Source organism: Streptomyces sp. NPDC104202, assembly GCF_055584185.1.
Map to the genome: position 1 here is coordinate 187608 of NZ_JBVJMN010000003.1, position 55959 is coordinate 243566.

The window sequence follows — 55959 nt, forward strand, 5'->3', positions numbered from 1 at the left end:
TCTCCCCCCCCCCCCCCCCCCCCCCCCCCCCCCCCCCCCCCTCCCCCCCCCCCCCCCCCGCCCCCCCCCCCACCCCCCCCCCCGGGACGTTTCCCGGGACGTTTCCCTGACCGTGCCGGGACGGTGCCGCCGGTCCCGGGGGACGGGCGGCCTCCCCTTCCGGCCGTGTCCTACCGGCGCTTGCGGCCGCCCTCGCCGAGCAGGCCGGCCTTGCGGAGGGCGTCCGCCATCGCGCTGTTGGCCGGTGCGGGCGCGGCGGACCGGTCACGGCCACCGCCGCCCCGCTCCGCGCGGTCGCCGCGGTCACCCCGCTCGGCCCGGCGGCCGCCACCGCCCTGGCGCTGCTGCGGCGGACGGCCGGAGCGGTCGCCGCGCTCGCGCGGGGGCGTGCCGCCGGCCGCGTCCGCGCCGGGCTCGTCGTCGAGGCGCAGGGTCAGGGAGATCCGCTTGCGCGGGATGTCCACGTCCAGCACCTTCACCTTGACGACGTCGCCGGGCTTCACGACGTCGCGCGGGTCCTTGACGAAGGTCTTCGACATGGCCGAGACGTGGACCAGGCCGTCCTGGTGGACGCCGACGTCCACGAACGCCCCGAAGGCCGCCACGTTGGTGACGACGCCCTCCAGGACCATCCCGGAGGCCAGGTCGCCGATCTTCTCGACGCCGTCCTTGAAGGTGGCCGTCCGGAAGGCGGGCCGCGGGTCACGGCCGGGCTTCTCCAGCTCGCGCAGGATGTCCGTGACCGTCGGCAGGCCGAAGGTGTCGTCGACGAAGTCGTCGGCGCGGAGCGAGCGCAGGGTGCCCGTGTCGCCGATGAGCGCGGCGACCTCGCCGCCGGTGGCCTTCACCATGCGGCGCACCACGGGGTACGCCTCCGGGTGCACCGACGAGGCGTCGAGCGGGTCGTCGCCGCCCCGGATGCGCAGGAAGCCCGCGCACTGCTCGTACGCCTTCGGGCCGAGCCGGGCGACGTCCTTCAGGGCCCGGCGGGAGCGGAACGGGCCGTTGGCGTCCCGGTGCGTGACGATGTTCTCGGCGAGGCCGGCGCTGATGCCGGAGACGCGCGAGAGCAGCGGCGCGGAGGCGGTGTTGACGTCGACGCCGACGCCGTTCACACAGTCCTCGACGACGGCGTCGAGCGAGCGCGAGAGCTTCCCTTCGGCCAGGTCGTGCTGGTACTGGCCGACGCCGATGGACTTCGGGTCGATCTTCACGAGCTCGGCCAGCGGGTCCTGGAGCCGGCGCGCGATGGAGACGGCGCCGCGCAGCGACACGTCGAGCTCGGGGAGTTCCTGCGAGGCGAAGGCGGAGGCCGAGTAGACCGACGCGCCGGCCTCCGAGACCATCACCTTGGTCAGCTTCAGCTCGGGGTGCCGGGCGAGGAGTTCGCCGGCGAGCTTGTCGGTCTCCCGTGAGGCCGTGCCGTTGCCGATGGCGACCAGCTCGACCGCGTGTTCCTTCGCCAGCCGTGCGAGCCGGTCGAGCGCCTGGTCCCACCGGTTGGCCGGCACGTGGGGGTGGATCGTGTCGGTGGCGACGACCTTGCCGGTCGCGTCGACGACGGCGACCTTCACGCCCGTGCGGAAGCCGGGGTCGAGGCCGAGCGTGGCCCGGGTGCCGGCCGGCGCGGCGAGCAGCAGGTCGCGCAGGTTCGCCGCGAAGACCCGGACCGCCTCGTCCTCGGCGGCGGTGCGCAGCCGCAGCCGCAGGTCGATGCCGAGGTGGACCAGGATGCGGGTGCGCCAGGCCCAGCGGACGGTGTCCTGGAGCCACTTGTCGCCGGGGCGGCCCCGGTCGGCGACGCCGAAGCGGTGCGCGACGATCCCCTCGTACGAGGAGGGGCCCTCGGTGGGCTCCTCCGGCTCCAGGTCGAGACCGAGGACGTCCTCCTTCTCGCCGCGCAGCATGGCGAGCACCCGGTGCGAGGGCAGCGCCGTGAACGGCTCCGCGAAGTCGAAGTAGTCGGCGAACTTCGCGCCCGCCTCCTCCCGGCCGTCGCGGACCTTCGCGACGAGCCGGCCGCGGCCCCACATGCGCTCGCGCAGCTCGCCGATGAGGTCGGCGTCCTCGGAGAACGTCTCGGCGAGGATCGCCCGCGCGCCCTCCAGGGCCGCAGCGGCGTCCGCGACGCCCTTGTCGCCGTCCACGAAGGCCGCGGCGGCCGCCGTCGGCTCCACGGACGGGTCGGCGAGCAGGCCCTCGGCCAGCGGTGCCAGACCGGCCTCGCGGGCGATCTGGGCCTTGGTCCGCCGCTTCGGCTTGAAGGGCAGGTAGATGTCCTCCAGGCGGGCCTTGGTGTCGGCGGCCCGGATGCCGGCCTCGACCTCCGGCGTCAGCTTGCCCTGGTCGCGCACCGAATCGAGGATCGCCGACCGGCGGTCCTCCAGTTCGCGCAGGTAGCGCAGCCGCTCCTCGAGGGTGCGCAGCTGCGCGTCGTCGAGCATCTCGGTCGCTTCCTTGCGGTAGCGCGCGATGAACGGCACGGTCGAACCGCCGTCGAGGAGCTCGACGGCTGCCTTCACCTGTCGCTCGCGTACGCCGAGCTCCTCGGCGATCCTTGCTTCGATGGACGTCGTCACGGTGTCCCGACTCGCCTTCTCGTGCCTCAAGCTTGCGAGTGCATTCTGCCGGGTCGGTCACCCGTACGCGGCAACCGACCCGTTCCGGCGGTTCGCCGGGGCTGCCTCAGCCCTTGCCGGTGAGGTCCGCGGGGAAGGCCCCGGCGGAGGCCGCGGCGAAGAGGAAACCGCGTCCGAGCTCGGTCAGGCGCTCGACCCCGGCCGCGCCGAGGTGCGCGTAGGGGGCGGCGTCCAGCCGGTCGGTGTGCTCCTCCAGCCCGGCGCGGAGCGCGGTGCCGGACTCCGTCAGCTCGCCGTCGGCGTCGAGCACCCCGCGCCCGCGCAGCCGCTCCACGGCCGCGTCCCAGTCCTCGCGCCGCCAGCCGCGCGAGCCGAGGACCCAGCGGGGCGCCATGCCCTTGCCGGTGGCGGTGTGCGAGACGAGCGCCTCGACGGGGTCGAGACCGGCGGAGAGCAGCGCCGCGAGGTGGCCGTCGCCCCGGTGCTCGCGCAGCAGGGTGGCGGCGTGCCAGTAGGCGAGGTGGGGCTCCTCGGGCACCGGCAGGTCCGCGTGGGCGGAGTAGAGCGGCCGGGCGTGCCGGGTGCAGGCCTCCGCGGCGCGCAGCGCGAGCCCGGCGGCCTCGGCCATCTCGGGGGAGGCGACGGCGTCGTCGCCGAGCAGCCGCCGCAGGGTCGCGTCCGCGGCCCGGAGCCGGGCGTCGAGGACGGCGGCGGGGGAGGCGGTCTCCCAGACGGCGGGCAGGTGCCGGGCGAGCAGCTCGTGGCGGTAGTTGTAGAAGGCCGCGGCGACCGTGCCCGCGCCGACGGCGCCGAGGGCGGCGCTGCGGGAGGCGAGCCGCATCGCGGCCGCGTCGGTGAAGCCGAGCGCGGTGAACTCCCGGTCGAGGTCGGGCGAGAAGTAGACCGTCGAGTGCAGCGGGTTGAGGGCGTTGTGGCAGCGTCGGCCCGCGCGGGGCGGAAGTGCAGTCGTCATGCCCCCGAACGTTACCGACTGGTCGGTACGACGGGAACAGGCGTGCCCCCGTCCTCGGGCGCGGGGCGCGGATGGCAGGAAAGGTGGGTTCTCCGTCGTTGCGGACGCCGGGGCACCCGCGAAGGATGGAGCCATGACGCAGCGACCCGTCCTCGTCGTCCTCTTCGACGACGTGCAGAGCCTCGACGTCACCGGGCCCGTCGAGGTGTTCGCCGGTGCCGGCCGGGCGGCCGGCGACCCGGCCGCCTACCCGATCCGGACCGCCTCCCTGGACGGCGGCCCGGTCCGCACCCAGAGCGGCCTGCGCCTCCTGCCCGACACCGGCCTCGACGCGGCGGTCGCCGACGGCCCGCCCCACACCCTGGTCGTGCCCGGCGGCGAGGGCACCCGCGCCCCCGCCCCCGAGCTCGTCGACTGGCTGCGGACGCACGCGCCGCACGCGGAGCGGCTGGTCTCCGTCTGCACCGGGGCGCTGCTCCTCGCCGAGGCCGGCCTCCTCGACGGGCACCGGGCCACCACCCACTGGGTCGCCTGCGACCACCTCGCCCGCCGCCATCCCGCGGTCGACGTCGACCCGGACCCGATCTTCGTCCGGGACGGCCGCATCGCCACCTCCGCCGGGGTCACCGCGGGCATCGACCTGGCCCTGGCCCTGGTCGAGGAGGACCTCGGCCGGGACGTCGCCCTCACCGTCGCCCGCCACCTGGTCGTCTTCCTGCGCCGCCCCGGCAACCAGGCCCAGTTCAGCGCCCAGCTGGCCGCCCAGACCGCCCGCAGCGAGCCGCTGCGGGACCTCCAGCACTGGATCACCGAGCATCCGGAGGCGGACCTCTCCGTCGACGCGCTCGCCGCCCGCGCCCGCCTCTCGCCCCGCCACTTCGCCCGCGCCTTCCACGCGGAGACCGGCACCCCGCCCGGCCGCTACGTCGACCGCGTCCGGCTCGAACACGCCCGCCGCCTCCTGGAGGACACCTCGCGCGGAGTCGAGGAGGTCGCCCGCGCCTCCGGCTACGGCACCCCCGAGACGATGCGCCGCGCCTTCCTCAAGGCCCTGGGCACCGGCCCGGCCGAGTACCGCCGCCGCTTCCACGCGGCCCTGACCTGACCGCGCGCCCCGCAACGGCCGCCGCGAACCCACCCACCGAAAGGGAACCCCCGTGCAGATCGCCGTCCTGCTCTACGACCGCTTCACCACCCTCGACGCCGTCGGGCCCTACGAGCTGCTCGCCCGCCTCCCCGGAGCCGAGACCGTCTTCGTGGCCAAGGAGGCCGGCCCGGTCCGCAACGACCAGGGCAGCCTCGCCCTCGTCGCCGACAAGGCCCTCGCCGACGTCCCGCACCCGGACCTCGTGCTCGTCCCCGGCGGCCCGGACGCGTGGGTGGCCATGGAGGACCCGGAGATCCTGGACTGGCTGCGCACCGCCGACGCCACCAGCACCTGGACCACCTCCGTCTGCACCGGCTCGCTGATCCTCGCCGCCGCCGGTCTGCTCCGGGACCGCCGGGCGACCACCCACTGGCTCGCCTTGGACGAACTGGGCGCCCTGGGGGTCGAATCCACCGGCGAGCGGGTCGTCTTCGACGGCAAGTACGTCACCGCCGCCGGCGTCTCCTCCGGCATCGACATGGCGCTGCACCTGCTCGGCCGGATCGCCGGCGACGAGACCGCGCAGACGATCCAGCTGCTCACCGAGTACGACCCGCAGCCGCCCTACGACGCGGGCTCGCCGGAGAAGGCCCCGGCCGCGATCGTGGCCCACTGGCGGGGCACCGCGACGCGGGACCTGGCCGGCGACGCGCGCTGACAGCCCCGCGGCGCGACCGGGACGGCCCGCCCGGCCCGCCGCCCGACGGCGCTACCTTCCGGTCGCCCCCGAGAGCCCGTACGTGAAGCGGGGCGCGCGGCGCTCCAGGAAGGCGGCGATCCCCTCCGCGGTGTCGCCGCTGCCGCGCGCCTGCTCCGCCCAGTGCGCGTCCCGGTCGAGCCGCCCGTCGGCGAACTCCTTGGCCGCCGCCTGCGTGAGCAGCGACCGCGAGGCGAGCACCCGGACGAACTCGGCGACCCGCTTGTCCAGTTCGCCCGCCGGGTGCAGCTCGTCCACGAGGCCGGTCCGCAGCGCCCGCTCCGCGTCGATCAGTTCGCCGGAGAACAGCAGGTACTTGGCGGCCGAGGGGCCCACGAGCGCGGCCAGCCGGCGGGTCGACGAGGACGCGTAGACGATGCCCAGTTTCGCGGGTGTGACGCCGAACCGGGTGCCCTCCTCGGCGAACCGCAGGTCGCAGGCGGCGGCGAGCTGGCTGCCGCCTCCCACGCAGAAGCCCCGGACGGCGGCCAGGGTCGGTTTGGGGAAGGCGGCGAGGGCCTCCTCGGCGCGGACCGCCAGCGACTGCTGCTCGTCCCCGGGCTCCCGCAGCGTCGAGATGTCGGCGCCGGCGCAGAAGGTGTCGCCCTCGCCGGTCAGGACGAGCACCCGGACGGCCGGGTCGGCGGCGAGCCGCTCCAGGATGCCGGGCAGGGCGCGCCACATGCCGGCGCTCATCGCGTTGCGCTTGGCGGGGTTGGCGATGACGACGGTGGCGACCCCGTCCACGACGGTGTCCCTCAGCTGCGGCTCCATGGGCCGGATGCTATCCGCCGGACCCGAACGTACGATCAGGAAGGGCGCCTTCGGCCTGCTGCTCGGGCTGCTGGTCCTCTTCGCCCGGCCGGACGGCAGCCGGTACGTGCTCGGGGTGTTCTTCTCGCTCGCGCTGCTGTTCGACGGTCTGGGCCTGATCGCCATGGGTCTCGGCGGCCGTCACGTCGTCGGTATGGTGACCCCGCCGGCGCCCGCGAAGGCCGCCCCTCCGGAGTCATCAGAAAACGTGCAGGACCAGTCGAACAACTGACTTCTGTCTACCGGCTCGATCAGAAGGCGGCCGATAAGTGTCGACTTCTGGTCAGTAGGTGGGTCCGCCCGTCCGGATTGCCAAGACTCGATCCGTGGCGAGAATCGAGCACGAGGGTGGGAACGGGACCGTGGACACCCACGGAGGCGTCCCCACCCGGCAACCGTCCTACGAAGGAGTCTGGCGCTTCACCGCGGCCGCGGTCGACGTCTCCGTCCCGCAGGCCCGGCACGCCGTACGCGACCTGCTGGTCCGCCAGGCCGTCCCCCTCCACGAGGAGATCATGGACGGCCTGCTGCTGATCGTCTCCGAGCTGGTCACCAACGCCGTCCGGCACGCGGCGCTCCTGTCCCCGGAGATAGCGGTGGAGGTGGCGATCGGCCCGGAGTGGATCCGGGTCTCGGTCGAGGACAACCACCCCTACCGCCCCAAGGCCCTCGAAGCCGACTGGGGACAGACCGGCGGCCGCGGACTGCTGCTCGTCCGGGAGATCGCCCAGGAGTCGGGCGGTGCCTGCGACGTCGAGCACACCGCGGGCGGCGGCAAGATCATCTGGGCGGCCCTGCCCCTGGCCCCGATGGCACCGGGGCCGGGAGCCGTGCCGCAGCCGCTGGTCACCAGCCCCCGGACGGACCCGTCAGCTCCCTGATCGCCGGACGCGCCGCGTCGAGCACCGTCATGAACCAGGCGGAGAACGGCGCGGCGGCGTGGCGCTCGGCCAGCTCGGCGGCGGTCACGAAGGCCGTGTCCTCGATCTCCTCCGGGTCCGGCCGGGGCTCCGCCTGCACGAGCCCGACGAACAGGTGGTTGAACTCCTGCTCCACCAGGCCCGACGCCGGGTCCGGGTGGTTGTAGCGGACGGTGCCGGCCTCGGCGAGCAGCGTCGGCGAGACGCCGAGCTCCTCGAAGGTGCGCCGGGCCGCCGCCGCGAACGGCGCCTCGCCCGGGTAGGGGTGCCCGCAGCAGGTGTTCGACCACACGCCGGGGGAGTGGTACTTGCCGAGCGCCCGGCGCTGGAGCACCATCCGCCCCTCCTCGTCGAAGAGGAAGACGGAGAAGGCGCGGTGGAGCTGACCCGGCGCCTGGTGCGCGGCGAGCTTCTCCGCCGTGCCGATGGTCGTCCCCTCCTCGTCGACCAGTTCGAGCATGATCGGCGCCGTGACTCCGGACGGCTGGACACCGTTCGACAGGATCTCCGGCGAGATCTGAGCCGCGGTGGCTGGTGTGGTCGACATACCCATCCTTCGCTTCGGTCCTCGGCCCTGTGGGGCCCCCACAGTCTGCCGTACAAAACCGGCTTGTCCGTACTTCGACGGCCGGACGTGGCCGCTCCCGCCGCACCGGAGGGGACCCGGGGCGACGGGAGCGGGACCGACGGCGGGGCGCCTAGACGCCGAAAGCCGCCGGATAGACCAGGGTGCCCGACGGAACCGGCACGGACTCGTCGAGGACGAGCGCCATCATGGCCTCGTCGGGGACCTCGAAACCTGGCTTGATTCCGTACTCGGACGCCCGTACGAACCCGAACCGCGGGTAGTACTCCGGATGGCTCAGGACGAGCACGAGCGACTCGCCCCGCAGCCGCGCCGCGTCGAGCGCGGCCCGGACGACGGCCTGACCGGCGCCCGTCCGCTGGTGCTCCGGCGCCACCGACACGGGCGCGAGCGCCGCCGCCGGGGCGCCGCCCACCCGGCAGCGGGTGATCAGGGCGTGCGCGGCCACCGTGCCGTCGGGCGCTTCGGCCACGAGCGACAGACCGGGCAGCCAGGCGTCCGGGTCGGCGCGGAGCGCCTCGACCAGATCGGCCTCGGCCGCGGACGGCTCGCCCCGGGGCCCGAAGGCCGTCGACACGACCCGCCGGATCGCCGCCGCGTCCGCGGCGGTCTCCGCGCGGGGGGTCCAGCGCGGATCGGCCGGACGCAGCACGAAGCCGGCGTAGCCGTACGCGGAGCCGTGGGCGCGCCGCAGCGCGATCTCGGCCCGCGCGCCCGCGACCGCCTCGGCCATGCCGGGGACGGCGGTGTCCGCCGCGTCGGCGCGGGCGGCGAGCGGCACGTAGTACTCGTCCCAGTCGCTCTCGGGCTGCGGGACGGTGCCCAGGACGTGGTAACCGGCCCCGACCGCCGCCGCGGCGTTCTCCGCGACGGTGCGGAGCCGGTAGTGCTCCTCCCAGAAGGCGCGGGCGGCCGGATCCGGCTCGTCGGTGGTCCAGACGCACTCGGTGAGCACCAGCGTGCCCCCGGGCGCGAGCAGCCTGCGCCACTCGGCCAGCGCCCGGTCGAAGCCGAGCACGAAGACCGAGCTCTCGGCCCAGACCAGGTCGAAGGATCCGTCCGGGAACGGCAGGGCGCCCATGTCGGCGTGGAGCGTACGGACCGAGTCGTCGAGCCCGCGGGCCGAGGCGTTCTCCCGCAGCTCGGCGAGGAACGGCTCGTGGGTGTCGACGGCGGTCACCTCGGCGCCCGCCTCGGCGGCCAGGAGCAGCGCGCTGCGGCCCGGGCCGCAGCCGAGGTCGAGGACGCGCGGACGCTCCGGGAGCGTCCCCGCGAGCGCGAGGAGCCGGCGGGTGGTGGCGTCGGAGCCGGGACCCTGCCGCGGCAGGCCGTGGTGCAGGGCGAAGAAGGAGTCGTGCAGAGCGTTGTCGGACAACGTGGGATTCCCTTGGTGGAGGGGTCCCGGCCGACGACGTGACGGACCGGTGCGTGGACCGGGATCAGGTCAGCCGGAGACCCGGAAGCTGAAGCGGGACCGGGCGCTGCCGAAAGCGGCAGCCTCCATCGCGACGGTCATCGACCCCAGCTCCTCTCCACACGCGTTCGTACGAAGAGACTAACAGCCGCCCCGGCTCAGAGGCAGAGCTTCGCCTCGTGCTCCGCGTGACCCGCCGGTTCCAGCTGGAAGGTGCAGTGCTCCACGTCGAAGTGCGAGCCCAGGCATCCCTGGAGCGCGTGCAGCATCTTCTCGTGCCCGACCGAGTCCAGCGCGTCCTGGTCCACCACCACGTGCGCCGAGAGCACCGGCATCCCCGAGGTGATTGTCCACGCGTGCAGGTCGTGCACGTCCTCCACGCCGGGCAGGGCCACGATGTGCGCCCGCACCTCGGCCATGTCGACGCCCTTGGGCGCCGCCTCCAGGAGGACGTCCAGAGTCTCGCGCAGCAGCTTGAGCGTCCGCGGCACGATCATGAGACCGATCACGATCGAGGCGATCGGGTCGGCGTACTGCCAGCCCGTGGCCAGGATGATCCCGGCCGCGACGATCACGGTGACCGAGCCCAGCGCGTCCGCGAGGACCTCCAGGTACGCACCGCGGACGTTGAGGCTCTCCTTCTGGCCCCGCACGAGCAGCGACAGCGAGATCATGTTCGCCACCAGGCCGACCACGGCGAAGGCGATCGTCAGCCCGCCCTTGGTCTCGGCCGGCTCCAGGAACCGCTGGACCGCCTCGAACAGCACGTAGCCGCCGACGACGAGCAGCAGCAGACAGTTGGCCAGCGCGGCGAGGATCTCCGCCCGGGCGAACCCGAAGGTGCGGTTGCCCGACGGCGGCCGGTTGGCGAAGTGGATCGCCAGCAGCGCCATCGCGAGGCCGACCGCGTCGGTCGCCATGTGCGCCGCGTCGGCGATCAGCGCGAGCGAGTCGGCGACCAGACCGCCGATGATCTCGATCACCATCACGGAGAGCGTGATGCCGAGCGCGATCCGCATCCGGTTCCGGTACGCGGCCCCCGCGGTGCCCGTCGGGGGCGTGCCCCCGTGACTGTGCCCGTGGTCGTGTCCAGCCCCCATGACATGGCCTCCCGGTCGTGTCGTCCGTCGTGCGCCCAGTGGTTCCCGATTCGCAAGTGAACTACGGGTGGGGGGTATGTGCAACACGGTACTGAACACCGTTGTCATATGCTCTGACCTGCGAATATCCGGTGAGGCCCGGTCATGGCCGGAAGCATGCTCCGAGCCCCGTACGAGCGCGGCCCGACCGTGGTTTGTGAGGCGGGCCACCGATCGCCCATGATGATCACCACAGGACGGGCGCATCCGTGCGGACACGGGTGGGCCCGGGGGAGTCCTGCCCGCGAAGCCTCGGTGAACTCGCGCTTCTGTTCATCCGATAGCCTCAGCCGACGTGTCGCCGCCCCGTGCCGGGCGGCACCGCCGCGCCCGGGGCCGCCGTGAGCCCCGCCGGCCCTCCGTCAGCTCCAAGGAGTGAGTTCGTCTGTCGACCGCCATCCTCACCGGCCCGCCGGCACCCGGATCGTCGCTCGACGGCGATCTGCGGTCGCTCGGCTTCGACGTCCGGATCGCCTCCGGCGCCGAGGAGACCGGCGCCCTGCTGGCCACCGTCCCGGCGGGTGAGCGCGTCGCGCTCGTCGACCCCCGGTTCGTCGGCCACGTGCACGCGCTGCGTCTCGCCCTCACCGACCCCCGGTTCCCGGCCGCGGCCGCGCCCGGCGCGCTCACCGCGCAGAGCGCCGCGCGCCCCGCGCTCGCCCGCGCGCTGACCGCGGCCTCCGGCGCTCCCGCGCCCGCCGGCACCGGCACGCTCACCGACGACCTCACCGGCACGCTCGCCGACGCCCTCGACGCCGACGGCGTCGCCGTGCACCGGCCCGCGCTCGGCACCCTCGTCGCCACCGTGCCCGCCGACGCCGAGGCCCGCCACCAGGCGCGCGCCGCCGTCGAGGCGGTCGACGACGAGGCCGTCCGCCTCCGCTCCGCCGTCAAGGCGCACGACGGCTTCTTCACCACCTTCTTCATCAGCCCGTACTCGCGCTACATCGCCCGCTGGTGCGCGCGCCGCGGACTGACCCCCAACCAGGTCACCACCGCCTCGCTGCTGACCGCCCTGGTCGCGGCGGGGTGCGCCGCGACCGGCGAGCGCGCCGGCTATGTCGCCGCCGGCGTCCTCCTGCTGGTCTCCTTCGTCCTGGACTGCACCGACGGGCAGCTCGCCCGCTACGCGCTGAAGTACTCGACGATGGGCGCGTGGCTCGACGCCACCTTCGACCGGGCCAAGGAGTACGCCTTCTACGCGGGCCTGGCGCTCGGCGCCGCCCGCGACGGCGACGACGTCTGGGCGCTCGCCCTGGGCGCGATGATCCTCATGACCTGCCGGCACGTCGTGGACTTCTCGTTCAACGAGGCCAACCACGACGCCACGGCCAACACGAGCCCCACCGCGGCCCTCTCCGACCGGCTCGACAGCCTCGGCTGGACCGTCTGGGCCCGCCGCATGATCATCCTGCCGATCGGCGAGCGCTGGGCCATGATCGCGGTGCTCACCGCCGTCACCACCCCCCGGATCGTCTTCTGGGCGCTGATCGTCGGCTGCGCCTTCGGCGCCTGCTACACCACCGCGGGCCGCGTCCTGCGCTCGCTGACCCGCACGGCGCGGCGCACGGACCGGGCCGCCCAGGCCCTGGCCGACCTCGCGGACTGCGGCCCGCTCGCGGGGATCGCCGCCCGCGGCGTCGCCCGCACCGGCCTGCGGCTCCTCCCCGGCGTCGTGCTCGCCGCCGTCGGCACCGGAGCGCTGCTGGCCACGGTCCTCGCCCGGCCCTTCGGCGACCGCCAGACCGTCGTCATCGCCGTCTTCGCCGCGGTCTTCGCCGGCGCGGCCGTCGCCCGCCCTCTCAAGGGCGCCCTTGACTGGCTCGTCCCGCCGCTCTTCCGCGCGGCCGAGTACACCACCGTCCTCGTGCTCGCCGCCCGCTCCGACTCCGCGCACGCCCTCCCGGCGGCGTTCGGGCTGGTCGCGGCCGTCGCCTACCATCACTACGACACGGTGTACCGCATTCGCGGCGGCACCGGCGCGCCGCCCGCGTGGCTGGTGCGCGTCACCGGCGGACACGAGGGGCGCACGCTCCTGGTGACCGTCCTCGCCGCCCTGCTGGCGGACCGCGGTGACGACTTCACCCTGGCACTGACCGCCCTGGCGGCAGCCGTCGCGCTCGTGGTGCTCGTGGAGTCCATCCGCTTCTGGGTCTCCTCCGGAGCACCCGCCGTTCACGACGAAGGAGAAACAGCATGATCGGCCTCGTACTGGCAGCCGGTGCCGGACGGCGTCTGCGCCCCTACACCGACACGCTTCCCAAGGCCCTCGTGCCGGTCGACGGCGAGACCACGATCCTCGACCTCACGCTGAAGAACTTCGCCGAGATCGGTCTCACCGAGGTCGCGATCGTCGTCGGCTACCGCAAGGAGGCCGTCTACGCCCGCAAGGAGGAGCTGGAGGCCACCTACGGCCTGACCCTCACCCTCGTCGACAACGACAAGGCCGAGGAGTGGAACAACGCCTACTCGCTGTGGTGCGCCCGTGACGTCCTCAAGCGCGGCGTGATCCTCGCCAACGGCGACACCGTCCACCCGGTCTCGGTCGAGAAGACCCTGCTCGCGGCCCGCGGCAACGGCCAGAAGATCATCCTCGCCCTCGACACGGTGAAGAACCTCGCCGACGAGGAGATGAAGGTCATCACCGCCGAGGGCAAGGGCGTCCAGCGCATCACCAAGCTGATGGACCCGGCCACCGCCACCGGCGAGTACATCGGCGTCACGCTGATCGAGCCCGAGGCCGCCGAGGAGCTCGCCGACGCCCTCAAGGTCACCTTCGAGCGCGACCCCGACCTGTACTACGAGGACGGCTACCAGGAGCTGGTCAACCGCGGCTTCACCGTCGACGTGGCCCCCATCGGCGACGTCAAGTGGGTCGAGATCGACAACCACGACGACCTCGCGAAGGGCCGTGAGATCGCGTGCCAGTACTGACCCGGCTGATCCCCTCGCCGGTCGTCGTCGACATCCGCAGGGGAGCGCTGGACGACCTGTCCGCGCTCCTCGCGGACCAGCGGATCTCCAGCAACGGCAAGATCGCCGTCGCCATCAGCGGCGGCTCGGGCCTCAAGCTGCGTGACCACTTCGCCCCGGAGCTCCCGGGCGCCGACTGGTACCCCGTCTCCGGCGGCACCATCGACGAGGCCGTGAAGCTCGCCGACGCCATGCGGGGCAAGCGGTACGACGCCGTGGTCGCCCTCGGCGGCGGCAAGATCATCGACGTGACCAAGTACGCGGCGGCCCGGGTCGGGCTGCCGCTGGTGGCCATCGCCACCAACCTGTCGCACGACGGCATCTGCTCGCCGATCTCCACCCTGGACAACGACAACGGCCGCGGCTCCTACGGCGTCCCGACCCCGATCGCGCTGGTCATCGACCTCGACGTGATCCGGGACGCCCCGGTCCGCTACGTCCGCTCGGGCATCGGCGACGCCGTCTCCAACCTGTCCGCCATCGCGGACTGGGAGCTCTCCCACCGCGAGACGGGCGAGCCCGTGGACGGCCTGGCCGCCGCCATGGCCCGCAGCGCCGGCGAGGCCGTGCTCCGCCACCCCGGCGGCGTCGGCGACGACGACTTCCTCGTCACCCTCTCCGAGGGCCTGGTGATGTCCGGCATCGCCATGTCGATCAGCGGGGACAGCCGCCCCTCCTCGGGCGCCTGCCACGAGATCAGCCACGCCTTCGACCTGCTCTTCCCGGCCCGCGCCGCGAGCCACGGCGAGCAGTGCGGCCTCGGCGCGGCCTTCGCGATGCACCTGCGCGGCGCGTCCGAGGCGTCCGTGCTCATGGTCGAGACCCTGCGCCGGCACGGACTGCCCGTCCTGCCGGAGGAGATGGGCTTCACCGTGGACGAGTTCGTCCAGGCGGTGTCCTTCGCCCCGCAGACCCGGCCGGGCCGCTTCACCATCCTCGAACACCTCGACCTGTCCGACGACGAGATCAGGGACGCGTACGCCGACTATGCAAAAGCCATCGGTAGCTGAGCTCCGACCGGTCGTCCACCCCCCGGGCGTCAAGGACCGGCGGAGCGGTGAGCACTGGGGCGGCCGCCTCTACATGCGGGAGATCTCCCTCAGGATCACCCGGCACCTCGTCGGCACCCGGATCACGCCGAACCAGCTCACCTGGGTGATGACCGTCGCGGGCGTCCTCGCGGCCCCGGCCCTGCTGGTGCCCGGGATCCCCGGGGCGCTGCTCGGCGCGCTCATGGTCCAGCTCTACCTGCTGCTCGACTGCGTCGACGGCGAGGTGGCCCGCTGGAAGAAGCAGTACTCGCTGTCCGGCGTGTACCTGGACCGGGTCGGCGCCTACCTCTGCGACGCGGCGGTCCTGGTCGGCCTCGGCCTGCGCGCCGCCGACCTGTGGGGCACGGGCGGGACCGACTGGCTCTGGGCGTTCCTCGGGACGCTCGCCGCGCTCGGCGCCATCCTGATCAAGGCCGAGACCGACCTCGTCGGCGTCGCCCGCCACCAGGGCGGCCTGCCGCCGGTCAAGGAGGCGGCGTCGGAGCCGCGCTCCTCCGGCCTGGCGCTGGCCCGCAAGGCCGCGGCGGCGCTCAAGTTCCACCGGCTCGTCCTCGGCATCGAGGCCTCGCTGCTGGTCGTCGTCCTGGCGATCGTGGACCAGATGCGGGGCGGCCTCTTCTTCACCCGGCTCGGCGTCGCCGTCCTGGCGGCCATCGCCCTGCTCCAGACCGTGCTGCACCTGGTCTCGATCATGGTCTCCAGCAGGCTCAAGTGAGGCCGGCCGTGAGTACGCCGCTCAAGGTGGGTGCCGTCGTCATCACGATGGGCAACCGCCCCGACGACCTGCGCGCGCTGCTCGACTCGGTCGCCAAGCAGGAGGGCGACCCCGTCGAGGTCGTCGTCGTCGGCCAGGGCACCCCGGTCACCGGGGTGCCCGAGGGGGTCCGTACCGTCGACCTGCCCGAGAACGTCGGCATCCCCGCCGGCCGGAACGTCGGCATCGAGGCCTTCGGTCCCGGCGGCACCGACGTGGACGTCCTGCTGTTCCTGGACGACGACGGGCTGCTCGCCCACGCGGACACCGCCGAACTCGTCCGCCAGGCGTTCACCGCCGATCCACGTCTGGGCATCATCAGCTTCCGCATCGCCGACCCGGACACCGGGCTCACGCAGCGGCGGCACGTGCCGAGGCTGCGGGCGGCCGACCCGATGCGCTCCTCGCGGGTGACCACCTTCCTCGGCGGCGCCAACGCGGTGCGCACCAAGGTCTTCGCCGAAGTGGGCGGGCTCCCGGACGCGTTCTTCTACGCCCACGAGGAGACGGACCTGGCCTGGCGGGCGCTCGACGCCGACTGGATGATCGACTACCGTTCGGACATGGTGCTGTTGCACCCCACCACGGCCCCCTCCCGTCACGCCTCGTACCACTTCAACGTGGCCCGCAACCGAGTGTGGCTGGCACGTCGCAATCTGCCCGCGCCCCTGGTGCCGGTCTATCTCGGCGTCTGGCTCCTGCTCACCCTGGCCCGGCGGCCCTCGCTCCCCGCGCTGAAGGCATGGTTCGGCGGATTCCGCGAAGGCTGGACGACCCCCTGCGGACCACGGCGTCCCATGAGGTGGCGTACGGTGTGGCGGCTGACCCGGCTGGGTCGCCCCCCGGTCGTCTGACATCGTGGTACCGACGTGCCGCGCATCTTGAACACGAAAGTTTCGACTTGTGAGTGACACACACCAGGGCGGGGCGGTCGCGACGAGCCCGCCCCCGTCCGTCGACGAGGGACTGTCCTCGGCCGCGCTGGCCGCGAAGTACGGCCTCTCGGTCAGTGGCGCCCGGCCCGGACTGTTCGAGTACGTCCGGGACCTGTGGAGCCGGCGCCACTTCATCCTGGCGTTCTCCTCGGCCAAGCTGACCGCCCAGTACAGCCAGGCGAAGCTGGGCCAGGTGTGGCAGGTGGCGACCCCGCTGCTCAACGCCCTGGTCTACTACCTGATCTTCGGGCTCATCCTGGGCGCCGGCCGCGGCATGACCAAGGACGTCTACATCCCGTTCCTGGTCACCGGCATCTTCGTGTTCACCTTCACCCAGAGCTCGGTCATGGCCGGCGTCCGGGCGATCTCGGGCAACCTGGGCCTCGTCCGGGCCCTGCACTTCCCCCGGGCCACGCTGCCCATCTCCTTCTCGCTCCAGCAGCTCCAGCAGCTGCTGTTCTCGATGATCGTGCTCGTGGCGGTCGCGATCGCCTTCGGCAGCTACCCCTCGCTCCGCTGGCTGCTGCTGGTCCCGGCGCTGTTCCTGCAGTTCGTGTTCAACACCGGCCTGGCCATGATCGTCGCGAGGATGGGCGCCAAGACGCCCGACCTCGCGCAGCTGATGCCGTTCATCATGCGCACCTGGATGTACGCCTCGGGCGTCATGTTCTCGATCTCCGCGATGCTGGCCGACAAGCCCGCGTGGATCGCCGACGTCCTCATGTACAACCCGGCGGCCGTCTACATGGACCTCATCCGCTACGCCCTGATCGAGGGCTACGGCGCCGAGAACCTGCCGTCCCACGTCTGGATGACCGCCCTCGGCTGGGCCCTGGTCTTCGGCATCGGCGGCTTCGTCTACTTCTGGAAGGCCGAGGAGAGGTACGGCCGTGGCTGAACCGAACCAGTCCCACGTTCCCACCGTCATCTGCGACGACGTCCACATCGTCTACCGCGTGAACGCCGGCGGCGGCGGCAAGGGCAGCGCGACCGCCGCCCTCAGCCGGATCGTCGGCAAGGGCAAGGCCGAGGTCACCCGGGGCGTCCGCAAGGTCCACGCGGTCCGCGGCGTCACCTTCACCGCCTACCGCGGCGAGGCCATCGGCCTCATCGGCTCCAACGGCTCCGGCAAGTCCACCCTGCTGCGCGCCATCGCCGGCCTGCTCCCCACCGAGAGCGGCAAGGTCTTCACCGACGGCCAGCCCTCGCTCCTGGGCGTCAACGCGGCCCTGATGAACGACCTCACCGGTGAGCGCAACGTGATCCTCGGCGGCCTCGCGATGGGCATGAGCCGCGAGGAGGTGCGCTCCCGCTACGACGGCATCGTCGACTTCTCCGGGATCAACGAGAAGGGCGACTTCATCAGCCTTCCGATGCGGACGTACTCCTCCGGCATGGGCGCCCGGCTGCGCTTCGCCATCGCGGCCGCCAAGAACCACGACGTCCTCCTCATCGACGAGGCGCTGGCGACCGGTGACCGCAAGTTCCAGATCCGCTCCGAGGAGCGCATCCGCGAACTCCGCAAGGAGGCCGGCACGGTCTTCCTGGTGAGCCACAGCAACAAGTCCATCCGGGACACCTGCGACCGGGTGCTCTGGCTGGAGAAGGGGCAGCTCCTGATGGACGGCCCCACGGACGAGGTCCTCAAGGCCTACGAGCGCGAGACCGCGCGCTAGGCCGCCCGCGCAGCACGACGAGCCCCCGCCGAGCACCCCGGCGGGGGCTCGTCCGATTTCCGCGCGTCGCGCGCCCGCCCGGAATGTTGACGTGGTCAACATCGGGCAGGATGAGCCCATGGCAGCGATCTCGGGGGGCAAGACCTACCACCACGGCGATCTGCGCAACGCGCTGATCTGCGCGGCCGTCGACCTCGCCACCGAGGGCGGTCCCGAACGGGTCGTCCTGCGCGAGGCGGCCCGCCGGGTCGGCGTCTCGCCCACCGCCGCCTACCGGCACTTCGACGGCCGGGGCGAGCTGCTCCGTACCGTCCGGACCCACGCGCAGCGGGCGCTCGCCGACTCCATGGAGCGGGCCGCCGCCCGCGAGCCCGGCGCCGACGACCCCGGCCTGGCGGCCGAGCGCCGGCTCGCGGCCCTCTGCCGGGGGTACGTCGCCTTCGCGCTCGCCCAGCCCGGCCTCTACCGGGCCGCCTTCTGCGCGGCCCGTCAGACCGGGGCGGACGGGCCGGCTGCCGAGCGCCGGGCGCCGGAGCCCGAGGTCCGGGCGTTCACCCTGTTCGCGGAGGCCCTGGACGCGCTGGCCGGGGGCGGGGCCCCGCGGCGGGAGGTCCGCCCGGCCGCCGGCGCCGCGGCGTGGTCGGCCGTTCACGGACTGTCACTTCTGCTGCTCGAAGGGCCGCTCCGCCGGCTTCCCGCCCAGCGCCGGAACGCCGTCGTCGAGACCGCCCTCGCCATGGTCGTCTCCGGCACGCGCGTCACGTGACGCCCGCCTGAAGGCGAACTCCCTTGCGGCGCCGGGTGGTTGATTACCCGTACGGGTGAGGCCCGGGGTGTCCGCCACCCCGGAATGGCGACGGTCGTCGTACAACGTAAGCTGGACCGGTCTGATTCGCGGCAAGTAGGGCCATACCCCACCGCCATCGGGCCTCCGGGCAGCGGCTCTACGGGCAGGGGTCGGCGGCGTGTCCGAAATAGGATGGATTGGGTCGGCAGTGTAGAACGGGAGACGTGACGGCCATGACGCAGAATCTCCAGCTCCACGAGGGTGTCGCCGTCCCTCCGTCGGGCAGTGACCTGTGACGGACACCCGGCAGGCGCGCCCCGACGCCTCCTCGCGCGCCACACTCGGCAAGGCCGCGGACGAGAACTTCCCCGTGGCCCCCTTCTACCTGCCCCGCGCGTGGCGCGACGACCTCATGGCCGTCTACGGCTTCTCCCGGCTCGTCGACGACATCGGCGACGGCGACCTCGCACCCGGCGGCGCCGACGCCCGCCACCTCGGCGTCGGCCCCGGACAGGAGGAGGACCGGCTCGTCCTCCTCGACGCCTTCGAGGCCGACCTCCGCCGCGTCTACGACTCCACCCCGCACCACCCCCTGCTGCGGGCGCTCCAGCCGACCGTCCGGCGGTGCGACCTGGCCCCCGAACCCTTCCTCGGCCTGATCGAGGCCAACCGCCAGGACCAGCTCGTCCGCCGCTACGAGACCTACGACGACCTCCTGGCGTACTGCGAGCTCTCCGCCAACACCGTCGGCCGGCTCGTCCTCGGGATCACCGGCACCGCCACCCCCGAGCGGATCCGCCGCTCCGACGAGATCTGCACCGCCCTCCAGATCGTCGAGCACCTCCAGGACGTCGCCGAGGACCTCGGCAACGACCGGATCTACCTGCCCGCCGAGGACCTCAAGCGCTTCCACGTCACCGAGGACGACCTGGCCCGGCCCACCGCCGGAGCCTCCGTGCGCGCCCTGATCGCCTTCGAGGCCGAGCGGGCCCGCGACCTGCTCCACGCGGGCATCCCCCTCGTCGGCAGCGTGCGCGGGCGGCTGCGCCTGCTCCTCGCCGGATTCACCGGCGGCGGGCTCGCGGCGCTCGACGCCGTCACCGACGCCGGGTTCGACGTGCTCCCCGGGCCGCCGAAGCCGACCAAGCCGAGCCTGATGCGCCAGGTGGGAGCGGTACTGCTCCGGGCGCGGAAAGAGGGGTGAGCGCGACCGTGGAGGGACAGCCCCAGCCGTCCGCACCGGTACTGGCCGCCTACAGCTACTGCGAGGCGGTCACCGGGCAGCAGGCCCGTAACTTCGCCTACGGGATCAGGCTGCTGCCGACCGAGAAGCGCCAGACGATGTCCGCGCTGTACGCCTTCTCGCGGCGGGTCGACGACATCGGCGACGGCACGCTCGCGCCCGAGGCCAAGCACGAGCGGCTCGAAGCCACCCGGACCCTGCTCGACCGGGTCCGCGCCGGGAAGGTCGACGAGGACGACACCGACCCCGTCGCGGTCGCCCTCGCCGACTCCGCCCGCCGCTTCCCGATCCCGCTCGGCGCCCTCGACGAGCTCATCGACGGCGTCCTCATGGACGTGCGCGGCGCGACCTACGAGACCTGGGACGACCTCAAGGTCTACTGCCGCTGCGTCGCCGGGGCGATCGGACGGATCTCCCTCGGCGTCTTCGGCACCCAGCCCGGAGCCCCGGGCGCCGAGCGAGCCCCGGAGTACGCCGACACCCTCGGTCTCGCCCTCCAGCTCACCAACATCCTCCGGGACGTGCGCGAGGACGCCGGGAACGGACGCACCTACCTGCCGTCCGACGACCTCGCCAAGTTCGGCTGCGGGGACGGCTTCGGCAGCCCCACCCCGCCCCCCGGCGCCGACTTCGCCGGGCTCGTCCACTTCGAAGTGCGCCGCGCCCGCGCCCTGTTCGCCGAGGGCTACCGGCTGCTGCCGCTGCTCGACCGGCGCAGCGGCGCCTGCGTCGCCGCCATGGCCGGCATCTACCGCCGCCTCCTCGACCGGATCGAGCGCGACCCCGAGGCCGTGCTCCGCGGCCGCGTCTCGCTCCCCGGCCGCGAGAAGGCCTACGTCGCGGTGCGCGGCCTCTCCGGCCTCGACACCCGCACCATCGCCCGGCGCACCGTCAGGAGGCGTGCCTGATGCGCCCCTGCGCCACCGCCCGCCGGGCAACCCGGGGCACCGTTCCGGCGTCCCTGGACGGGGCGGCCGCACCCGCGACCGCCCTGCCGCCGAGGCCCCCGACCGTCCGGTCCGCACCGGACCGGACCGCGACGACCCGAACGGAGGCCGTGTGACGACCGACGGAACCGAGCGCGACGCCCGGCCGGACACCGACGCGCCCGCCGGCCCGGCCCCCGCCGCCGGCCGGCCCGGCCCCCCGGCGGGCGGCGGCACCGGCGGGGACGGACGCGAGCACGCCGTCGTCGTCGGCGGCGGCCTCGCCGGGATCACCTCCGCGCTCCGGCTCGCCGAAGCGGGCGTCCGCGTCACCCTGCTCGAAGGACGTCCCCGCCTGGGCGGCCTCGCCTTCTCCTTCCGCCGCGGCGACCTCACCGTCGACAACGGCCAGCACGTCTACCTGCGCTGCTGCACCGCCTACCGCTGGTTCCTCGACCGCGTCGACGCCGCCCGCCTCGCCCCGCTCCAGGACCGCCTCGACGTGCCCGTCCTCGACGTGGCCCACCCGCGCGGCCCCCGGCTCGGCCGGATCCGCCGCGACGACCTCCCGGTCCCGCTGCACCTGGCGCGCAGCCTCGCGACCTACCCGCACCTCTCCCTCGCCGAGCGGGCCTCCGTCGGCCGGGCCGCCCTCGCGCTGAGGAAGCTCGACCCCGCCGACCCGGCCCTCGACGGCATCGACTTCGCCACCTGGCTCGGCCGGCACGGACAGTCGCCCCGGACCGTCCAGGCCCTCTGGGACCTCGTCGGCATCCCCACCCTCAACGCGCCCGCGCCGCAGGCGTCCATGGGACTCGCCGCGATGGTCTTCAAGACCGGTCTGCTCTCCGAGCCCGGCGCCGCCGACATCGGCTGGGCGCACGTCCCGCTCGGCGAACTCCACGACACCCGGCCCGCGAAGGAGCTCGACGCCCTCGGCGTCCGCACCCTGCTGCGCACCAAGGCCGAGCGGATCTCCCGTACCGACGACGGGCGTTGGACCGTCGAGGTGCCCGGCGAGACGCTCACCGCGGACGCGGTCGTCCTCGCCGTGCCGCAGCAGGAGACCCACGGCCTGCTGCCCGAGGGCGCCCTCGACGACCCCGACCGTCTCCTCGACATCGGCACCGCGCCCATCCTGAACCTGCACGTCGTCTACGACCGCAAGGTCCTGAAGCGGCCCTTCTTCACCACCCTCGGCTCCCCGGTGCAGTGGGTCTTCGACCGCACCGACTCCTCCGGACTGACCGGCGGCGGCCAGTACCTCGCCGTCTCGCAGTCCGCCGCGCAGGACGAGATCGACGAACCCGTCGCCGCCCTGCGCGCGCGGTACCTCCCCGAGCTGGAGCGGCTGCTGCCGGCCGCCCGCGGCGCGGGGATCCGCGACTTCTTCGTCACCAGGGAGCGGACGGCCACGTTCGCCCCCGCCCCGGGCGTCGGCCGGCTCCGCCCCGGCGCCCGCACCAGGGCGCCGGGCCTGTACCTGGCCGGGGCCTGGACCGCCACCGGCTGGCCCGCGACCATGGAGGGTGCCGTCCGCAGTGGCTTCAGTGCCGCGGGCGCCGCGCTCTCCGCCTTCGGCCGCCGCCATGACCATCCGCTGCAGGAGGCGGCATGAGTGTGAGTACCGGAACAAGAGGAGAGACCGTGCCGACTGTGCCGCCGGGTAATCCGGCCGTCGACACCGCGGACGTGTCCGCACTGCTGGAGCGGGGGCGGACCCTGTCCACCCCCGTACTGCGGGCGGCCGTCGACCGCCTCGCGTCGCCCATGGACACCGTGGCCGCCTACCACTTCGGCTGGATCGACGCCCAGGGCAACCCCGCCGACGGCGACGGTGGCAAGGCCGTCCGCCCGGCGCTCGCCCTGCTGTCGGCCGAGGCCGCGGGCGCCGCGCCCGAGGTCGGGGTCCCCGGCGCCGTCGCCGTGGAGCTCGTGCACAACTTCTCGCTGCTCCACGACGACCTGATGGACGGCGACGAGCAGCGCCGCCACCGCGACACCGTGTGGAAGGTGCACGGCCCCGCGCAGGCCATCCTCGTCGGCGACGCGCTGTTCGCCCTCGCCAACGAGATCCTGCTGGAGATCGGCACCGTGGAGGCCGGCCGGGCGACCCGCCGGCTCACCACCGCCAGCCGCAAGCTCATCGACGGCCAGGCCCAGGACATCTCCTACGAGCACCGCGAGCGGGTCACCGTCGAGGAGTGCCTGGAGATGGAGGGCAACAAGACGGGCGCCCTGCTCGCCTGCGCCGTCTCCATCGGCGCCGTCCTCGGCGGCGCCGACGACCGCACCGCCGACAAGCTGGAGGAGTACGGCTACCACCTCGGCCTCGCCTTCCAGGCCGTCGACGACCTCCTGGGCATCTGGGGCGACCCGGAGGCCACCGGCAAGCAGACCTGGAGCGACCTGCGCCAGCGCAAGAAGTCCCTCCCGGTCGTCGCCGCGCTCGCCGCCGGCGGCGAGGCGTCGGAGCGGCTCGGCGAGCTCCTCGCCGCCGACGCCAAGTCCAACGAGTTCGACTCCTTCTCCGAGGAGGACTTCGCCTTCCGGGCGGCCCTCATCGAGGAGGCCGGAGGACGCGAGTGGACCTCCCAGGAGGCCCGCCGCCAGCACGCCGTCGCGATCGCGGCCCTGGACGAGGTGGACATGCCCGCCCGCGTGCGGGCGCAGCTCGTCGCCCTGGCCGACTTCGTGGTCGTACGGAAGAGATGATCACCATCACCCTGATATGAGTTCGCGGTCGCCGGCCGGCGCCCTCCGGCGCCGGCCGACGGCAGACCCGTAGAAGCAGAGAAGGATCCGACTGCGCAAAGGGGAAGCCATGACAGCGACGACCGACGGAAACGCCGGGGCCGTGGGCCCCCGGGCGGCCTCGGCCAACACCACGCACGACACCGGCGCCGTCGCGTCGGACCTCGACGGGGCCGCCGCACGGGCCGCGGAACGGGCCGCCGGGCACCTGCTCGCCCGGCAGGACCCGGAGGGCTGGTGGAAGGGCGACCTGGAGACCAACGTCACCATGGACGCCGAGGACCTCCTGCTCCGCCAGTTCCTGGGCATCCTCGACGCCGAGACCGTCCGCGCCTCGGCCCTCCACATCCGCCGCGAGCAGCGCGAGGACGGCGCCTGGGCCACCTTCTACGGCGGACCCGGTGAGCTCTCCGCCACCGTCGAGGCCTATGTCGCCCTCCGCCTCGCCGGGGACCTTCCCGAGGACCCGCACATGGCGCGCGCGGCCGCCTGGGTCCGCGCCCGCGGCGGGATCGCCGCCGCCCGGGTCTTCACCCGCATCTGGCTGGCCCTCTTCGGCTGGTGGCGCTGGGAGGACCTGCCCCAGCTGCCCCCGGAGCTGCTCTTCCTGCCGAAGTGGTTCCCGCTCAACATCTACGACTTCGGCTGCTGGGCCCGGCAGACGATCGTGCCGCTGACCATCGTCTCGGCCAAGCGGCCGGTGCGCCCGGCGCCCTTCCCCCTCGACGAGCTGCACACCGACCCGGCGCGCCCGAACCCGCCGCGGCCCCTCGCCCCCGCCACCGGGTGGGACGGCATCTTCCAGCGGCTCGACAAGGCCCTGCACGTCTACCACCGGTTCGCGCCCCGCGCCCTGCGCGGCACCGCGATGAACGTCGCCGCGCGCTGGATCGTCGAGCGCCAGGAGAACGACGGCTGCTGGGGCGGCATCCAGCCCCCGGCGGTCTACTCGGTCATCGCCCTCCACCTCCTCGGCTACGACCTCGGACACCCCGTCATGCGGGCCGGCCTGGAGTCGCTCGACCGGTTCGCGGTCCGGCGCGAGGACGGCTCCCGCATGATCGAGGCGTGCCAGTCGCCCGTCTGGGACACCTGCCTCGCCACCATCGCGCTCGCCGACGCCGGGGTCGCCCCCGACCACCCGGCCCTGGTCAAGGCCGTCGACTGGATGCTCGACGAGGAGATCACCCGGACCGGGGACTGGGCCGTGCGCCGCCCCGGGCTGCCCCCGGGCGGCTGGGCGTTCGAGTTCCACAACGACAACTACCCCGACATCGACGACACCGCCGAGGTGCTCCTGGCGCTGCGCCGGGTGCGCCACCCCGACCCGGCACGGGTCGAGGCGGCCATCGCCCGCGGCGCGCGCTGGACGCTCGGCATGCAGTCGCGCGACGGCGGCTGGGGCGCCTTCGACGCCGACAACACCAGCGCCTTCCCGAACAAACTGCCCTTCTGCGACTTCGGCGAGGTGATCGACCCGCCGTCCGCCGACGTCACCGCCCACGTGGTGGAGATGCTCGCCTACGAGGGCATGCTCGGGGACCCCCGCGCCCGCCGGGGCGTCGAGTGGCTGCTCGCCGCCCAGGAGCCCCACGGCGCCTGGTTCGGCCGCTGGGGCGTCAACCACGTCTACGGCACGGGGTCGGTGCTCCCCGCGCTCACCGCCGCCGGTCTGCCCGTCTCCCACCCGGCGGTCCGGCGCGCCGTCGGCTGGCTCGGCTCCGTCCAGAACGAGGACGGCGGCTGGGGCGAGGACCTCCGCTCGTACGAGGACGAGGGATGGGTCGGGCGCGGCGCCTCGACCGCCTCCCAGACCGCCTGGGCGCTGATCGCCCTCCTCGCCGCAGGCGAGCGGGAGTCCGAGGCCGTCCGGCGCGGCGTCGCCTGGCTCACCGGGACCCAGCGCGAGGACGGCTCCTGGGACGAGCCGCACTTCACGGGCACCGGCTTCCCCTGGGACTTCTCCATCAACTACCACCTCTACCGGCAGGTCTTCCCGCTCACCGCGCTCGGGCGGTACGTGCACGGGGAGCCCGCACCCCACAAGGACCGCTGATGGGCCGCGCGCCGGGCCCCGGCGCCACACCGCCGCTGCTGATCGTCTGCGCGCTCGGCATCGAGCGGTTCGCCCTGCGCGGCGGCGAGCACGGCGGCGCCCCCGGCCCGGTCACCGTGGTCCGCACCGGCATGGGGCCGGACCGGGCCCGCCGGGCGGTCTCCCGGACCCTCGGCGAGGAGCGGTGGCGGGACGCCGCCGTCATCGCCTCCGGCTTCTGCGCCGGCCTGGCCCCCGGCATGCACCCGGGCGACCTGGTCGTCGCGGACGAGACCCGGGGGCCCGACGGCACGACCCTCTGCACCGGCACCGAGCTGCTGGTGAAGGCCCTGGCCAGGGCGGTACCGGGGCGGGCCGTGCACACCGGGCCGCTCACCGGCTCCGACCACGTCGTGCGCGGCCCCGAGCGGACCGCGCTGCGGGTGAGCGGCGCGATCGCCGTCGACATGGAGTCCGCGGCGACCCTGCGGACGGCCCGGGCCGCCGACACCCTCGGAGACGGCCCGGACGCCCGCCCGGTTGCGGCCGTCCGGGTGGTCGTGGACGCTCCGGAACATGAACTGGTCCGGATCGGCACGGTACGCGGGGGAATATCGGCCTTCCGCGTCCTTCGTGCCGTCCTTCCCGCATTCTTCGAATGGCACCGTTCTTTGCTGCTCCCCAGGAGGTGAACGAGTTATGGCCATGCCGCTCCGTCAGTCCATCCGGGTCGGGACCTACCTCTTCGAACAGAAGCTCCGCAAGCGGGACAAGTTCCCGCTGATCGTCGAACTGGAGCCGCTCTACGCCTGCAACCTGGCGTGCGAGGGCTGCGGCAAGATCCAGCACCCGGCGGGTGTGCTCAAGCAGCGCATGCCGGTCGCGCAGGCGGTCGGCGCGGTCCTGGAATCCGGTGCGCCCATGGTGTCCATCGCCGGCGGCGAGCCGTTGATGCACCCTCAGATCGACGAGATCGTGCGCCAGCTGGTGGCCCGGAGGAAGTACGTCTTCCTCTGCACCAACGCGATGCTGCTGCGCAAGAAGCTGGAGAAGTTCACGCCCTCCCCGTACTTCGCCTTCGCCGTGCACATCGACGGCCTGCGCGAACGCCACGACGAGTCCGTGGCCAAGGAAGGCGTGTTCGACGAGGCGGTGGCGGCCATCAAGGAGGCCAAGCGGCGCGGCTTCCGCGTCACCACCAATTCGACCTTCTTCAACACCGACACCCCGCAGACGATCATCGAGGTGCTCAATTTCCTCAACGACGACCTCCAGGTCGACGAAATGATGATCTCGCCCGCCTACGCGTACGAGAAGGCCCCCGACCAGGAGCACTTCCTCGGCGTCGAGCAGACCAGGGAACTGTTCAAGAAGGCGTTCGCCGGCGGAAACCGGCGGCGCTGGCGGCTCAACCACTCTCCGCTCTTCCTGGACTTCCTGGAAGGAAAGGCGGACTTCCCCTGCACCGCCTGGGCCATTCCCAACTACTCCCTCTTCGGATGGCAGCGGCCCTGCTATCTGATGAGCGACGGATACGTCCCCACGTACCGCGAGCTCGTCGAGGAGACCGACTGGGACAAGTACGGCCGCGGAAAGGACCCGCGCTGCGCCAACTGCATGGCGCACTGCGGCTACGAGCCCACCGCCGTCCTCGCCACCATGGGCTCCCTCAAGGAGTCCCTGCGCGCCGTCAGGGAGACCGTCTCCGGGAACAACGGGTGAGGACGGGGGAGCGATGAGCGGGGAGTTCGACCTGCGCGCGCTGCTCGCCGAGCGCGGCGGCGAGCGGTACGAGCTGCACGCCAGGTACCTCAACCACCAGCTGCCGCGGATGCTCCACACCATCGGCTTCGACAAGGTGTACGAGCGGGCGGAGGGCGCCCACTTCTGGGACGCCGACGGCGTCGACCACCTCGACATGCTCGCCGGCTTCGGCGTGATGGGCCTCGGACGGCATCACCCCGTCGTCCGCAAGGCCCTCCACGACGTCCTGGACGCCCAGCTCGCCGACCTCACCCGCTTCGACTGCCAGCCGCTGCCGGGACTGCTCGCCGAGCGGCTGCTCGCCCACAGCCCCCACCTCGACCGCGTCTTCTTCGGCAACAGCGGCACGGAGGCGGTCGAGACCGCCCTCAAGTTCGCCCGGTACGCCACCGGGCGGCCCAGGGTCCTCTACTGCCACCACGCCTTCCACGGCCTCACCACCGGCTCGCTCTCCGTCAACGGCGAGGACGGCTTCCGGGAGGGCTTCGCCCCGCTGCTGCCCGACACGGCGATCGCGCTCGGCGACCTCGACGCCCTGGAGCGGGAGCTGAGCCGGGGCGACGTGGCGGCCTTCGTCGTCGAACCCATCCAGGGCAAGGGCGTCCACGAGGCCCCGCCGGGGTTCCTGCGGTCCGCCCAGGAGCTGCTGCGCCGGCACGGCGCCCTGCTCATCGCGGACGAGGTGCAGACCGGCCTCGGCAGGACCGGCGACTTCTACGCCTACCAGCACGAGGAGGGCGTCGAACCCGATCTGGTCTGCGTCGCCAAGGCGCTCTCCGGCGGCTACGTGCCGGTCGGCGCCACGATCGGCAAGGACTGGATCTTCAAGAAGGTCTACTCGTCGATGGACCGGGTCCTGGTCCACTCGGCGAGCTTCGGGTCGAACGCGCAGGCCATGACGGCCGGGCTGGCCGTCCTGTCGGTCATGGAGGAGGAGGGCACGGTCGCGCACGCCCGCCGGATCGGCGACCTGCTCTCCGGCCGGCTGAAGGAGCTGGTGCCCCGGTACGAGCTGCTGCACGAGATCCGCGGGCGCGGGCTCATGATCGGGATCGAGTTCGGCCGGCCGACCTCGCTGGGGCTGCGCGGCCGGTGGACGATGCTCCAGGCGGCCCGCAAGGGCCTCTTCGCCCAGATGGTCGTCGTCCCGCTGCTCCAGCGGCACCGGATCCTCACCCAGGTCTCCGGTGACCATCTGGAGGTGATCAAGCTGATCCCGCCGCTGGTCGTCGACGAGGCGGACGTGGACCGGTTCGTCACCGCCTTCACGGCGGTCATGGACGAGGCCCACGGCGGCGGCGGGCTCCTGTGGGACTTCGGCAGGACGCTGGTCAGGCAGGCGGTCGCCCAGCGCTGAGCGGCGCGGCCGCCGGACGTCGGTTTTGCCTCTGGGGCAAGAAACTTGCCTCAGAGGCACAATCCTGGCGGAATGGAGGCATGGACCACGTCCCCGGGGAAGACTCCCCGGACCCCGCTCCCTCCGGCGCCCTGCCGGACGTCGCCCCGCAGCTGCGGGCCCTGCGCCGCCGCCGGGGGCTCACCCTGGAGGCCGCCGCGCAGCGGGCCGGCCTCTCGCCCGCCCACCTCTCGCGGCTGGAGACGGGGAACCGCCAGCCCTCGCTGCCGATGCTGCTGGCCCTCGCCCGCATCTACGGTACGACGGTCTCCGAGCTCCTGGGCGAGGCGCCCCCCGAGCGGGACCCCGTCGTGCGCGCCGGCCGCTCCGAGCCCGTCGAGGCCGGCGGCTGGACCTACCGCCAGGCCGGCGGCGCCGGACGCGCGCTCCAGTGCCTGCGCGTGCACGTGCCGTACGCCACCCGGTCCGACATCGTGCGCGTCCACCCCGGTGAGGAGTGGATCCACGTCTTGGAGGGCCGGGTCCGGCTCGCCCTCGGCGAGGCCGTCCACGTCCTGGACCCCGGGGACGGCGCGCACTTCGACTCGCTCACCCCGCACCGGATCGGCGCCGCCACCCCGGGCGGCGCCGAGCTGCTCTTCGTCCATACGCTGATGCAGAGTCCCGCGGCCGAGCTGTGTCTCGGCGACGGAACCCCGCACCTGCGCTGACCCCGTGATCCCGTCCGACAAGAAAGGACCGACATGTCCGAGAAGTCCGCACCGGTGACCGGCGAGGAGCGCGGGGAAGGCAAGTTTCCCAAGGGTCTCGTCCTCCGGCTCTTCGCCTATCTGATCGCCGGGCACCTCTTCGCCGGCTTCCTCTACCTGCTCTTCGTGATGGGCGGGCAGAACCAGTAGCCCGGACTACGCCTCGGTGAGCAGCCGCTCGCGCAGCCGGTCACGGGTCTCCGGGGCGAGCTTCAGTCCCTCGGCGAGGTAGGCGTCCACCGTGCCCCAGGTCTCCTCGATCGTCTCGAAGGCGGCCCGCAGGTACTCCACCCGCGCGTCGAAGAGCGGGCTCAGCAGCTCCATCACCTCGGGCGACATCGCGTCGGGGGCGGTGGAGCTGCGGCGCACCTTGTAGCGGCGGTGCGGGTCGTTCGACTTCACGTAGTCGGCCTCGATCGCCGCGCGCTCGACCCCGAGGGCGAGCAGCGTGATCGCGATGGAGAGGCCGGCGCGGTCCTTGCCCGCCGCGCAGTGCATCAGGGCGGGGACGCTCTCCTCGGCCATGGAGTGCAGGATCCGGCTGTGCTCCTCGGTCCGCTCGACCACCATCTTCCGGTACGAGTCGGACATCCTGGCCGCGGCCTTGCCGTCCCCGAGGATCTCCCGCAGCTGCGAGATCTCGCCGTCGCGCACCAGCCTCCAGAACTCCTTGCCGTCGGCCGGGTCGTTGAGCGGTATGTTCACGTTCCGTACGCCGGGCAGCTCGACGTCCGGGCCCTCCACCCGCCGGTCGGCCTCGTTGCGGAAGTCGAAGACGGTGTGCAGTCCCAGCGTGGCGAGGAAGGCGGCGTCGCTCTCGGTCGCGTGGGCGAGGTGGCCGCTGCGGAAGAGCCGGCCGGGGCGCACGGCGCGCCCGTCCGTCGTCGGCAGGCCGCCCACGTCCCGGAAGTTGCGGACCTCGGCCAGCTCGGGCTCGTTCGCCTCGGTGGGCGGGACCTGCGGCAGCTGCTGCGTCACTGATGCTCCTGGGGTGTCGTCGTTCGGGTGCCCGACGCGAGATCGGTTCCAGGGGCAATCATCCCGGTGGCGCGCGGGCGGCGCACCCCCTCGGACGGGAATGGGTGATCTGTCCGAATTAAACCCTTAGGGGTAACGCGCCCCGGTTGCAGGGGAGATGGGGTCCGGCGCGTGAGCAGCGTCATAAAGGTGACGGATCGTGGCCGACGGCCCCGCGCAATTGCCCTGCGTGAAAAGGGGATCGAGGGACCGTCATCCACACAGGGTGACCGGAATGCGAGGCCGATCAAGGGCCTTGGAATGCCCCGGGAAAACGGCGGCTTGTTCGCGCCGACCCCGCTCGTCTAGCGTCACCGTCAATCCGGTCGGACCGCCGAATCCTGCCACCGTCCGGAATTCCACTCACCCATGTGTGGCAGGAGCGGGGGACCCAGGTAGTACGCCGGTCCCGCGATGCAGGACGGCTCGGGGTGAAGCCGCGTGAGAACGCGGCCGGACATCTCCAGTCCGAACCCGACAGCTCACCTCGCAGGCGCCGGAGAGGAATTCGCCATGCCCGCGAAGGGTAAGCACCGCCGTCCCAGGATCAACCCCCTCACCCGTGGACTCGCCGTCGCCGGCACCGGTGGCGCCGTCGTCGCGCTCCCGCTCCTCGGGGCGACCGGGGCCCACGCCGCCGAGCAGTCCGCGCCGGCCGCCGTCCCCGGCGCCGTCACCGCCCAGGTGAAGGCCCCCGCCGCCGCCCAGGCCGCGCCCGCCGCCCAGGCCGCGCCCAAGACGTACTCCGTCGTCCGCGGCGACTACCTGTCGAAGATCGCCGCCGACCACCACCTCGCGGGCGGCTGGCAGAAGCTGTACGCCGACAACCGCCAGGTCGTCGGCGAGAACCCCTCGCTGATCCTGCCGGGCATGAAGCTCACCCTCGGCGCCAAGGGCACCGCGCCGAAGGCCGTCGCCCCCAAGGCCGCCCCGAGCGCCGCGTCCTCGGAGAAGAACGGCGACGCCCCGCGCGCCTCCCGCAGCAGCCAGCGCGACTCCGCCCCGGCCGCCGCGACCTCGCAGAGCTCCGCCCCCGCGTCGTCCTCCGGCTCCTCGACCTCGTCCTCCGGCTGGGTCACCCCCGTCGCCGGCGGCGGCTTCTCCACCCCGTACCGCGCGGCCGGCTCCATGTGGTCCTCCGGCTACCACACCGGTGTCGACTTCATCGCCTCCTCCGGCACCACCGTCCGCGCCGTCGGCGCCGGCACGGTCGTCTCCGCCGGCTGGAGCGGCGCCTACGGCAACGAGGTCGTCATCCAGCACGCCGACGGCAACTACTCGCAGTACGCGCACCTCTCCTCCCTCTCCGTCTCGGCCGGCCAGAGCGTCTCCGGCGGCCAGCAGATCGGCCTCTCCGGTTCCACCGGCAACTCCACCGGCCCGCACCTGCACTTCGAGATCCGCACCACGCCGAGCTACGGCTCCGACGTCGACCCGCTGGCCTACCTGCGCCAGCACGGCGTCTCCGTCTGACCCGGACGCACCCGACGGCCCGGCACACGCGTGCCGGGCCGTCGCCGTATTCCGGCTTTTGAAAGTCTTTATCGGTGGCATATGTCACCCGCAGTCAACCCCTCCTTACGGTCGCGTAGGTCACACCGGAAGGGGAAAAATGTGCTCCCGTGGCAGACGATTCGAGATCAAGAGACAAGAACGCATTCGGGTCGTACGCGGCGATCGGTGACAGCTTCACCGAGGGCGTCGGAGACCCCGGGCCCGACGGGACGTACGTCGGCTGGGCGGACCGCTTCGCGGTGCTGCTCGCCGACCAGCTGCCGGAGCACGACGGCTTCCGCTACGCCAACCTGGCCGTCCGCGGACGCCTCCTCGACCAGATCGTGGCGGAACAGGTCCCCCGGGCGAAGGAACTCGCCCCCGACCTGGTGACCTTCTGCGCCGGCGGCAACGACATCATCCGCCCCGGCACCGACCCCGACGACGTCGCCGAGCGCTTCGAGCGCGCCGTCGCCGACCTGACCTCCGCCGTCGGCACCGTCATGGTGACCACCGGCTTCGACACCCGCGACGTGATCCTCCTCAAGCACCTGCGGGGCAAGATCGCCACCTACAACGGGCACGTCAGGGCGATCGCCGACCGCTACGGCTGCCCGGTCCTCGACCTGTGGTCGCTCAAGTCCGTCCAGGACCGGCGCGCCTGGGACGACGACCGGCTGCACCTCTCGTCCGACGGCCACACCCGGGTCGCCCTGCGCGCCGCCCAGGTCCTCGGCGTGCCGGTGCCCGCCGACCCCGACCAGGCGTGGCCGCCGGTCCCGCCCCGCGGACCGCTGGAGGTGCGCCGGGACGACATCCACTGGGCGAAGGAGTACCTCGTGCCCTGGATCGGGCGCCGGCTGCGCGGCGAGAGCTCCGGCGACCACGTCGAGGCCAAGCGCCCCGACCTCATGCCGCTGTAGGTCCCGGGAGGACCGGCGGGGGCACCGCGGCGGGGATCCGCTCCAGCACCCCGCCGGCGAAGACGTCGTACAGCGGCAGCGTCTCCAGGTGGACGTAGCCGATGTGGCAGTCGCAGACGGCGAGGGGGCAGGCGCGGGGGCGCAGGGCGGCGCGGTACGAGCCGTCGTACAGGTTCCCCAGCTCGGCCCTGACGAAGTGGCAGCGCCGCACCGTCCCCTCGCCGTCCACCGAGATCACCGACTCGCCCGTGCGGCAGGGCAGCCCCGCCGATCGGTGCGGATGCCGGCTGTAGGGGAAGAGCGGGTCGAGCGCCGTCCACGCGTCCGCCTCCGCGTCGGTGTACGTGTGCCCCTCGGCCGCGTTCACCCACAGGTAGACGTGGGCCGGCAGCGCGGCGCGCAGCCGGCGGGCGTGCTCCAGGTGCTCGGCCAGGCCGACCACGCCGACGCTGAACCGGACGCCCCGGTCGGCCAGGTCGCGGCACTTGCCGAGGAACCGCTCGTACGGCGTCTGGCCCGGGTGGTACGTGCACCAGAGCGCCACGCGCTCCGGGTCCGCGTCCGCCAGCCAGTCGGTCCGGCAGCTCAGATTGGTCTGGATCGCCACCCGCTCGACGTGCGGCAGCCGGGACAGCCCGACCAGCGCCCGCCGGTACCAGGAGCGCACCAGCCCCTCGCCCCAGGGCGTGAAGAGGATCCGCAGCCGGTCGCCGTCCTGTCCCGCCGCCCAGCCGGTGAACCGCTCCAGCGCCGCCCGGTCCGCGCGCAGCACCTCGGCGCCGTCCCGCCGCTTGGCGAAGGGGCAGTAGGGACAGTCGAGGTCGCAGGAGGAGAGCGGGCCCCGGTAGAGCACGGTGAGGTCCATGCCCGCGTCCGGCACGACGGACGGTGTCAGGTCCACGGCCGCCCCGCTACTTCGGCTCGTACGCGGCCATCGCGGCCCGCACGCCGGGGGAGAACAGCTCGGGGCCCAGCCCGTCGGAGTGCGCCAGGCCCTCCGGCGACAGCCGCAGGAGTCCCTCGGGCGCGTCCCCGTCCAGCCAGCCGAACGCCCCGAACCGCCCCAGCTCCACCGGGAAGTCCGCGAACGGCGAGGAGCCGAACCGCTCCTCGTACCCGGCGACCGGCATGCCCTCCGCCTGGAGCAGCGACTGCAGCAGATGGCGACGCCGGGCCTCGTCCGCGTCCACCGCACGGCCCACCTCGGCGTGCGCGAAGTCCCCGGCCTCCGTGTACGCGTCGATGAGGGTCCGGATCTCCCGCATGTCGACGGCGTAGTCGAAGGAGTAGTGGAGCGTCGAGGTGTAGGAGCGCGCCCCGCACCCCAGGCCGATCATCCCGTCCGTCTGGCAGGCGTGGTCGTCCGGCCCGAGCGGGGCGGCGTCCGCGCGGCGGAACATCCGCATCGACACCTGGGTGTAGCCGTGCGCGAGGAGGTGGTCCCGGCCGGACCGGTAGAGGCGCAGCCGCTGCTCGTCCCACGCCCGGTCCGCGGCGGCCGGATCCTGGAGCCGGCCGAGGCCGGTGAGCGGCCGGACGTACAGCGGGTAGAGGTACAGCTCCTCCGGGCGCCAGGCCAGCGCCGCGTCCAGCGAGACCTGCCACGAGCGTTCCGTCTGGCCGTCGATCCCGTAGATCAGGTCGATGTTCAGGACGGGGACGCCGGTGTCCCGGATGCGGCCGAGCGCCGCCTCCACGTCGGCGCGCCGCTGCGGCCGGACCGCGGCCCGCGCCTCGGCCTCCACGAAGCTCTGCACGCCGATGCTGAGCCGGGTCGCGCCCCGCTCCGCCAGGACGGAGAGCCGGTCGGCCGTCGCGGTCGAGGGCGAGGTCTCCACCGAGAGCGGCACCGCCCGCAGGTCCGCGCCCATCCGCTTCTCCGCGATGTCGCAGAGCCGCTCCAGCTCCCCGGCGGTGAGGAAGGTGGGCGTGCCGCCGCCGAACGCGGCGGTGGCGAAGCGGACCGGCCCGTCGTCGCCCAGCGCCTCGCGCACGGCCGCGGCCTGGCGGTCGAGCGCGTCCAGGTAGCGGCTCGTCAGCCCGTCCGGCGCGCCGACACGGGTGAAGAGGTTGCAGAAGCCGCAGCGGACCTCGCAGAACGGCAGGTGCGCGTAGAGGGAGAGGGCGTCCTTCGGCTCGTCCGCCCACAGGCCCCGGAGGGCCGGCCGCGCGGGGAGCGGACGGTAGGCGGTCTTGTGCGGGTAGGCGTAGACGTAGCTGCCGTACGGGCGGGGGGCGGGGGTGCTCACGCGGCGGCCTCCCGGTCGGGTCCCGGCAGGACGAACTGCGCGTAGGGCACGGTCCACACGACCTCGTGGCCGATCCGGTGGCCGGTGTGGCCGTCCTCCCCGTACGCGGTGCCGTGGTCGGAGCAGACGACGGCGAAACAGGGCCGACGGGCGCTCATCGCGGCGAAGAGCCGGCCGATGTGCCGGTCCACGTACTCCAGGGCCGCGGCGTGCGTCTCCCGGGAGTCGCCCGCCTCGCTCGTCGCCCCCGGGAGGTGGAACCAGTTGGGCTGGTGGAGCGCGGAGACGTTGACGAAGAGGAAGAGCCGGCGCTCCCCGGGGAGCCCGGCCACCACCTCCTCGGCGCGCGCGACCTGGGACTCGAACGAGGTCGGCGAGGCGACGCCGAAGGAGGGCTCCCAGTGGCTCTCCTGGAACAGGCCGGGCAGCACCGTGCCCAGCGGCGGCTGCTTGTCGAAGAAGCCCACGCCGCCGACGCAGACCGTCCGGTAGCCCTCGGCGGCGAGCGCGGACACCAGATCGGGGGTGTCGTGCACGAAGGTGCCGTCGGTGGTCGTCTCGCTCCCCGCGAACCGGGCCGCGAACAGCCGCGGGTGCGGCCCCGGCGCGGCCGGGGTCGGCAGGAACCCGGCGAACATCGCCTGGTGCGAGGCGTAGGTGAAGCTCCCGGGCGCGTGCCGGCGCTCCCAGACACCGCCCGGCAGATGCCGGGCCAGGTGGGGGAGGCGGCCCTCGGCCAGCAGCTCGACGGCCACGTCGTACCGGAGCGTGTCGAGGGTGACCAGGAGCAGGTCGTGGCTGCCGACGATCGCGTTCATGTCGGGCTGGTTCACGTGGTGCTCGTTCCTGTGGTGCGGTTCTCGTGCGGGGGACGTCCGGTCTCCGGGGCGGGCCCGGCGGTCCGGCCCGGGGCGACGGCGCGAGGCGGTCCGGCGGCGCGGGGGCCGGGGAATCCGGCCGCGACCTGGGCCCCGTACGTGTCGAGGCCCTCGGCGCCCCTGCCCGGCAGGCCCGTGAGGCCGGGCAGCAGGTCGCCGAAGGCGTTGACCTCGCCCACGGCGAAGCGGCGCCAGCCCGCTGCGGGCAGCAGGTCGACGCCCACGCAGCCGGTGCCGGGGAAGGCGGCGGCGGCCCGCTCGCACACGGCGAGCGCCTCCTCCCAGCTCCCCCCGGCGGCGGCGATCGAGGCCCGGGCGGCCGCCAGATCGCCCCGGGCGCCGCCCAGGTGCAGATTGGTCATGGGGGAGCGGCTGGTGCGGAGCACGGCGTGGGTGGCCCGGCCGTCGATCACCACCACCCGCAGGTCGGCCGTCCGGCCGCCCTGGGCGGCCTTCGGCAGCCACCGCTCGACGTGCAGGCCGTCGGGGGCCAGGGCGTCCACGATCGAGGCGATCTCGGACTCGCTCGTGTAGCGCCGTACCCGCAGGGAGTTGAAGAGCCGTCCGCCCGGCCCCCGCTCCACCGAGGTGGTCGCCTGGAACCTGCCCGCTCCGTTCGTCTCCACGGCCAGCACCCCCGAGGCCGAGGAGCCGTGCGCGAGCTTCACGAACACCCGGCGCAGACCGGACCGCCCCGTCAGCTCCCGGACGTCCGCCCAGCCGCGCACCACCGGGGCGGCGGCCCCGGAGGTCGGCGACTCGGGCACCGGCACTCCGGCGGCCCGCAGCCGTGCGTGGCCCAGCCGCTTGTCGAAGAGGACGGACAGCTCGCCGGGATCGTCGGCCAGGGCCGCCCCCGACCCGGCGACCGTGCGGGCGAGGCCCGCCACGGCCGCGGTGAACCGCGCGTACCAGAGGCCGCTGCCCTCGACCCGGGCCGGATCGTCGACGTCCCGCAGCAGCCGGTCGGCCACCGGGTCCTCGCCGGGCGAGTCCAGCCGCACGGTCTCGCCGGCGGCGAACCGGGCCTCGCCCCGCAGCACCTCGGGCCAGGACACCGCCCGCGCCCCCGGCAGCCCGGCGGCCCGCAGCGCGTCCTGGAGGAACGCGACGCGGCGGCCCGCCGGATCGCCGACGACCACCGGGCGCGGCCCGGTGGCGGCGGGGGGACGCGGGCGGACGGTCATTCGGCGACCGCGACGTACCGGTAGACCTCGCCGTCGCCGTCGTCCTCCGGCTCCTGGGCGTCGTCGAGGTCGACGGTCACGCCGTACGGGACGAGCGCGGCACGGACCCGCTCCTGCATCGCCTCCGAGAGGTAGTGGTGGGAGAGGTCGAGGTGGCCGAGGTGGGTCAGCGGCTGACCGTCGAGGAGCGCGGCCGCCCCCTCGTCGGTGAGCACACCCATCGACAGGTCGAGCCGCTCGATCCGCGCGACGACGGGCGCGCCCGCCACGGCGGACGCGACGGCGTCCTGCACGACGCTGTTGCACAGGCCCAGCCGACGCAGGGCGGGGAAGGCCGTGCCGGCGAGCAGCGGCGCCAGGTCCTCCGGCGTGCTGTCGCCGCCGTACTCGTCGGTGCCCAGCCAGAGTTCCAGGTTCTCCAGGGCGGGCAGGTCGCTGCCGACGATGCCGCGCACCACCTCGGCGCCGAGGCCGCCGGTCTCCACCACCAGCGTCTCCAGACCGGTGTGCCGCACCGGGGGGAAGGCCAGCGAGGAGCCCCCGCGCACCCCGAGCTCGCGCAGCTCCGGATAGGCGGCGAGCAGCGGCGTCACGTCGGACTGGATGATCCACGAGATCTCGCAGTCCTCGCCCGTCATGTCCCCGAGGAACACCGCCGCCAGACCCGTCAGCCGGTCGTTGGCGCCCATCAGGGCGGTCACGATGTCCGCCGACGAGTTCTCGTACGCCTCGTCCCAGCCGCCGACGACCAGCGCGCGCACCCGTCCCGTGTCGACGGTCTTCAGGAACCGCGCGAACCGCGCGTCCCACAGCTCGTCCCCGGGGTCGGAGTACGTCGGGGCGGAGATCCGCCAGGCGACCCGGTCGGCGTCGGGCAGCTCGCCCCGCGCGTCGGCGCCCGGGAAGTCGAACACGGGCAGGCCGTGGAATTCCTGAAGGTAGTGGCCAACGGTCATGACGGTGCTCCAGACAACGGACGAGAGGGGTCGGCTGACGGAAAGAGTTCTACCAAGCCCCACCGACAGCGCCCCCGGCCGGGTCGCCCCGGCCCGGGTCCCGCCCCGCCGACGGCCGGCTCCGGGGCGGCCGGGGGCCGTTGTCAGTGCCTCCCCCTAGCGTCGTTCCCGTGTCCGGCCGACCGTGCCGGACGACGAGGGGGAGAGCCATGTACCGGCAGGGAGACGTGCTCGTCGCGCCCGTCGACGAGGAGGCCGTCCCGGCGCGGGCGAGGACCGCGGCGGGGGAGCCCAGGGACGCCCGGGGGCGGCTCGTCCTCGCCCTCGGCGAGGTCACCGGCCACGCCCACGCCGTCCCCGGGCCCGGCCGGCTCGTGCGGGAGCAGGGCCCGTTCGGCCCGTTCCTGCTCGAACTGCCCGAGGGCGGCCGGGTGGTGCACGAGGAGCACGCCCCGATCGCGCTGCCCAGGGGCTGGTACCGGGTGGTGCGCCAGCGCGAGTACGTGCCCGGCGCGTACCGGATCATCGCGGACTGACGTCCGCCGGACCGCAACGACAGACGTGGGGGAGACCGACATGCACGACAGCACCGCGCGGGACCGGTGGCGGGCCGTCGCCGCGGCCACCGGCCCGGCCGACCGCGCCGCCGCCGAGGCCGGCGTCCTGCTCGCCTACCGCTCGGCGGGACTCGCCGGGCCGGGCCGGATCCTGTGGGCCGACTCGCCGCTCGCGGCCGTCACGCTCCTGCGCGGCCTGCCGGACCGCGGCCGCTCCGTGCGGGACGAGGTGCGCACCCGGCCGTGGGCGGCCGAGCGCCGCCGCGTCCACGACGCGCTGGGCCCGGCCGGCTGGGCCGACCACTGGCAGCGGACCGGGGCCGCCCTGTGGGACCCCACCCGGGCCCTCGCCGACCGGATACGGGCCGGGGTGACACAGGCCGTGGCGGACGCGGACACGGTGGCCGCCGGGCCGGGGACCGCCGCGCCGGGCACCGGGACCTCCGCGGCCGCTGCCGGAACCGCCGTGCGGCTGCTCCTCCTCGACGCCGTGCTCGGCCAGCACGACGCCGCCTGGCTCGCCGCCTTCGACGGACACGGCGACCGCCTGGCGGGCCTCGCCGCCGTGGCCCGGCACGCCGGGTGGTGGTGGCCGTACGAGGACGTCGCCGTCCTGTGCGAGCGGCCGGCCGTCCTGCACCGGGACGAGGCCGGCCGGCTCGACCGCGGGGACGGTCCCGCGCTCGCCTTCCCCGACGGCTTCGCCCTCCACGCCTGGCGCGGGATGCAGGTGACCGCGGAGTTCCTCGCCGCGCTCGTGGACCTCACCCCCGAGCGGATACGGGACGAGGAGAACGCCGAACTGCGCCGCGTGATGCTGGAGTACTACGGCTACGACCGCTATCTCGCCGCCTCGGGCGCCCGGCACCAGCACCGCGACGAGACCGGCGTCCTCTGGCGGATCGAGCTGGCCGACGACGAGGACGTCGTCATGGTCGAGGTCGTCAACTCCACGCCCGAGCCGGACGGCAGCCACCGCACCTACTGGCTGCGGGTGCCGCCCACGACGCAGACCGCGCGGGAGGGCGTCGCGTGGACCTTCGGGCTGCGCCCCGAGGCGTACGCGCCGCTCGTGCAGACCTGAGCGGAGCCCGCCGCGGGCGGCCCGGCTGGTACGGAGAGGTGAAGGGAGGCGCCGGTCAGGAGTGGCGCGCGGGAGGCCGCGCCGCCGGGTGCTGGGATGTGCCCGCCGGAGCCCCGGCCATCCCTCCCGAAAGGACCGCCCGTGACGATCCGCCGGCCCAGCGCCGCCCGCACCGCCCGTCTGCTCGCCGCCACCGCCGTGCTCGGCGGCCTCCTCGCCGGCACCGCGGCGCCCGCCCTGGCCGCTGCGTCCGCGCCGACGGCCGCACGGGCCGCCCAGGAGCCCGCGCCCGCGACGGTCACCGTCGCCGGGCAGGGCCGCGCCTCCGCGGCGCCGGACCTGGCGATCCTCTCCGTCGGCGTCGAGGCCAGCCGCAAGACGGCCAACGAGGCGATGGCCGCGCAGACCACGGCCGCCGAGTCCCTCCTCGACGTGCTGCGCCGCCAGGAGATCGCCGACCGGGACATCCGTACCGACAGCCTCTCGCTGTCCCCGGTCTACACGCAGAACGCGGCGGGCGAGAACAAGGTGACCGCCTACCAGGCCGGGCAGAACTTCTCGGTGAAGGTCCGCGTGATCGACCGGACCGGGCAGGTCATCGGCGCGGTCAACGACGCGACGGGCGACTCCGGCCGGATCAACGGTGTCGTCTTCGACGTCGCCGACCCGACGTCGCTGCGGGTCAAGGCCCGTGAGGCCGCCTACCAGGACGCGTACGACAAGGCGGCCCAGCACGCGCGGCTCAGCGGCCACCGGCTCGGCCGGCTGGTCTCGCTGACCGAGGGCGAGTCCGTGCGGCCCGGCGCCGGCGCCGCGCCCGCGCTCGCCGCGGACGAGCCGAGCGTGCCGCTCGCCCCGGGCGAGATCGAGGAGCAGGTCACGGTCTCGGCGGTGTACGAACTGCTCTGACGGGGCGCACGGCGCGCGGACGCCGGGAGCGGGACCGCGGGGCGCGGGGCGGCGGACGGGGCGCGTCCGCCCGTGGCCGCGCCCGCGCCGGTCACCGCGGCGCGGGGTCCGGCGCCGGGGCGGCCGGTCCCTCCGGAAGCCCCAGTTCCCGGGCGAGGGCGGCGTCCGCCCACCGGAGCATGGCGCTGCGGGAGAGGGAACCGGCGTACGCGGTGGTCTGCACGGCGAGGCCGTCGAGGAACGCGGTGAGGCGCCAGGCGGCGGCCGCCGGGTCCGGACAGTCGAACTCGCCCGCGGCGGCCCCCTCGGCGATCACCCGGGTCAGCGCCGCCTTCCACTCCTGGTCGAGGGAGCCGGCGACCCTGCGCAGCCCGGGGTCACGGAGCGAGGCCGCCCAGCCCTCGATCCACAGCCGCCAGCCCTTGGCCTGGCCGGTCGGGGCGTACCAGCGGACCGCGGCGCGGAGCCGCCGGACGGCGGTGGCCCGGCGTCCGAGCAGCCGCCGCAGCTGGGCGAGGTCGGCCTCGGCCGCGTGCGCGAAGGCGGCGGCGACCAGCTTCTCCTTGGTGGAGAAGTGGTAGAGCACGAGGGCGTTGCTGACGCCGAGCGCGGTGGCCACGTCGGAGATCCGGACGGCGGCGACCCCGCGCGCCTCGATCTGTTCGACCGCGGCACGCAGCAGCTCGTCCCGCCGCTCCGCCACGCTCAACCGCACTCTCGCCACGTCGGGCAGCCTACACAGCACCTGACGGGACCATGATCAAATGTGGTGTCCGTGCGTGGCCGGATCAGTACCAGCCGTAGCGTTCGGCGATCAGTGGCAGCCGCTCCGCCACCAGCGCGTGCGCCGCGGCGCGCGGGCTCGTGCCGTCCGCGGCCGCCCGGTCCAGCATCCCGCCCACCAACGTCCGCATCGCGGCCCGCACCCGGTCGAACGCCTGCTCGGCGTCGGCCTCGATGTCGCCGAAGAGCGTCCACCACCACCAGGCGTTGGTGCACGAGTTCACCACCACGTCCGGCAGCACGGTCACCCCGCGCGCGGCCAGCGCCTCCTCCGCCTCGGGGAGCACCGGCATGTTCGCCGCCTCCGCGATCCAGCGGGCCGTGATGCGCCCCTGGTTCCCGGCGTCCACCGCGTACGAGACGGCCGCCGGGACGAGCACCTCCGCCTCCGCCGACAGCCAGGCGTCCGCCGCCTCCTCCCGGTCCCCGGGCCGCAGCGCGGAGCGGTCGACGGCGCCGTGGGCGTCGCGGGCGGCCAGCAGCGCCTCCACGTCGAGGCCGCCGGGGTTCACGAGGGTGCCCCGGACGTCGGCCACGGCCACCACCCGCAGCCCGGCCCGGGCGAGGAACCGGGCGGTCGCCCCGCCCATGGTGCCGAGCCCCTGGAGCGACACCCGGGTCCCGGCGTACTCCCGACCGGCCCGGTCCAGGGCCACGAGCACGGACTCGGCCACCCCGAGGCCGCCGACCAGCTCGTCGAGGCCGATGCCGTCCACCTCGATCGCGAACGCGTCGGCGAGCCGCCTCCGGGCCGCCGCCTCGTCCTCCAGGAGCGGGTACACGGCCTGCACGGAGGACTCCAGCCCCGCCTCCGCCACGGCGCGGTCCACCAGCTCCTGGGTGAGGCCGAGGTCCTCCCCGGTCGTCCAGAACCGCTCCACGTAGGGCCGCATCGCGCGCAGGTAGCGGACGAGGACGCCGTACGCCTCCGGGGAGCGGGGGTCGCAGTCGATGCCGCCCTTCGCGCCGCCCAGCGGCACGTACCGGGCCGAGGGGTCGTAGTGCAGGACCTCCTTCATCGTCATCCCGCGGGCCAGCCCGGCCACCTCCTCCGCCGTGCACCCCTCCCGCATCCGCAGCCCGCCGCTGGCCACGCCGCGCACCAGCCGGTCCACGACCAGATGGCCCCGGCGGCCGGTCACGTGGTCCGTCCAGGAGACGGAGAGCAGGGGGTCGGTACGCATCGCGCGGCTCCTCGGGAGGGACGGTCGGCCGGACGGCCTTACTGAACGATGATTCAGTATGGACGACCGTCCCGGCCGTTCGCGGCGCGGGCCGCCCATAATGGAACGACCCCCAGAGACCAGGAGGCCCTGTGACCGGTACCGGCTCCGACCGCTCGCCGCGCGCCCGGCTGCGCGCGCTCCGCCCCGAGTCCTTCGGCGCGGATCCCACGGGAGCGCGCCTCGCCCGCATCCTGGGCTCGCCGAACTTCGCGGACGGGATCTTCCAGAACCCCGAACCCGCCCGACGCGGCCCCTCCGGCTCCACCGTCGACTTCGCCAAGATCTACTTCGACAAGGAGGGACGCGCGCGCCGCGCGCCCACCGGCACGATCCCCGTCCATCCGACCACCCTGGCGGACCTGGCGAAACCCCCGGCCACGGGGCTCCGCATCACCTGGATGGGGCACTCCGGCGTCCTCGCCGAGATCGACGGCCGCCGGGTCCTCTTCGACCCCGTCTGGGGCGACCGCTGCTCCCCCTTCCCCTTCGCCGGCCCCAAGCGGCTCCACCCGGTGCCGCTGCCCCTCGCCGCGCTCGGCCCGGTCGACGTCGTGGTGATCTCGCACGACCACTACGACCACCTCGACCTGCCGACGATCAAGGAGCTCGCCACCACCGACACCCTCTTCGCGGTGCCGCTGGGCGTCGGCGCGCACCTGGAGCGCTGGGGCGTGCCCGCCTCCCGCCTGCGCGAGCTGGACTGGAACGAGTCCACCGGGATCGGCGACCTGACCCTCACGGCGACCCCGGCCCGTCACTTCTGCGGCCGCGGCCTGCGCAACCGCCAGATGACGCTCTGGGCCTCCTGGGTGGTCGAGGGTCCCTCCCACCGGATCTTCCACAGCGGCGACACCGGCTATTTCTCCGGCTTCGAGACCATCGGCGCCGCCCACGGGCCCTTCGACGTCACCATGATCCAGATCGGTGCCTACTCCGAGTTCTGGACCGACATCCACATGACCCCCGCCGAGGGCATGCGGGCCCACCTCGACCTCCAGGGCGGCAAGCCCGGCGGCGTCCTGCTCCCCATCCACTGGGGCACCTTCAACCTCGCCCCCCATCCGTGGGCCGAGCCCGGCGACTGGACGAAGGACGCCGCGGAGGAGGCCGGGCAGGCCGTCGCCTTCCCCCTCCCCGGCGAGCCCTTCGAACCCGGCGGCAAGCTCCCCGGCGAATCCTGGTGGCAGGCCGTCTCCCGCCCGGGCCCCCGTCCCTGGCGCCACGCCCGCCCCGCCCCGGTCCCGGCCGAGGGCCACGCCGAGGACCTCGACCTCGCCGGCGAACGATGACGCCGCCCCGTCCCCGCGGTCGTTCCTAGGGGCCGAGCCGAGCCGAGCCGAGCCGCCCCCCCGTCCCACATCGTGATCTCCCGCGGTGTGGGACGCGGTGTTCTCCGGGGGCGAGGATCACCGACGGTCACGTCCCGGTCGCGGACGACGGCCGGGCGGAGGGCGGGCGGAGGGCGGCCGGGGGGCCGGACCGCGGGGCGGGGGTGGTGCGTGGGGGGCGTGAGGGGAAGCGCGCAGGCGGCGGGGGGCGTGCGGACCTGACGGTCCGTGGCCTTCCCGGGGGGATTCCGTTCACGAACGATTTCCGCAGGGGGCGGAGGCGAGTTCACGCCTCCGCCCCCTTCCGTTCCTGCTCAGGGGGTGCTGCCGACGGTGTGTCGTCAGGTTTCGGCCAATGCTTCTCGGCCTGTCGTGCGAGGGGTGATACCAGACGGGGTCGGACTACGGGTAAGTTTGCCAACTGCGCACCGCACATGAACGGTTGACGACTACAGTGTGTGGTTGATGATCATCGGTAGGCTCATCGCACCCCCCACGCAGACCACCCCCGAAGACCCCGCAGAACACTCCCGCAGTACGCCGATTCCCGGGCACGTACCAAGGACACTCATGTCTCAACTTCGCGCACCCGCCTCGCGGTCCGACCGACGCGAGGGCGGGCGGCACGGCCGGTCAGGCGCCCGCTCCGCCTCCGGCAGCAGCGGCGGCACCCCGCCGGCCCAGCCCGCCGCACCGCTGTCGACGGAAGCCCGCATACGCCCCCAACTCCTGCGCACCTCCGTGCTCCCCGCCGTCGCGGTGGCACTGGGCGGCGCGGCGGCCGTCCTCTTCACCATCCGCTCCACCGGAGCCAGCCCCACCCCCGGCCTCTGGGCCGCCCTCACGGGCGCGGCGGCCCTCACGGTCGCCTCCGTGACGGCCGCGGCGCTCGGCGCCGACCGGGCCGCCAAGGCCGTTCTCGACCGCTGCAACGCCCTGCGCCGCTCCAGTGCCCGCGGCCAGAGCGAACTGCGCACGGTCGTCGAACAGTTGCGCAAGGGCGAGGGCATCCCGCCCCGGCCCGCCCTGCCGACCGGCACCGCCACAGGTGACGAATTCGACCTGCTGTCGCAGGAACTGAACCGGTCCCACGAGGCCGCCGTCGCCGCCGTCGTCCAGGCGTCCCGGCTCTCCAGCAGCGTCGGCAACGAACAGAAGGTCGAGGTCTTCGTCAACCTCGCCCGGCGCCTCCAGTCCCTGGTCCACCGCGAGATCCAGCTCCTCGACGAACTGGAGAACGAGGTCGAGGACCCGGAGCTGCTCAAGGGTCTGTTCCACGTCGACCACCTGGCCACCCGCATCCGCCGGCACGCGGAGAACCTCGCCGTCCTCGGCGGCGCCATCTCCCGCCGCCAGTGGTCGAGCCCGGTCACCATGACCGAGGTCCTGCGCTCCTCCATCGCCGAGGTCGAGCAGTACCCGCGGGTGAAGCTGGTCCCCCCGATCGACGGTACGCTCCGGGGCCATGCCGTGGCCGACGTCATCCACCTCCTCGCCGAACTGGTCGAGAACGCGACGCTGTTCTCCGCGCCGCACACCACCGTGCTGCTCCGCGCCCAGTACGTCACGGCCGGCCTCGCGATCGAGGTCGAGGACCGCGGCCTCGGCATGCCCGTCACCGAGCAGAACAAGATGAACGCCCTGCTCGCCGACCCCGACCAGGTCAACGTCGCCCACCTCCTCCAGGACGGGCGCATCGGGCTCTTCGTCGTCTCCGCGCTGGCCCGGAGGCACGGCATCGCCGTCCGCCTCCAGTCCAACATCTACGGCGGCGTCCAGGCCGTCCTCGTCCTCCCGCAGGGCCTGCTCGGCGCCGACCCGGAGGGGCTCGCGCAGCACGAGCGCCAGACCGCGGCGACCCCCGGATCCTCCGCGATCCCGCCCGGCCAGGTGCAGATGCAGCCGCAGCCCGCCGCCCCCCCGCCGGCCGCCGTGCCGCAGGCCCCGGTGCCTGCCCCCATGACGGCCCCGGCGCCGGTGCCGAACCCGCTGACGGCCCCCCTGCCGGGCCCCGTGGCGGCACCCGCCCCGGTCCGCGCCCCGGCGCCCGCCGCCGCGCACGGGACGGCCCCCGCCGCCCCCGTACCGCCGTCCACGCCCTTCCCGGAGCGGGCCCCCGTCCGCGCCGAGGAGGAGCCCGGCTCCCGCTCGCACGCGTACCCCCGTACGCACGTGCCGTCGGACGGGTACGCGGCCTTCGAGCACGCCCCCGCCCCGTCGGGGCAGCCGGGCGGCGCCGACCACACGGCACCGCCCGCCTCCCTGGTCTCACCGCTCCCCCCGGCTCCCCGTGCCGAGGACAACGGGCGCCCGCTGCTCCCCAAGCGGCGCGCCCAGGAGCACCTCGTCCCGCAGCTGCGCGACGAACCCGTGGCCCGGAGGACCGAGGAGCACGCCCTGCACGACCCCGGTCTGATGGCCGCGTTCCAGCGTGGAATCGGCCTCGCCGAGTCCCAGCCCGCCCCCCAAGAAGCGCTGCGTCCAGGCGACGCGCACAAGGAGTAGATGCACCATGGCGAGCAATGTGCCGACCGGCCATTCCTCGGACCTCGACTGGCTGCTGAGCGGACTGGTCCAGCGGGTCCCGTACACCCGCAACGCGGTCCTGCTCTCCTCCGACGGCCTCGTGAAGTCCGTGCACGGCCTCGACCCCGACGCCGCCGACCACATGGCGGCGCTCGCCTCCGGGCTGTACTCGCTCGGGCGCAGCGCGGGCGCCCGGTTCGGCGACGGCGGCGAGGTCCGGCAGGTGGTCGTGGAGCTCGACTCCACCCTCCTGTTCGTCTCCACCGCGGGTTCCGGCACGTGCCTGGCGGTCCTCGCCGGGCGCGAGGCGGACGCCGCCGTCCTCGGCTACGAGATGGCGATGCTCGTCAAGAGCGTCCGGCCGTACCTGGTCACCCCCGCCCGGCAGGCCGCAGGCATGGTCGGTGGCCTGGGACAGTGAACGTGACCCCCGCTTCGGAAGGGCCCTGGCTCGACGACGCCGCCGGCCGGCTGATCCGTCCGTACACCGTCAGTGGTGGCCGGACCAAGCCGACCACGGCACTCGACCTGCTGTCGATGGTGATGGCGACCGGTTCGTCACCGCAGACGCACATGGGGCCCGAACACAGCCTGGCCCTCGGGCTGTGCGACGGGCCCACCTCGGTGGCCGAGATCGCGGCGCACTTACGGCTCCCGGCCGTGGTCACCAAGGTCCTCCTCTCCGACCTCGTGGACTGCGGGGCGCTCACCGCCAGGGCCCCCCGTTTCCACGCCAACCCAACCGACCGTTCCTTGCTGGAGGCAGTGCTCGATGGCCTACGACAACGGCTCTGAGCGTCATGACGGCTCCGCGGCCGACCCCTTCCCCACCGCGCTCAAGATCCTGGTGGCGGGCGGGTTCGGCGTGGGCAAGACGACCCTCGTGGGCGCGGTCAGCGAGATCGAACCGCTGAGCACCGAGGAGCTGCTGACCTCGGTCAGCGCCGCCACCGACAGCCTGGAGGGCGTGGAGTCCAAGACCACGACCACCGTCGCCATGGACTTCGGCCGCATCACGCTGGACGACCGCCACGTGCTCTACCTGTTCGGCACCCCGGGCCAGGAGCGCTTCTGGTTCATGTGGGACGAGCTGTCCGAGGGCGCCCTCGGCGCCGTCGTCCTCGCCGACACCCGCCGGCTCCAGGAGTGCTTCTCCGCCGTGGACTTCTTCGAGCGGCGGGGTATCCGCTTCGTCGTCGCGGTCAACGAGTTCGACGGCGCCTACCGCTACGAACCCCACGAGGTACGGGCCGCCCTCGACCTCAAGCCGGACGTGCCGGTCGTCCTCACCGACGCCCGGATCTCCAGTTCCGGCATCCGCACCCTGCTGACCCTCGTGCAGCACCTCCTCACCACGATCCCGGACACCGTGCCGAGCTACGGAGCCACGCCATGACGTACGACCCGACGGGTCACCTCCTGCTGACCCCCGTCGACAAGGAGGCGCCGGCCCGAGTCCAGCGGCTGCGCGAGCTCGGGCTCGGGGAGCGGCCGGACCCGGCGTTCGACGAGTTCGCCCACCGCCTCGCGGAGGTGACCGGCGCACCGTTCTCGATGGTCAACTTCATCGACGAGAACCGGCAGTTCTTCGCCGGGCTGCACACCCCCGAGGGCACCCACTCGGGCAGCGACCTCGGCGCGGCGGCCGCCGCGGGCGGTGGCGGCGTCGGCCGCTTCATGGCCCGTGACCACGGCTACTGCCCGCACGTGGTGGTGCGGCGCAAGGCCCTCGTCCTGGAGGACGTCTGCGACTACCCGCGCTTCGCGGGGAACCCGGTCGTCGACGAGATCGGCATCCGCTCGTACATGGGGGCGCCGCTGATCGACCGCACCGGCGTCGCGCTGGGCACCATCTGCGTGGTCGACACCGACGTCCGGCCGTGGGGGCGTGCCGGTCTCGAGACGATCAAGGGCATGGCGGCCGAGCTCATGGAGCAGATCAACCGGCGCGAGGACGGCATGTTCTGACGGTCCCGCAGGACACACACCGGAGCCCCGGTGCGGCGACGGCCGCACCGGGGCTCCGGCGTCCGAGGGCTCAGGCGTGCACCGGCTCCAGGTCCGGGGTGCGGACCAGCTCGGAGAGGCGCTCGGACCAGCTGCCCTTGTCCTGGCCGAGCGCGACCTCGGCCAGGCGCAGGAGCTGGATGTCGGAGGTGCCGGCCGGGGCGAAGATGTGGTGCGCGTCCCGCAGGTAGCGCTCGATGGCCCGGTCCGTGAAGAGGCCGGCCGCGGCGTGGATCTCCATGGCGTTGCGGCCGGAGTCGACGGCCGACTCCACGTTGACGAGTTTGGCGTTCATCAGCTCGGCGTCGCAGGACAGGCCCTGGTCGAGCAGGTGCACCGCGTGGTACGCGGCGAGCCGGGCGGTCATCAGCCGGGACTGCATCTGGCCCAGCTTCAGCTTGACCGTCGGCAGGTCGTGGAGCGGCTTGCCGTAGCGGATGCGCTCCGAGGCGAACCGGGTGGTCTCCTCCAGGATCGCCTGGTGGATGCCGAGGGAGACCGCGGTGAGGTTGGCCCGGCCGTACAGCACGCTGGAGGAGTACGCGACGGCGAGCCCGTCGCCCTCGTCGCCGAGGCGGTTGGCGGCCGGAACCCGGCAGTTCTCGAAGATCAGCTCGCCGAAGCTGAAGCCGTGCAGGCCCATCGCCGGCTGCTGCGGACCGGTCCTGAAGCCCGGGCGATCGGATTCGACCAGGAAGGCCGTGAGTCCCTTCGATCCGGGACCGGTCCGGACCACGACGCCGTGCAGGTCACCGACGTGGCTGTTGCCGACGTAGACCTTGCTGCCGTTGAGGACGTAGTCGTCGCCGTCCCGCACCGCGCTGGCGCTCATGCCGAGGACGTGGCCACCGGACTCGGGCTCGGTGACCGCGATGGTCGGCAGGCACTCGCCGGCGGCGACCGCGGGCAGCCAGGTCTTGCGCTGCTCGTCGCTGCCGAAGTGGACGATCTTCGCCGTGCCCAGCTGGGATGCCTGGACCATCGCGCCCATGGCGCCGCTGACGCGGGAGAGCTCCTCGATGATGATCGTCTTGGCCAGGTGGCCGGCGCCCATGCCGCCGTACTCCGGGCTGATCGTCGCGCCCAGCCAGCCCTGCTCGGCTATGCGCCGGGACAGCTCGTGGTGGACGGTCCGGGACGCCTCCATCTCGGCTATGCGGGGCCGCACCTCACGCTCAGCGAAATCGCGGACCGTCTTCCTGAGCTGATGATGCAGTCGGCTGCTGAAGTAGCTGTCCATCCGAGTCCCTCCCGCGTAACGCCTGACCGGTGGGGTTGACCGGGCAGGTGGTGCATCGGCAGTGGTCCCGTCCCGAACAGGCCGACCACTTCATGGTGTTGATCTTTCCGGGGTGGAGCAATATCGCCACGATTTTTGGCCGAAACCGGAACGGTTGACGATTGTTTCCGACTGTGTTTCGCGTGCTCTCGGCCTGTTCGGTCCGATCCCGGGTCCCTTCCCCGTGAGCATCTTTCTGCCACATGCCAAAGGCATCGAAGGTGTGGGCATATGGCCCCGAGACCCTCCGCTTCACCCCATGCACCCCTTCATCACCAGAGAGACGGCATTCCGGATCTCTTCCGGCCCTCTCTCCTGCCCAGGTGGCGGGCCTGCCGGACCTCCGCGCCGCCCCTTTCGGCCCTGCCCAGGGGGCGTGCGGTCGCATCTCCGGGCGCCCCGGCGCATCACACAGAGTGAGCATCCCGTTCCCGCGCGCGCCCTCCCGTGTCCCGGGAAAGGCGTTCGTGACCACCCTCGAAAGTGCGGTATTGTTCTCATGCGCGTTCGGCCAGGGGAAACCCCAGGTCAGACGGGCACCGGGACGTGGCGCAGCTTGGTAGCGCACTTGACTGGGGGTCAAGGGGTCGCAGGTTCAAATCCTGTCGTCCCGACTCGAAAGAGTCGTGGTTCAAGGGGCCGTTTCAGAGCGATCTGAAACGGCCCCTTGACCGTTTCCCGGACGGGTCCGGGCGACGGCCGGGATCCGGAAGGGGCGGCCTAGCCGACGAGGTTCCTCGTCGTGGTGGCGACCGGCGGGGTGACGCGAAGGCGGGTGATGACCTCTTCGCGGGCGACCGCCGGCAGGAAGTAGCGCCACAGGGCCGCGACCTGCTCCAGGAGGTCGCGGCGGCCCGTGGAGATGTGGGAGTAGAGCTGCACGCCGGAGTACGACGCCATGAGGATGGTCGCGAACTCCCGTTCGTCCACGCCGAAGCGCAGCTCGTTGCGGGTGCGGGCGGCCATCAGCTGACGGTGGAAGTGCTCCGCCCACTCGTCGTAGGCCGTGGCGTCGCGGCCGCCGAACTCCTGCTGCTCGACGGCCAGGCGGACGCTCGCACGAAACAGGACGTTGTTCTGGAGTTCCTGGGCGAGGTGATAGCTGGTGTCGATGAGCCGCTGGAGCCCGTCCTGGCCCTTCGGCAGCTCGACGAAACTCTGCTGGGCTGCGACCACCGCCTCGGCGATCTCCCGCTTCGACTTGAAGTGGAAGTACATACCACCTTGGGTGACCTGGGCTTTCTCCATGATCGTCCGGATGCTGGCGGCGTGGTACCCGCACTCGTCGAAGACTTCGGCGGCCGCTCGCAGGACGGTCTCACGCGTCCTCACGGCACGCTCCTGGCGCAATTTGGACATCGTGGTCCGTCCCTTCAGAAAACGATCGATCTGTATTTTACGTCGGGTCACGCGATCAGCCCGCAGGGGGGTCGAGCGGGCGCCGGACCCCTTCCCAGAGGGTGTCCCACAGCCGGGAGCACTCCTCCCGGGGCATCTCCGGCACGCGGGCCCGGCCGGCGCGGGGCAGGCAGCCCGCCCCGTAGACGAACAGGGCCACGAGCATCTCCACCTGCTCGGGGCGCAGCCGCTCGGGGAGGGCGCCGCTCAGGTGCGCCTGCCTGGCCAGCCGCCGGACGGCGCCGAACCACGGGGACGACCAGGTCGTCTCGGCGTCGGGCCGGTCGAGTTCGAGGCGGAGGGAGCAGCGGACCTCGACCGACTCGTGCATGCGGTCCACCAGGTCGGACACCAGGTCGCCGATCTGGGCCAGGGGTTCGCGCCCCGGCTCCGTGCCGGCCGCCTCCTCCGGTGTCACGCCGATGAGTTGGCGGGCACGGAGGACCACCGCGTCGGCGAGGTCGTCCTTGTTCTCGAAGTGGAAGGTGAGCGCGCCGGTCGAGAGGCCGGCGGCCGTCGAGATCCGGTTCAGCGAGGTCGCCGCGTACCCGTGACGGTCGAACTCGATGGCGGCGGCCCGGATGAGGGCCGCCCGTGTGCGCGCGGCGCGCTCTTGTGTCATGACTCTGGCCCTTGTCTGCTTGCCGGTTCGCACCCGCTCCACCGGGGATGCCGACGACGCCGCGCACGGGCCGCGGCGCCGGGCCCGTCCCGGAGTCATCGGAAGTAAAGACTCTACAAAGAAACCGTCGTCCTGGCGGACGGGTCGGCGCTCTCGGCTCGATCTGGCCGCAACTTACAGAGCGATCGCCTTGTTTACGCCCCTCCGGACGGCCCGGAGTTCTGTGACGCTCCTCACGGGACGGCCGGTGTGTCGCTTCCCGACGATCGTAAGCCCGATGGGTCAGGGTTGGCTTGAACAGGGGGAATCCGCCTCGTCAGGTGTTCGTTACCCGCCGGACGCGTGGCTGTGACCGGCTCCTGGTTGTCTCGGGTGGCGGCCTTCGGAGTGCGTCAAATGAGGTCGACAAAAAAAACAACCGTCCTTTATCTTTCTTGGGCCGCAGGGCTTGCGGCTCTCTACGGACGACGACGTTCGTGCTCTCGATCGAATGCAGGCATCTGCTCGTGAGGTTCGGAGTACTGCACATGCCCCACACCCTCCCCACCGCTGGAGTGACGGCCGTCCCGCGGCAGTTGGTCCACAAGTCCGCCGTCAGCGAGGTCCTCCTCACCGGCTACGAGCGCGAGGGCGACGACACGTTCGCCGTCACCGCCCAGTGGCCCCGGTCCCACAGCTTCTACGACGTCGTGGCGGGGTGGCACGACCCGCTGCTCGTCGTCGAGACGGTCCGCCAGTGCATCCCCTTACTCAGCCACCTCGGCTACGGGGCGCCGGAGGACCACCGCCAGATCTGGGACCACCTGACGTGGTCCGTCGACCAGGAGGCCCTGAGGGCGAGCGCCGCCCCCGCCGAGATACGCCTGGCCGTCCGCTGCCGCGACGTCGTCAGCCGCGGGGGCCGGCCCGTCGCCATGGTGCTCACCGCCGAACTCAGCCGGGACGGGGCGCGGTTGGGCAGTGCGACGACGCGCTTCACCAGCCACTCCCCGTCCGTCATCGCCCGGCTGAGGGACCCCTACCGCAAGCTCCTCAGCTCGACCCTGCCGCCCGTCTCGCTCCCCGCGCCCGTCCCCGCGGAGCACGTCGGACGGGACCGCCCCCGGGACGTCGTCCTGGCGCCGGGCGGAGCACCGCACCGCTTCCTCCTGAGGACGGACGGACGGCACCCCGTCCTCTTCGACCACGAGACGGACCACGTCCCGGGGATGCTCCTCGTGGAGGCGGCGCGCCAGGCCACCCTGGCGGTCGCGTACCCCGGAACGGTGCGGATCACCGGGATGGACAGCGTCTTCGACAAGTACGTCGAGTTCGACCGGCCGTGCGTCGTCGAGGCCCAGGTGCTCTCCGAGGAGACCTCCGGCGAGGTGTCGACGCGCGTGACGGCGGTCCAGGACGGGGCGGTCGCCTTCACGGCCCTCGTCACCGCGCACCGCGCGCCCGCCGTCGACCACTTCGCCCGGAGCTACTGACCCGGCGTCCACGGCGGACCGGACCGGGCGCGGGCGTCCGGCTCCGCCGGCCGCGCCCGGGAACCCGTCGGGGGACCGGTGCGCCGCTCCCGCGCCGACCGGACGCGGGCGGCGTCCGCCGAAGACGAGCGTCACATCCACGAGGGGGAGAAGAACCATGCAGGAGACGGAGCGGACGGCCCAGCGGCGCCACGGCGGGCGTGCCCGGCCGGCCCCGGGAACCGTCCCGGGGCCGCGGACCCACGACACACCGGCCGAACCGCCCGCCGTGCGGCCGGCGAGCTGGTCCGACAGCCTGGCTCTCGTCATGGACGCACTGCGCCGCACGAGCGTCGGGGAGCTGAGCGTGATGCTGTCCCCCGAACTGCTCGACGACCCCCGGGTGTGCGAACAGGCCCGAGCCCTCGGCGGGTTCGCCGTCGCGCGCGGCACGCGGGTGCGCGTGCTCCTCCAGGCGGAGGGGGAGGACCGTGACCGGCTCCCCGACCACGTCCGGAGGATCGCGGACACCGGGGCCCTGCTGCGCACCATGTCCCGGTCCGGGGGGCCGATGATCGTGCTCGACGACGGACTCGCGGTCCTGCCGATGACGCCGGACGTCGGGTCGTGGTCCTGCACGCTGCTGCGCGGCAGGACCCTGGTCGCCGCCTACAAGGCGCTCTTCGACGCGACCTGGCGGCTGAACGCCCGGTTCGACGGCGTCGCGCCGGCCCCGCGGGACGCGGTGGAGGAGGCCCTCGGCCTCACGCCGCGCGAGCGCGAGGCGCTGCGGCTGCTGGCCGAGGGCCTCACCGACGAGGGCATCTCCCGCCGGACCGGCCTCTCCGTGCGCACCCTCAGGCGCGTCATCGCGGGGGTGATGCTGCGGATGGGGGCGCAGAGCCGCTTCCAGGCGGGAGCGGAAGCGGCCCGGCGCCACTGGATCTGAGGCCCGGCGCGCCCGGTCACACCCTCCAGGGCAGGTCGCGGGGGAGTACGGACGCCGCCCGCAGGGGCAGCGTCTCGGGGCCGCGCAGCACGACGTGGGGCCGGAAGGGAACCTCCTCGTCCACGAGGCGCGGGGCGGTGACCCGCTGGGCGAAGCGGACGAGGGCGAGTTCCGCCTCCAGCCGCCCCAGCGGCGCCCCGAGGCAGTAGTGCGTCCCGAGCCCGAACGACAGGTGCCGGCCCGCCTCCTGGCGGTCGGCGCGGAGCCGGTGCGGGCCGGCGAAGACGTCGGCGTCGCGGTTGGCCCCGCCGAGGAGCAGCACCATCGTGGTGCCCCGCGGGATCTTCGTCCCGCGTACCTCCATGTCCTCGCGCGCGTGGCGGTGCACGATCTGCAGGGGCGCGTCGAGACGGAGCAGCTCCTCGACGAGTCCCGGGGCGGTCGAGGGGTCGTCGCGCAGGGCCGCCAGCTCCCCCGGCCGGCGCAGCAGCGCGTACAGGCCGTTGGCGAGGAGGTTGACCGTCGTCTCGTGCCCCGCGTTGAGCAGCAGCCGGCAGGTGGTCACGATCTCCTCGTCGGAGAGCGGCAGGCCGTCGACGCGGGCGGCGAGGAGCCGGGACATCACGTCGTCGCGCGGCTCGGCCCGGCGCTCGGCGGCCAGCCGGGAGAAGAACTCCGTCAGTTCCCCCTCCGCCCGCAGGCGTGCGTCCGCCCCCGGGGCCGGCGTACCCAGGAAGGCCATGTACGGGTCGACCGCGCGCCCGAGCAGCGAGGACCGCGTGCGGTACCAGCCGCGTTCTCCGGTGTCGATGCCGAGCACCCGGCAGATGACGGTGACGGGGAGCGGGGAGGCGAAGGCGCCGACGCCGTCGAGGACGTCGCCGCGCGCGACCGCCTCGCCCATGTCGTCGATCAGCCCGTCGATCAGGTCCTTGACCATCGGGGTGAGCCGCCGGACCGCGCGGGGCGTGAAGTCCCCGGCGGTCAGCCGGCGCAGGACGGTGTGCCGGGGAGGGTCGGCGAACAGGAAGGAGGGCAGCTCCGCCCGCGGCCCGCCGTCGGAGCCCCCGCCGTCACCGCCCGCCCGGTACAGGGAGGCGTGGCCGCGGTCGTTGCTGGCCCGGGGGTCGCGCAGGACTTCGGAGCACGCCGCGTGGGAGGCGAGGACGACGACGGGGTGCTCGCCGTCCATCCACACGGGCTCCGCGGCCCTGATCTCCTCGTAGCGCGGATACGGGTGAGCCCGGGCCTCGGGATCGAGGAGGCCGCGCGCCGTCGCGGCAGGGTCGCCCGCGGGACCGGCGTACGGGCACGAGACGTCGCGGTTCACCGGCCCGCCCCTGTCCCGAACGGCTCCACGTCCCTGAGGGCGGGGACCTCGCCCCGTGCGGCCGCCAGTTCGGCGAACCGGGTGAGCCCGAGGAGGCCGCGCGGGTCGAGGTCGTACCGCAGCGTGCGGTAGTAGACCTCGAGTTGGGCACGGGTGAAGCCCGATGTCTCCGCCTCCCGCGCGGCCACCTCGCCGAGCGAGCCGAGCCCCACGTCGCGGGCGTGGAGGAGGCGGTCGAGGGCGTCGGCGACCGCCTCCGGGCGGCGGCGCGCGTACTCCCGGCGCACCGCCCACACCGCGAAGACCATCGGCAGCCCGGTCCACCCGGTCCACAGCGCGGCCGTGTCGTGGACCCGGTGCCTCCCCTCGGCCTGCCACGGGGCGGGCTGCCAGGCGTCGGCCTGCCCGTCGAAGAAGGCGCGCAGGGCGGGGTCGCCGATCACGACGGCCGCGTCCCCCTCCTCCAGCAGGGCCGCGGGGTCCGGCGGGCCGGTGAAGTAGGTGGGGGACAGACCGACGACGTCCTCCAGCAG

53 protein-coding genes, 1 tRNA gene, 1 pseudogene and 1 riboswitch (1 of these 56 cut by a window edge) are annotated in these 55959 nt (G+C 73.6%); of the genes and pseudogenes, 36 read left to right on the forward strand and 19 right to left on the reverse strand.

All coding sequences use genetic code 11. The features are described from left to right. Positions 1-170 precede the first annotated feature (170 nt). Both ACZ60W_RS03485 and ACZ60W_RS03490 read right to left on the reverse strand, forming a co-directional pair. Entirely contained in the window at positions 171-2579 is a 2409-nt protein-coding gene (locus ACZ60W_RS03485; protein WP_469753666.1) for a Tex family protein, read from the reverse strand. 106 nt (positions 2580-2685) lie between these two features. Beyond that, on the reverse strand, positions 2686-3552 hold the full coding sequence (locus ACZ60W_RS03490) for an SCO6745 family protein (protein ID WP_469753667.1): 867 nt from the start codon (positions 3550-3552) through the stop codon (positions 2686-2688). A 133-nt stretch (positions 3553-3685) separates the two neighbouring features. On the opposite strand from ACZ60W_RS03490, the gene ACZ60W_RS03495 reads away from it, so the two are divergent. Together ACZ60W_RS03495 and ACZ60W_RS03500 are read left to right on the forward strand one after the other, a co-directional pair. Then, positions 3686-4657, forward strand: coding sequence for a GlxA family transcriptional regulator (locus tag ACZ60W_RS03495; protein ID WP_469753668.1), 972 nt, complete (start codon positions 3686-3688; stop codon positions 4655-4657). Between the two features lie 52 nt (positions 4658-4709). Further along, positions 4710-5357, forward strand: coding sequence for a DJ-1/PfpI family protein (locus ACZ60W_RS03500; protein ID WP_469753669.1), 648 nt, complete (start codon positions 4710-4712; stop codon positions 5355-5357). Positions 5358-5408: 51 nt separating this feature from the next. Here ACZ60W_RS03500 and ACZ60W_RS03505 read toward each other — a convergent pair whose 3' ends face one another. Then, positions 5409-6170, reverse strand: a complete 762-nt coding sequence (locus tag ACZ60W_RS03505; RefSeq protein ID WP_469753670.1) for an enoyl-CoA hydratase/isomerase family protein — start codon at positions 6168-6170, stop codon at positions 5409-5411. Between the two features lie 37 nt (positions 6171-6207). Between ACZ60W_RS03505 and ACZ60W_RS03510 the strand changes: the two are divergent. Both ACZ60W_RS03510 and ACZ60W_RS03515 read left to right on the forward strand, forming a co-directional pair. Next, positions 6208-6441, forward strand: a pseudogene (locus tag ACZ60W_RS03510) (HdeD family acid-resistance protein); the annotation flags it as partial. A gap of 130 nt (positions 6442-6571) precedes the next feature. Continuing rightward, complete coding sequence (locus tag ACZ60W_RS03515) at positions 6572-7090, forward strand: ATP-binding protein (protein WP_469753735.1); 519 nt, start codon at positions 6572-6574, stop codon at positions 7088-7090. Here the strand turns inward: ACZ60W_RS03515 and idi are convergent. The 3 genes from idi to ACZ60W_RS03530 all read right to left on the reverse strand — a co-directional run bounded on the left by idi (position 7056) and on the right by ACZ60W_RS03530 (position 10229). Continuing rightward, positions 7056-7676, reverse strand: coding sequence for an isopentenyl-diphosphate Delta-isomerase (gene idi / locus ACZ60W_RS03520; protein ID WP_469753671.1), 621 nt, complete (start codon positions 7674-7676; stop codon positions 7056-7058). The two genes, ACZ60W_RS03515 and idi, sit on opposite strands and share 35 nt — an antisense overlap. A 151-nt stretch (positions 7677-7827) precedes the next feature. Then, the gene (locus ACZ60W_RS03525) at positions 7828-9090 is read right to left on the reverse strand and encodes a GNAT family N-acetyltransferase (protein ID WP_469753672.1); all 1263 of its coding nucleotides are present in this window, start codon (positions 9088-9090) and stop codon (positions 7828-7830) included. A gap of 197 nt (positions 9091-9287) precedes the next feature. Continuing rightward, complete coding sequence (locus ACZ60W_RS03530; RefSeq protein WP_469753673.1) at positions 9288-10229, reverse strand: cation diffusion facilitator family transporter; 942 nt, start codon at positions 10227-10229, stop codon at positions 9288-9290. Positions 10230-10653: 424 nt separating this feature from the next. On the opposite strand from ACZ60W_RS03530, the gene ACZ60W_RS03535 reads away from it, so the two are divergent. From ACZ60W_RS03535 to ACZ60W_RS03620, 18 genes are all read left to right on the forward strand, one after another. Further along, complete coding sequence (locus ACZ60W_RS03535; protein WP_469753736.1) at positions 10654-12468, forward strand: DUF5941 domain-containing protein; 1815 nt, start codon at positions 10654-10656, stop codon at positions 12466-12468. After that, entirely contained in the window at positions 12465-13202 is a 738-nt protein-coding gene (locus ACZ60W_RS03540; RefSeq protein WP_469753674.1) for a phosphocholine cytidylyltransferase family protein, read from the forward strand. The genes ACZ60W_RS03535 and ACZ60W_RS03540 overlap by 4 nt, the downstream gene beginning before the upstream one ends. Further along, positions 13190-14251, forward strand: a complete 1062-nt coding sequence (locus tag ACZ60W_RS03545) for an iron-containing alcohol dehydrogenase family protein (RefSeq protein WP_469753675.1) — start codon at positions 13190-13192, stop codon at positions 14249-14251. Before ACZ60W_RS03540 ends, ACZ60W_RS03545 begins: the two co-directional genes overlap by 13 nt. After that, positions 14229-15008 carry a CDP-alcohol phosphatidyltransferase family protein gene (locus tag ACZ60W_RS03550; RefSeq protein WP_469753676.1) on the forward strand — a complete coding sequence of 260 codons (780 nt, stop codon included), beginning with the start codon at positions 14229-14231 and terminating at the stop codon, positions 15006-15008. The genes ACZ60W_RS03545 and ACZ60W_RS03550 overlap by 23 nt, the downstream gene beginning before the upstream one ends. A gap of 8 nt (positions 15009-15016) precedes the next feature. Beyond that, the gene (locus tag ACZ60W_RS03555; protein ID WP_469753677.1) at positions 15017-15901 is read left to right on the forward strand and encodes a glycosyltransferase family 2 protein; all 885 of its coding nucleotides are present in this window, start codon (positions 15017-15019) and stop codon (positions 15899-15901) included. A 49-nt stretch (positions 15902-15950) separates the two neighbouring features. Further along, positions 15951-16880: an ABC transporter permease gene (locus tag ACZ60W_RS03560; RefSeq protein WP_469753678.1), complete on the forward strand. Its 930-nt coding sequence runs from the start codon at positions 15951-15953 to the stop codon at positions 16878-16880. Continuing rightward, positions 16873-17658 carry an ABC transporter ATP-binding protein gene (locus ACZ60W_RS03565; protein WP_366306925.1) on the forward strand — a complete coding sequence of 262 codons (786 nt, stop codon included), beginning with the start codon at positions 16873-16875 and terminating at the stop codon, positions 17656-17658. The genes ACZ60W_RS03560 and ACZ60W_RS03565 overlap by 8 nt, the downstream gene beginning before the upstream one ends. A 118-nt stretch (positions 17659-17776) precedes the next feature. Continuing rightward, positions 17777-18424, forward strand: coding sequence for a TetR/AcrR family transcriptional regulator (locus tag ACZ60W_RS03570; RefSeq protein ID WP_469753679.1), 648 nt, complete (start codon positions 17777-17779; stop codon positions 18422-18424). Positions 18425-18737: 313 nt separating this feature from the next. After that, a complete protein-coding gene (gene hpnC, locus ACZ60W_RS03575) occupies positions 18738-19649 on the forward strand; it encodes a squalene synthase HpnC (RefSeq protein ID WP_469753680.1) in 912 nt (303 codons plus the stop codon). Then, complete coding sequence (hpnD, locus tag ACZ60W_RS03580; protein ID WP_469753681.1) at positions 19646-20596, forward strand: presqualene diphosphate synthase HpnD; 951 nt, start codon at positions 19646-19648, stop codon at positions 20594-20596. The genes hpnC and hpnD overlap by 4 nt, the downstream gene beginning before the upstream one ends. A 151-nt stretch (positions 20597-20747) precedes the next feature. After that, entirely contained in the window at positions 20748-22232 is a 1485-nt protein-coding gene (gene hpnE, locus ACZ60W_RS03585) for a hydroxysqualene dehydroxylase HpnE (RefSeq protein ID WP_469753682.1), read from the forward strand. Then, positions 22229-23329 (forward strand): polyprenyl synthetase family protein, encoded by a 1101-nt coding sequence (locus ACZ60W_RS03590; protein WP_469753683.1) that lies wholly within the window; start codon positions 22229-22231, stop codon positions 23327-23329. Before hpnE ends, ACZ60W_RS03590 begins: the two co-directional genes overlap by 4 nt. 109 nt (positions 23330-23438) lie before the next feature. After that, entirely contained in the window at positions 23439-25424 is a 1986-nt protein-coding gene (gene shc, locus ACZ60W_RS03595; protein WP_469753684.1) for a squalene--hopene cyclase, read from the forward strand. Continuing rightward, positions 25424-26095 (forward strand): phosphorylase family protein, encoded by a 672-nt coding sequence (locus ACZ60W_RS03600; RefSeq protein WP_469753685.1) that lies wholly within the window; start codon positions 25424-25426, stop codon positions 26093-26095. Before shc ends, ACZ60W_RS03600 begins: the two co-directional genes overlap by 1 nt. Before the next feature lie 7 nt (positions 26096-26102). After that, positions 26103-27125, forward strand: a complete 1023-nt coding sequence (gene hpnH, locus ACZ60W_RS03605; RefSeq protein ID WP_469753686.1) for an adenosyl-hopene transferase HpnH — start codon at positions 26103-26105, stop codon at positions 27123-27125. Between the two features lie 13 nt (positions 27126-27138). Beyond that, positions 27139-28524 (forward strand): aspartate aminotransferase family protein, encoded by a 1386-nt coding sequence (locus tag ACZ60W_RS03610; protein ID WP_469753687.1) that lies wholly within the window; start codon positions 27139-27141, stop codon positions 28522-28524. Between the two features lie 80 nt (positions 28525-28604). Next, positions 28605-29234 carry a helix-turn-helix domain-containing protein gene (locus tag ACZ60W_RS03615; protein WP_469753688.1) on the forward strand — a complete coding sequence of 210 codons (630 nt, stop codon included), beginning with the start codon at positions 28605-28607 and terminating at the stop codon, positions 29232-29234. Between the two features lie 33 nt (positions 29235-29267). Beyond that, on the forward strand, positions 29268-29423 hold the full coding sequence (locus ACZ60W_RS03620) for a DUF6126 family protein (protein ID WP_469753689.1): 156 nt from the start codon (positions 29268-29270) through the stop codon (positions 29421-29423). Positions 29424-29429: 6 nt separating this feature from the next. Here ACZ60W_RS03620 and ACZ60W_RS03625 read toward each other — a convergent pair whose 3' ends face one another. After that, entirely contained in the window at positions 29430-30251 is an 822-nt protein-coding gene (locus ACZ60W_RS03625) for a tyrosine-protein phosphatase (RefSeq protein WP_469753690.1), read from the reverse strand. Positions 30252-30644: 393 nt separating this feature from the next. Next, positions 30645-30801, forward strand: a riboswitch (cyclic di-AMP (ydaO/yuaA leader). A 2-nt stretch (positions 30802-30803) separates the two neighbouring features. Here ACZ60W_RS03625 and ACZ60W_RS03630 point away from each other — a divergent pair. Together ACZ60W_RS03630 and ACZ60W_RS03635 are read left to right on the forward strand one after the other, a co-directional pair. Continuing rightward, entirely contained in the window at positions 30804-31763 is a 960-nt protein-coding gene (locus ACZ60W_RS03630) for a M23 family metallopeptidase (protein WP_469753691.1), read from the forward strand. A 149-nt stretch (positions 31764-31912) separates the two neighbouring features. After that, the gene (locus tag ACZ60W_RS03635; protein ID WP_469753692.1) at positions 31913-32707 is read left to right on the forward strand and encodes an SGNH/GDSL hydrolase family protein; all 795 of its coding nucleotides are present in this window, start codon (positions 31913-31915) and stop codon (positions 32705-32707) included. Here ACZ60W_RS03635 and ACZ60W_RS03640 read toward each other — a convergent pair. From ACZ60W_RS03640 to ACZ60W_RS03660, 5 genes are read right to left on the reverse strand one after another with little or no spacing between them, the layout of a single operon-like run. Next, the gene (locus ACZ60W_RS03640) at positions 32694-33572 is read right to left on the reverse strand and encodes an STM4011 family radical SAM protein (RefSeq protein ID WP_469753737.1); all 879 of its coding nucleotides are present in this window, start codon (positions 33570-33572) and stop codon (positions 32694-32696) included. The two genes, ACZ60W_RS03635 and ACZ60W_RS03640, sit on opposite strands and share 14 nt — an antisense overlap. A 46-nt stretch (positions 33573-33618) precedes the next feature. Continuing rightward, the gene (locus ACZ60W_RS03645; RefSeq protein WP_469753693.1) at positions 33619-34956 is read right to left on the reverse strand and encodes an STM4012 family radical SAM protein; all 1338 of its coding nucleotides are present in this window, start codon (positions 34954-34956) and stop codon (positions 33619-33621) included. Continuing rightward, positions 34953-35774: an STM4013/SEN3800 family hydrolase gene (locus ACZ60W_RS03650; RefSeq protein ID WP_469753738.1), complete on the reverse strand. Its 822-nt coding sequence runs from the start codon at positions 35772-35774 to the stop codon at positions 34953-34955. Before ACZ60W_RS03650 ends, ACZ60W_RS03645 begins: the two co-directional genes overlap by 4 nt. 11 nt (positions 35775-35785) lie before the next feature. Beyond that, positions 35786-37021 (reverse strand): STM4014 family protein, encoded by a 1236-nt coding sequence (locus ACZ60W_RS03655; RefSeq protein ID WP_469753694.1) that lies wholly within the window; start codon positions 37019-37021, stop codon positions 35786-35788. Beyond that, positions 37018-37977 (reverse strand): STM4015 family protein, encoded by a 960-nt coding sequence (locus ACZ60W_RS03660; protein WP_469753695.1) that lies wholly within the window; start codon positions 37975-37977, stop codon positions 37018-37020. The genes ACZ60W_RS03655 and ACZ60W_RS03660 overlap by 4 nt, the downstream gene beginning before the upstream one ends. Before the next feature lie 209 nt (positions 37978-38186). Here ACZ60W_RS03660 and ACZ60W_RS03665 point away from each other — a divergent pair, with 209 nt between their 5' ends. The 3 genes from ACZ60W_RS03665 (at position 38187) to ACZ60W_RS03675 (ending at position 40527) form a co-directional block, all read left to right on the forward strand. Continuing rightward, on the forward strand, positions 38187-38513 hold the full coding sequence (locus tag ACZ60W_RS03665; RefSeq protein ID WP_469753696.1) for a hypothetical protein: 327 nt from the start codon (positions 38187-38189) through the stop codon (positions 38511-38513). 40 nt (positions 38514-38553) lie between these two features. Further along, complete coding sequence (locus ACZ60W_RS03670; protein ID WP_469753697.1) at positions 38554-39618, forward strand: DUF6745 domain-containing protein; 1065 nt, start codon at positions 38554-38556, stop codon at positions 39616-39618. 141 nt (positions 39619-39759) lie between these two features. Next, a complete protein-coding gene (locus ACZ60W_RS03675; protein WP_469753698.1) occupies positions 39760-40527 on the forward strand; it encodes an SIMPL domain-containing protein in 768 nt (255 codons plus the stop codon). A gap of 91 nt (positions 40528-40618) precedes the next feature. On the opposite strand, the gene ACZ60W_RS03680 is transcribed toward ACZ60W_RS03675, so the two are convergent. Both ACZ60W_RS03680 and ACZ60W_RS03685 read right to left on the reverse strand, forming a co-directional pair. Continuing rightward, on the reverse strand, positions 40619-41251 hold the full coding sequence (locus tag ACZ60W_RS03680; protein WP_469753699.1) for a TetR/AcrR family transcriptional regulator: 633 nt from the start codon (positions 41249-41251) through the stop codon (positions 40619-40621). 64 nt (positions 41252-41315) lie between these two features. Beyond that, positions 41316-42494 (reverse strand): Glu/Leu/Phe/Val dehydrogenase dimerization domain-containing protein, encoded by a 1179-nt coding sequence (locus ACZ60W_RS03685; RefSeq protein ID WP_469753700.1) that lies wholly within the window; start codon positions 42492-42494, stop codon positions 41316-41318. 131 nt (positions 42495-42625) lie between these two features. Here ACZ60W_RS03685 and ACZ60W_RS03690 point away from each other — a divergent pair, with 131 nt between their 5' ends. From ACZ60W_RS03690 to ACZ60W_RS03715, 6 genes are all read left to right on the forward strand, one after another. Beyond that, on the forward strand, positions 42626-43825 hold the full coding sequence (locus ACZ60W_RS03690; protein WP_469753701.1) for an MBL fold metallo-hydrolase: 1200 nt from the start codon (positions 42626-42628) through the stop codon (positions 43823-43825). Positions 43826-44434: 609 nt separating this feature from the next. Continuing rightward, a complete protein-coding gene (locus tag ACZ60W_RS03695; protein WP_469753702.1) occupies positions 44435-46369 on the forward strand; it encodes a sensor histidine kinase in 1935 nt (644 codons plus the stop codon). 7 nt (positions 46370-46376) lie between these two features. Continuing rightward, positions 46377-46811, forward strand: a complete 435-nt coding sequence (locus ACZ60W_RS03700) for a roadblock/LC7 domain-containing protein (protein WP_366306877.1) — start codon at positions 46377-46379, stop codon at positions 46809-46811. Next, on the forward strand, positions 46808-47185 hold the full coding sequence (locus ACZ60W_RS03705; RefSeq protein WP_469753703.1) for a DUF742 domain-containing protein: 378 nt from the start codon (positions 46808-46810) through the stop codon (positions 47183-47185). Before ACZ60W_RS03700 ends, ACZ60W_RS03705 begins: the two co-directional genes overlap by 4 nt. Continuing rightward, on the forward strand, positions 47163-47786 hold the full coding sequence (locus tag ACZ60W_RS03710; RefSeq protein ID WP_469753704.1) for a GTP-binding protein: 624 nt from the start codon (positions 47163-47165) through the stop codon (positions 47784-47786). The genes ACZ60W_RS03705 and ACZ60W_RS03710 overlap by 23 nt, the downstream gene beginning before the upstream one ends. Beyond that, complete coding sequence (locus ACZ60W_RS03715; RefSeq protein ID WP_469753705.1) at positions 47783-48358, forward strand: GAF domain-containing protein; 576 nt, start codon at positions 47783-47785, stop codon at positions 48356-48358. Before ACZ60W_RS03710 ends, ACZ60W_RS03715 begins: the two co-directional genes overlap by 4 nt. Positions 48359-48428: 70 nt before the next feature. On the opposite strand, the gene ACZ60W_RS03720 is transcribed toward ACZ60W_RS03715, so the two are convergent. Further along, positions 48429-49637, reverse strand: a complete 1209-nt coding sequence (locus ACZ60W_RS03720) for an acyl-CoA dehydrogenase family protein (RefSeq protein ID WP_469753706.1) — start codon at positions 49635-49637, stop codon at positions 48429-48431. Positions 49638-50216: 579 nt separating this feature from the next. Between ACZ60W_RS03720 and ACZ60W_RS03725 the strand changes: the two genes are divergently transcribed. Continuing rightward, positions 50217-50290: transfer RNA gene (locus ACZ60W_RS03725), tRNA-Pro, on the forward strand. 106 nt (positions 50291-50396) lie between these two features. On the opposite strand, the gene ACZ60W_RS03730 is transcribed toward ACZ60W_RS03725, so the two are convergent. Both ACZ60W_RS03730 and ACZ60W_RS03735 read right to left on the reverse strand, forming a co-directional pair. Further along, the gene (locus ACZ60W_RS03730) at positions 50397-51008 is read right to left on the reverse strand and encodes a ScbR family autoregulator-binding transcription factor (RefSeq protein WP_469753707.1); all 612 of its coding nucleotides are present in this window, start codon (positions 51006-51008) and stop codon (positions 50397-50399) included. Between the two features lie 82 nt (positions 51009-51090). Next, positions 51091-51696 (reverse strand): TetR family transcriptional regulator, encoded by a 606-nt coding sequence (locus tag ACZ60W_RS03735; protein WP_469753708.1) that lies wholly within the window; start codon positions 51694-51696, stop codon positions 51091-51093. A 527-nt stretch (positions 51697-52223) separates the two neighbouring features. Between ACZ60W_RS03735 and ACZ60W_RS03740 the strand changes: the two genes are divergently transcribed. Both ACZ60W_RS03740 and ACZ60W_RS03745 read left to right on the forward strand, forming a co-directional pair. Continuing rightward, positions 52224-53168 carry a ScbA/BarX family gamma-butyrolactone biosynthesis protein gene (locus tag ACZ60W_RS03740; RefSeq protein ID WP_469753709.1) on the forward strand — a complete coding sequence of 315 codons (945 nt, stop codon included), beginning with the start codon at positions 52224-52226 and terminating at the stop codon, positions 53166-53168. A 157-nt stretch (positions 53169-53325) separates the two neighbouring features. After that, entirely contained in the window at positions 53326-54096 is a 771-nt protein-coding gene (locus ACZ60W_RS03745) for a helix-turn-helix transcriptional regulator (protein ID WP_469753710.1), read from the forward strand. 16 nt (positions 54097-54112) lie between these two features. On the opposite strand, the gene ACZ60W_RS03750 is transcribed toward ACZ60W_RS03745, so the two are convergent. Together ACZ60W_RS03750 and ACZ60W_RS03755 are read right to left on the reverse strand one after the other, a co-directional pair. After that, entirely contained in the window at positions 54113-55426 is a 1314-nt protein-coding gene (locus ACZ60W_RS03750; protein WP_469753711.1) for a cytochrome P450, read from the reverse strand. Beyond that, a protein-coding gene (locus tag ACZ60W_RS03755; protein ID WP_469753712.1) for a menaquinone biosynthetic enzyme MqnA/MqnD family protein crosses the window boundary here: on the reverse strand, positions 55423-55959 show its 3' portion. It continues 372 nt past the right edge of the window; only the last 537 of its 909 coding nucleotides appear in the window; the start codon falls outside the window, past its right edge; the stop codon is at positions 55423-55425. The genes ACZ60W_RS03750 and ACZ60W_RS03755 overlap by 4 nt, the downstream gene beginning before the upstream one ends.

What these genes read in the sequence shown, in the direction of transcription:
- ACZ60W_RS03700 (WP_366306877.1), top strand. Translation starts at nt 46,377, where the DNA reads ATGGCGAGCAATGTGCCGACCGGCCATTCCTCGGACCTCGACTGGCTG.
- ACZ60W_RS03620 (WP_469753689.1), top strand. Translation starts at nt 29,268, where the DNA reads ATGTCCGAGAAGTCCGCACCGGTGACCGGCGAGGAGCGCGGGGAAGGC.
- ACZ60W_RS03495 (WP_469753668.1), top strand. Translation starts at nt 3,686, where the DNA reads ATGACGCAGCGACCCGTCCTCGTCGTCCTCTTCGACGACGTGCAGAGC.
- ACZ60W_RS03655 (WP_469753694.1), bottom strand. Translation starts at nt 37,021, where the DNA reads ATGACCGTCCGCCCGCGTCCCCCCGCCGCCACCGGGCCGCGCCCGGTG.
- shc (WP_469753684.1), top strand. Translation starts at nt 23,439, where the DNA reads ATGACAGCGACGACCGACGGAAACGCCGGGGCCGTGGGCCCCCGGGCG.
- ACZ60W_RS03650 (WP_469753738.1), bottom strand. Translation starts at nt 35,774, where the DNA reads ATGAACGCGATCGTCGGCAGCCACGACCTGCTCCTGGTCACCCTCGAC.
- ACZ60W_RS03590 (WP_469753683.1), top strand. Translation starts at nt 22,229, where the DNA reads ATGAGTGTGAGTACCGGAACAAGAGGAGAGACCGTGCCGACTGTGCCG.
- ACZ60W_RS03740 (WP_469753709.1), top strand. Translation starts at nt 52,224, where the DNA reads ATGCCCCACACCCTCCCCACCGCTGGAGTGACGGCCGTCCCGCGGCAG.
- ACZ60W_RS03490 (WP_469753667.1), bottom strand. Translation starts at nt 3,552, where the DNA reads ATGACGACTGCACTTCCGCCCCGCGCGGGCCGACGCTGCCACAACGCC.
- idi (WP_469753671.1), bottom strand. Translation starts at nt 7,676, where the DNA reads ATGTCGACCACACCAGCCACCGCGGCTCAGATCTCGCCGGAGATCCTG.
- ACZ60W_RS03670 (WP_469753697.1), top strand. Translation starts at nt 38,554, where the DNA reads ATGCACGACAGCACCGCGCGGGACCGGTGGCGGGCCGTCGCCGCGGCC.
- ACZ60W_RS03505 (WP_469753670.1), bottom strand. Translation starts at nt 6,170, where the DNA reads ATGGAGCCGCAGCTGAGGGACACCGTCGTGGACGGGGTCGCCACCGTC.
- ACZ60W_RS03530 (WP_469753673.1), bottom strand. Translation starts at nt 10,229, where the DNA reads ATGGGGGCTGGACACGACCACGGGCACAGTCACGGGGGCACGCCCCCG.
- ACZ60W_RS03540 (WP_469753674.1), top strand. Translation starts at nt 12,465, where the DNA reads ATGATCGGCCTCGTACTGGCAGCCGGTGCCGGACGGCGTCTGCGCCCC.
- ACZ60W_RS03610 (WP_469753687.1), top strand. Translation starts at nt 27,139, where the DNA reads ATGAGCGGGGAGTTCGACCTGCGCGCGCTGCTCGCCGAGCGCGGCGGC.
- ACZ60W_RS03685 (WP_469753700.1), bottom strand. Translation starts at nt 42,494, where the DNA reads ATGCGTACCGACCCCCTGCTCTCCGTCTCCTGGACGGACCACGTGACC.
- ACZ60W_RS03665 (WP_469753696.1), top strand. Translation starts at nt 38,187, where the DNA reads ATGTACCGGCAGGGAGACGTGCTCGTCGCGCCCGTCGACGAGGAGGCC.
- ACZ60W_RS03660 (WP_469753695.1), bottom strand. Translation starts at nt 37,977, where the DNA reads ATGACCGTTGGCCACTACCTTCAGGAATTCCACGGCCTGCCCGTGTTC.
- ACZ60W_RS03695 (WP_469753702.1), top strand. Translation starts at nt 44,435, where the DNA reads ATGTCTCAACTTCGCGCACCCGCCTCGCGGTCCGACCGACGCGAGGGC.
- ACZ60W_RS03710 (WP_469753704.1), top strand. Translation starts at nt 47,163, where the DNA reads ATGGCCTACGACAACGGCTCTGAGCGTCATGACGGCTCCGCGGCCGAC.
- ACZ60W_RS03640 (WP_469753737.1), bottom strand. Translation starts at nt 33,572, where the DNA reads ATGGACCTCACCGTGCTCTACCGGGGCCCGCTCTCCTCCTGCGACCTC.
- hpnH (WP_469753686.1), top strand. Translation starts at nt 26,103, where the DNA reads ATGGCCATGCCGCTCCGTCAGTCCATCCGGGTCGGGACCTACCTCTTC.
- ACZ60W_RS03720 (WP_469753706.1), bottom strand. Translation starts at nt 49,637, where the DNA reads ATGGACAGCTACTTCAGCAGCCGACTGCATCATCAGCTCAGGAAGACG.
- ACZ60W_RS03745 (WP_469753710.1), top strand. Translation starts at nt 53,326, where the DNA reads ATGCAGGAGACGGAGCGGACGGCCCAGCGGCGCCACGGCGGGCGTGCC.
- ACZ60W_RS03600 (WP_469753685.1), top strand. Translation starts at nt 25,424, where the DNA reads ATGGGCCGCGCGCCGGGCCCCGGCGCCACACCGCCGCTGCTGATCGTC.
- ACZ60W_RS03550 (WP_469753676.1), top strand. Translation starts at nt 14,229, where the DNA reads ATGCAAAAGCCATCGGTAGCTGAGCTCCGACCGGTCGTCCACCCCCCG.
- ACZ60W_RS03715 (WP_469753705.1), top strand. Translation starts at nt 47,783, where the DNA reads ATGACGTACGACCCGACGGGTCACCTCCTGCTGACCCCCGTCGACAAG.
- ACZ60W_RS03630 (WP_469753691.1), top strand. Translation starts at nt 30,804, where the DNA reads ATGCCCGCGAAGGGTAAGCACCGCCGTCCCAGGATCAACCCCCTCACC.
- ACZ60W_RS03735 (WP_469753708.1), bottom strand. Translation starts at nt 51,696, where the DNA reads ATGACACAAGAGCGCGCCGCGCGCACACGGGCGGCCCTCATCCGGGCC.
- ACZ60W_RS03615 (WP_469753688.1), top strand. Translation starts at nt 28,605, where the DNA reads ATGGACCACGTCCCCGGGGAAGACTCCCCGGACCCCGCTCCCTCCGGC.
- ACZ60W_RS03570 (WP_469753679.1), top strand. Translation starts at nt 17,777, where the DNA reads ATGGCAGCGATCTCGGGGGGCAAGACCTACCACCACGGCGATCTGCGC.